This window comes from Pokkaliibacter plantistimulans, from assembly GCF_003194385.1.
In the GTDB taxonomy this organism is placed as follows: Bacteria; Pseudomonadota; Gammaproteobacteria; order Pseudomonadales; family Balneatricaceae; genus Pokkaliibacter; species Pokkaliibacter plantistimulans.
Genome location: NZ_LAPT01000015.1, coordinates 1 through 57671, shown reverse-complemented (window position 1 = coordinate 57671; position 57671 = coordinate 1). Strand labels below are relative to the sequence as shown.

48 protein-coding genes (1 of these 48 running past the window's edge) are annotated in these 57671 nt (G+C 51.7%); 11 read left to right on the top strand and 37 right to left on the bottom strand.

What is annotated here, in order from left to right:
* Nucleotides 1-610: the 5' portion of a glyceraldehyde-3-phosphate dehydrogenase gene (locus tag WH50_RS04000; protein ID WP_207780169.1), read on the bottom strand. 824 nt of this gene lie to the left of the window's left edge; only the first 610 of its 1434 coding nucleotides appear in the window; its start codon is at nucleotides 608-610; the stop codon falls past the left edge of the window.
* A 434-nt stretch (nucleotides 611-1044) separates the two neighbouring features.
* Between WH50_RS04000 and mfd the strand changes: the two genes are divergently transcribed.
* Entirely contained in the window at nucleotides 1045-4503 is a 3459-nt protein-coding gene (mfd, locus tag WH50_RS03995) for a transcription-repair coupling factor (RefSeq protein ID WP_110186144.1), read from the top strand.
* Here mfd and WH50_RS03990 read toward each other — a convergent pair.
* From WH50_RS03990 to upp, 3 genes are all read right to left on the bottom strand, one after another.
* Nucleotides 4483-6525, bottom strand: coding sequence for an EAL domain-containing response regulator (locus tag WH50_RS03990; RefSeq protein ID WP_110186143.1), 2043 nt, complete (start codon nucleotides 6523-6525; stop codon nucleotides 4483-4485). The two genes, mfd and WH50_RS03990, sit on opposite strands and share 21 nt — an antisense overlap.
* 254 nt (nucleotides 6526-6779) lie before the next feature.
* Complete coding sequence (locus WH50_RS03985) at nucleotides 6780-8678, bottom strand: propionyl-CoA synthetase (RefSeq protein ID WP_110186142.1); 1899 nt, start codon at nucleotides 8676-8678, stop codon at nucleotides 6780-6782.
* A 368-nt stretch (nucleotides 8679-9046) separates the two neighbouring features.
* Nucleotides 9047-9676, bottom strand: a complete 630-nt coding sequence (gene upp / locus WH50_RS03980) for a uracil phosphoribosyltransferase (protein WP_110186141.1) — start codon at nucleotides 9674-9676, stop codon at nucleotides 9047-9049.
* A gap of 233 nt (nucleotides 9677-9909) precedes the next feature.
* Here upp and WH50_RS03975 point away from each other — a divergent pair, with 233 nt between their 5' ends.
* Nucleotides 9910-10461, top strand: a complete 552-nt coding sequence (locus WH50_RS03975) for a hypoxanthine-guanine phosphoribosyltransferase (protein ID WP_110186140.1) — start codon at nucleotides 9910-9912, stop codon at nucleotides 10459-10461.
* A gap of 102 nt (nucleotides 10462-10563) precedes the next feature.
* Here the strand turns inward: WH50_RS03975 and WH50_RS03970 are convergent, their stop codons facing one another.
* The 3 genes from WH50_RS03970 to WH50_RS03960 form a co-directional block, all read right to left on the bottom strand.
* The gene (locus WH50_RS03970; protein WP_110186139.1) at nucleotides 10564-11151 is read right to left on the bottom strand and encodes an OmpA family protein; all 588 of its coding nucleotides are present in this window, start codon (nucleotides 11149-11151) and stop codon (nucleotides 10564-10566) included.
* Between the two features lie 278 nt (nucleotides 11152-11429).
* Nucleotides 11430-12092 (bottom strand): tRNA (guanosine(18)-2'-O)-methyltransferase TrmH, encoded by a 663-nt coding sequence (gene trmH, locus WH50_RS03965; RefSeq protein ID WP_110186138.1) that lies wholly within the window; start codon nucleotides 12090-12092, stop codon nucleotides 11430-11432.
* Nucleotides 12092-13030 carry a DMT family transporter gene (locus WH50_RS03960; RefSeq protein WP_110186137.1) on the bottom strand — a complete coding sequence of 313 codons (939 nt, stop codon included), beginning with the start codon at nucleotides 13028-13030 and terminating at the stop codon, nucleotides 12092-12094. The genes trmH and WH50_RS03960 overlap by 1 nt, the downstream gene beginning before the upstream one ends.
* Before the next feature lie 316 nt (nucleotides 13031-13346).
* Here WH50_RS03960 and WH50_RS03955 point away from each other — a divergent pair, with 316 nt between their 5' ends.
* Nucleotides 13347-14207: a prephenate dehydratase gene (locus tag WH50_RS03955; RefSeq protein WP_110186136.1), complete on the top strand. Its 861-nt coding sequence runs from the start codon at nucleotides 13347-13349 to the stop codon at nucleotides 14205-14207.
* A 33-nt stretch (nucleotides 14208-14240) separates the two neighbouring features.
* Here WH50_RS03955 and WH50_RS03950 read toward each other — a convergent pair whose 3' ends face one another.
* The 3 genes from WH50_RS03950 to nudC all read right to left on the bottom strand — a co-directional run bounded on the left by WH50_RS03950 (nucleotide 14241) and on the right by nudC (nucleotide 19276).
* On the bottom strand, nucleotides 14241-17246 hold the full coding sequence (locus WH50_RS03950; RefSeq protein ID WP_110186135.1) for a PAS domain S-box protein: 3006 nt from the start codon (nucleotides 17244-17246) through the stop codon (nucleotides 14241-14243).
* Nucleotides 17247-17327: 81 nt separating this feature from the next.
* The gene (gene sohB, locus WH50_RS03945; protein ID WP_110186134.1) at nucleotides 17328-18374 is read right to left on the bottom strand and encodes a protease SohB; all 1047 of its coding nucleotides are present in this window, start codon (nucleotides 18372-18374) and stop codon (nucleotides 17328-17330) included.
* A gap of 107 nt (nucleotides 18375-18481) precedes the next feature.
* Nucleotides 18482-19276: an NAD(+) diphosphatase gene (nudC, locus tag WH50_RS03940; RefSeq protein ID WP_110186133.1), complete on the bottom strand. Its 795-nt coding sequence runs from the start codon at nucleotides 19274-19276 to the stop codon at nucleotides 18482-18484.
* Nucleotides 19277-19537: 261 nt separating this feature from the next.
* Here nudC and nhaB point away from each other — a divergent pair, with 261 nt between their 5' ends.
* Nucleotides 19538-21046, top strand: a complete 1509-nt coding sequence (gene nhaB, locus WH50_RS03935) for a sodium/proton antiporter NhaB (RefSeq protein ID WP_110186132.1) — start codon at nucleotides 19538-19540, stop codon at nucleotides 21044-21046.
* 142 nt (nucleotides 21047-21188) lie between these two features.
* Here the strand turns inward: nhaB and WH50_RS03930 are convergent, their stop codons facing one another.
* The 4 genes from WH50_RS03930 to dapA all read right to left on the bottom strand — a co-directional run bounded on the left by WH50_RS03930 (nucleotide 21189) and on the right by dapA (nucleotide 24985).
* Nucleotides 21189-21680 (bottom strand): YcnI family copper-binding membrane protein, encoded by a 492-nt coding sequence (locus WH50_RS03930; RefSeq protein ID WP_110186131.1) that lies wholly within the window; start codon nucleotides 21678-21680, stop codon nucleotides 21189-21191.
* 189 nt (nucleotides 21681-21869) lie between these two features.
* Nucleotides 21870-22586 carry a phosphoribosylaminoimidazolesuccinocarboxamide synthase gene (purC, locus tag WH50_RS03925; RefSeq protein ID WP_104154876.1) on the bottom strand — a complete coding sequence of 239 codons (717 nt, stop codon included), beginning with the start codon at nucleotides 22584-22586 and terminating at the stop codon, nucleotides 21870-21872.
* A gap of 100 nt (nucleotides 22587-22686) precedes the next feature.
* The gene (gene bamC / locus WH50_RS03920) at nucleotides 22687-24096 is read right to left on the bottom strand and encodes an outer membrane protein assembly factor BamC (protein WP_165838296.1); all 1410 of its coding nucleotides are present in this window, start codon (nucleotides 24094-24096) and stop codon (nucleotides 22687-22689) included.
* A 10-nt stretch (nucleotides 24097-24106) separates the two neighbouring features.
* Nucleotides 24107-24985, bottom strand: coding sequence for a 4-hydroxy-tetrahydrodipicolinate synthase (gene dapA, locus WH50_RS03915; RefSeq protein WP_110186129.1), 879 nt, complete (start codon nucleotides 24983-24985; stop codon nucleotides 24107-24109).
* Nucleotides 24986-25237: 252 nt separating this feature from the next.
* Between dapA and WH50_RS03910 the strand changes: the two genes are divergently transcribed.
* Entirely contained in the window at nucleotides 25238-25711 is a 474-nt protein-coding gene (locus tag WH50_RS03910) for a peroxiredoxin (RefSeq protein ID WP_110186128.1), read from the top strand.
* 96 nt (nucleotides 25712-25807) lie between these two features.
* Here WH50_RS03910 and WH50_RS03905 read toward each other — a convergent pair whose 3' ends face one another.
* The gene (locus WH50_RS03905) at nucleotides 25808-26878 is read right to left on the bottom strand and encodes an AI-2E family transporter (RefSeq protein WP_110186127.1); all 1071 of its coding nucleotides are present in this window, start codon (nucleotides 26876-26878) and stop codon (nucleotides 25808-25810) included.
* A gap of 3 nt (nucleotides 26879-26881) precedes the next feature.
* A complete protein-coding gene (locus WH50_RS03900; RefSeq protein WP_243409986.1) occupies nucleotides 26882-27100 on the bottom strand; it encodes a sulfurtransferase TusA family protein in 219 nt (72 codons plus the stop codon).
* Nucleotides 27101-27259: 159 nt separating this feature from the next.
* Here WH50_RS03900 and WH50_RS03895 point away from each other — a divergent pair, with 159 nt between their 5' ends.
* A complete protein-coding gene (locus tag WH50_RS03895; RefSeq protein ID WP_133251233.1) occupies nucleotides 27260-28696 on the top strand; it encodes a M48 family metalloprotease in 1437 nt (478 codons plus the stop codon).
* Nucleotides 28697-28846: 150 nt separating this feature from the next.
* Here WH50_RS03895 and nadA read toward each other — a convergent pair whose 3' ends face one another.
* The 15 genes from nadA to WH50_RS03820 form a co-directional block, all read right to left on the bottom strand.
* Nucleotides 28847-29917 carry a quinolinate synthase NadA gene (gene nadA, locus WH50_RS03890; protein ID WP_110186159.1) on the bottom strand — a complete coding sequence of 357 codons (1071 nt, stop codon included), beginning with the start codon at nucleotides 29915-29917 and terminating at the stop codon, nucleotides 28847-28849.
* A 123-nt stretch (nucleotides 29918-30040) separates the two neighbouring features.
* Entirely contained in the window at nucleotides 30041-30844 is an 804-nt protein-coding gene (gene ybgF, locus WH50_RS03885; protein ID WP_110186125.1) for a tol-pal system protein YbgF, read from the bottom strand.
* 9 nt (nucleotides 30845-30853) lie between these two features.
* Nucleotides 30854-31357, bottom strand: a complete 504-nt coding sequence (pal, locus tag WH50_RS03880) for a peptidoglycan-associated lipoprotein Pal (RefSeq protein WP_110186124.1) — start codon at nucleotides 31355-31357, stop codon at nucleotides 30854-30856.
* A 79-nt stretch (nucleotides 31358-31436) separates the two neighbouring features.
* The gene (tolB, locus tag WH50_RS03875) at nucleotides 31437-32729 is read right to left on the bottom strand and encodes a Tol-Pal system beta propeller repeat protein TolB (RefSeq protein WP_104154884.1); all 1293 of its coding nucleotides are present in this window, start codon (nucleotides 32727-32729) and stop codon (nucleotides 31437-31439) included.
* 102 nt (nucleotides 32730-32831) lie between these two features.
* Nucleotides 32832-33941: a cell envelope integrity protein TolA gene (tolA, locus tag WH50_RS03870; RefSeq protein ID WP_110186123.1), complete on the bottom strand. Its 1110-nt coding sequence runs from the start codon at nucleotides 33939-33941 to the stop codon at nucleotides 32832-32834.
* Nucleotides 33942-33945: 4 nt separating this feature from the next.
* Nucleotides 33946-34359, bottom strand: coding sequence for a protein TolR (gene tolR / locus WH50_RS03865; RefSeq protein WP_104154886.1), 414 nt, complete (start codon nucleotides 34357-34359; stop codon nucleotides 33946-33948).
* Between the two features lie 5 nt (nucleotides 34360-34364).
* Nucleotides 34365-35036 carry a protein TolQ gene (gene tolQ / locus WH50_RS03860; protein ID WP_104154950.1) on the bottom strand — a complete coding sequence of 224 codons (672 nt, stop codon included), beginning with the start codon at nucleotides 35034-35036 and terminating at the stop codon, nucleotides 34365-34367.
* A 687-nt stretch (nucleotides 35037-35723) separates the two neighbouring features.
* Nucleotides 35724-36752, bottom strand: coding sequence for a Holliday junction branch migration DNA helicase RuvB (gene ruvB / locus WH50_RS03855; RefSeq protein ID WP_110186122.1), 1029 nt, complete (start codon nucleotides 36750-36752; stop codon nucleotides 35724-35726).
* A 57-nt stretch (nucleotides 36753-36809) separates the two neighbouring features.
* Complete coding sequence (gene ruvA, locus WH50_RS03850) at nucleotides 36810-37439, bottom strand: Holliday junction branch migration protein RuvA (protein WP_110186121.1); 630 nt, start codon at nucleotides 37437-37439, stop codon at nucleotides 36810-36812.
* A gap of 21 nt (nucleotides 37440-37460) precedes the next feature.
* Nucleotides 37461-38090 (bottom strand): trimeric intracellular cation channel family protein, encoded by a 630-nt coding sequence (locus tag WH50_RS03845; RefSeq protein ID WP_207780168.1) that lies wholly within the window; start codon nucleotides 38088-38090, stop codon nucleotides 37461-37463.
* On the bottom strand, nucleotides 38087-38611 hold the full coding sequence (gene ruvC / locus WH50_RS03840; RefSeq protein WP_110186120.1) for a crossover junction endodeoxyribonuclease RuvC: 525 nt from the start codon (nucleotides 38609-38611) through the stop codon (nucleotides 38087-38089). Before ruvC ends, WH50_RS03845 begins: the two co-directional genes overlap by 4 nt.
* A 154-nt stretch (nucleotides 38612-38765) precedes the next feature.
* Nucleotides 38766-39500, bottom strand: a complete 735-nt coding sequence (locus WH50_RS03835) for a YebC/PmpR family DNA-binding transcriptional regulator (RefSeq protein WP_110186119.1) — start codon at nucleotides 39498-39500, stop codon at nucleotides 38766-38768.
* 143 nt (nucleotides 39501-39643) lie between these two features.
* Complete coding sequence (gene aspS / locus WH50_RS03830; RefSeq protein ID WP_110186118.1) at nucleotides 39644-41416, bottom strand: aspartate--tRNA ligase; 1773 nt, start codon at nucleotides 41414-41416, stop codon at nucleotides 39644-39646.
* Nucleotides 41417-41510: 94 nt separating this feature from the next.
* Nucleotides 41511-41714: an FmdB family zinc ribbon protein gene (locus WH50_RS03825; protein WP_110186117.1), complete on the bottom strand. Its 204-nt coding sequence runs from the start codon at nucleotides 41712-41714 to the stop codon at nucleotides 41511-41513.
* A 118-nt stretch (nucleotides 41715-41832) separates the two neighbouring features.
* A complete protein-coding gene (locus tag WH50_RS03820) occupies nucleotides 41833-42270 on the bottom strand; it encodes an HIT domain-containing protein (protein ID WP_110186157.1) in 438 nt (145 codons plus the stop codon).
* A 222-nt stretch (nucleotides 42271-42492) separates the two neighbouring features.
* Here WH50_RS03820 and WH50_RS03815 point away from each other — a divergent pair, with 222 nt between their 5' ends.
* Nucleotides 42493-43227, top strand: a complete 735-nt coding sequence (locus WH50_RS03815; RefSeq protein WP_110186116.1) for a hypothetical protein — start codon at nucleotides 42493-42495, stop codon at nucleotides 43225-43227.
* On the opposite strand, the gene WH50_RS03810 is transcribed toward WH50_RS03815, so the two are convergent.
* The 5 genes from WH50_RS03810 to WH50_RS03790 form a co-directional block, all read right to left on the bottom strand.
* On the bottom strand, nucleotides 43178-46591 hold the full coding sequence (locus tag WH50_RS03810; RefSeq protein ID WP_110186115.1) for an SbcC/MukB-like Walker B domain-containing protein: 3414 nt from the start codon (nucleotides 46589-46591) through the stop codon (nucleotides 43178-43180). The genes WH50_RS03815 and WH50_RS03810 overlap by 50 nt on opposite strands.
* Complete coding sequence (locus WH50_RS03805; RefSeq protein ID WP_110186114.1) at nucleotides 46578-47327, bottom strand: DUF4194 domain-containing protein; 750 nt, start codon at nucleotides 47325-47327, stop codon at nucleotides 46578-46580. The genes WH50_RS03810 and WH50_RS03805 overlap by 14 nt, the downstream gene beginning before the upstream one ends.
* Complete coding sequence (locus WH50_RS03800; RefSeq protein ID WP_110186113.1) at nucleotides 47327-48721, bottom strand: Wadjet anti-phage system protein JetA family protein; 1395 nt, start codon at nucleotides 48719-48721, stop codon at nucleotides 47327-47329. Before WH50_RS03800 ends, WH50_RS03805 begins: the two co-directional genes overlap by 1 nt.
* A 230-nt stretch (nucleotides 48722-48951) precedes the next feature.
* The gene (locus WH50_RS03795; RefSeq protein ID WP_110186112.1) at nucleotides 48952-50937 is read right to left on the bottom strand and encodes a DNA topoisomerase 3; all 1986 of its coding nucleotides are present in this window, start codon (nucleotides 50935-50937) and stop codon (nucleotides 48952-48954) included.
* Between the two features lie 193 nt (nucleotides 50938-51130).
* On the bottom strand, nucleotides 51131-52882 hold the full coding sequence (locus WH50_RS03790) for a YcaO-like family protein (protein ID WP_110186111.1): 1752 nt from the start codon (nucleotides 52880-52882) through the stop codon (nucleotides 51131-51133).
* Nucleotides 52883-53265: 383 nt separating this feature from the next.
* On the opposite strand from WH50_RS03790, the gene WH50_RS03785 reads away from it, so the two are divergent.
* Both WH50_RS03785 and hpf read left to right on the top strand, forming a co-directional pair.
* Nucleotides 53266-53472 carry a hypothetical protein gene (locus WH50_RS03785; RefSeq protein WP_110186110.1) on the top strand — a complete coding sequence of 69 codons (207 nt, stop codon included), beginning with the start codon at nucleotides 53266-53268 and terminating at the stop codon, nucleotides 53470-53472.
* 369 nt (nucleotides 53473-53841) lie between these two features.
* Nucleotides 53842-54177: a ribosome hibernation-promoting factor, HPF/YfiA family gene (gene hpf, locus WH50_RS03780; RefSeq protein WP_110186109.1), complete on the top strand. Its 336-nt coding sequence runs from the start codon at nucleotides 53842-53844 to the stop codon at nucleotides 54175-54177.
* Nucleotides 54178-54294: 117 nt separating this feature from the next.
* On the opposite strand, the gene WH50_RS03775 is transcribed toward hpf, so the two are convergent.
* Nucleotides 54295-54843 carry a response regulator gene (locus tag WH50_RS03775; protein ID WP_207780167.1) on the bottom strand — a complete coding sequence of 183 codons (549 nt, stop codon included), beginning with the start codon at nucleotides 54841-54843 and terminating at the stop codon, nucleotides 54295-54297.
* Between the two features lie 213 nt (nucleotides 54844-55056).
* Here WH50_RS03775 and ahpC point away from each other — a divergent pair, with 213 nt between their 5' ends.
* Nucleotides 55057-55626 (top strand): alkyl hydroperoxide reductase subunit C, encoded by a 570-nt coding sequence (ahpC, locus tag WH50_RS03770; RefSeq protein WP_104154902.1) that lies wholly within the window; start codon nucleotides 55057-55059, stop codon nucleotides 55624-55626.
* A 175-nt stretch (nucleotides 55627-55801) separates the two neighbouring features.
* Nucleotides 55802-57376 carry an alkyl hydroperoxide reductase subunit F gene (ahpF, locus tag WH50_RS03765; RefSeq protein ID WP_110186108.1) on the top strand — a complete coding sequence of 525 codons (1575 nt, stop codon included), beginning with the start codon at nucleotides 55802-55804 and terminating at the stop codon, nucleotides 57374-57376.
* Nucleotides 57377-57671 lie beyond the last annotated feature (295 nt).

Below are 57671 nucleotides of genomic sequence, written 5' to 3'. Positions count from 1 at the left end.
CATTGCCATTGGCAGTGATGGTGTTCGCTTCTTCATCGATGGTGATAGTGCCACGGAAAGCACCGTGTACAGAGTCGCGGCGCAGCAGGCTGGCACGCTTGGCCAGATCATCCTTGCTGCCCTTACGGACGACGATGGCACGCAGACGCATGGCCTGACCACCACCGGTTTTCTCGATCAGCAGACGGGCAAGCAGACGACCGATACGACCAAAGCCGTAAAGAACGACATCAGTGGCTTTCTCTTCCTTGCCGTTACGTGGCGCTTCGTTCAGCTCTTCAGCAACGAATTCTTCCAGTGACAGACCATGAGACTTGGTATTGAACAGCTCGAACAGTTTACCGATGTCAACGTGGCTGTTGGTGACGCCCAGTTGATCGACGAGCTGCAGAATAGGGAAGGTGTTGACGACTGACAGTTCGGCGCCAGTGATCTGACGCACAAAACGGTGCGCCTTGATGATGTCGATTACTGCGCGGTTGACGATCACCTGTCCGTAAACAGAGATCTCAACATTACGTTCACGATACATGCGGCCAACCATGGGAATCATCGATTCCGCAATCGACTCGCGCTCTTTCCATTCAGTGAACACTTTTTCTTGACTCACGGGTCTATCCTTTAACGTCGTTAAAAGAGCATTACTGCCGGGACGCCAAGCCATCGGCTGCGGTTGTGAGGCTGAGAGAGCACGCGGCTCAACCAACACTCGACGCCGTCACGGATAACTTTGACTCTGAAAGCGTCCCCTGCAGACACACTCAGAAGGTAGATAGGGTTTCGGGCGGCGCCAATTATCCTTGTTTAGTCTGGAATGGGCAAATAGCAAAAAGCATAGTGGCGCCAGTTGTACCTTGATCGTTCGTGGTTTCGTCACTACATAGGGTCAGCAGCATCTTAGGTACTGAGAGATAGCAGCAGCGTGTTGCCTCGGCTACAGATGCAGTAACATAGCAACGCGTTGACTGGCACCTGCCAGGGCTTGTGTCTCTGAAGTGTCTTTGACCTGTGCGCAAATGCAAAACGTGGAATTAGGGAGCAACGGTGTCTTTACTTGTGGATTCGCTGGCCCTGCCCAGCAAGGCAGGGGAACTGCGCTTTATCGGAGAGTTGCAAGGAGCGGCCCCGGCTCTGCTCTGCGCTGATCTGGTACGTCAGCACAAGGGGCTGGTAGTGGTGCTGACCAACACCCCGGCACAGACCCAAAGCCTGGAGGAGGAACTGCGCTTCCTGCTGGCTGCTGATGAACAGCGTTATCCGGTTCTGACCTTCCCCGACTGGGAAACCTTGCCCTACGACCGCTTTTCACCTCACCAAGATATTATTTCCCACCGTCTCGAAGCTCTGTTTCGCCTGCCGTCGCTGCAACAAGGCGTGCTGATTCTACCGCTGAGCACCCTGCTGCAGCGTCTTTCACCCGTGGCATATCTGGATGGCTACAGCCTGCAGTTACGACCGGAGCAACGGTTTGATTTCCAGACTTACCGCCAGCGCCTTGAACAGGCGGGGTATCGTGCGGTAGATACCGTCTACGAGCACGGTGAATATGCCATTCGCGGCGCCATCATGGATATTTTCCCCATGGGCAGCCCCCTGCCGCTGCGTGTTGAGCTTTTCGACGATGAAATCGATACGCTGCGCAGTTTCGATCCGCAAAGTCAGCGTACCCTGACGGCACTGAAAGAAGTGCATTTGCTGCCTGCCCGTGAATGCCCTCTGGATGACAAAAGTATCAGCCGCTTTCGCCAGCGCTGGCGTGAGCGTTTCGATGTTGATCCACGCCAGTGCAGCGTCTATGAGGATGTCAGCCACGGCTTGGCGCCACCGGGTATCGAGTATTACCTGCCACTGTTTTTTGATCAGACCAGTACCCTGTTCGACTTCTTACCTGAGCAGGTGCTGTTGTGCCGCTATGCCGGGCTTCAGGATCGGTTGCAGCAGACATGGACAGATATTGAGCTACGGTATGACGAGCTGAGCCACGATATACGTCACCCCATTCTCAAGCCGACCGAAATTTATCTTCCCCCGGAGCAGCTCAACCAGTTGCTCAATCAGCACCCAGGCATTGAGCTGAGCCTTGCGTCTCTGCCGGACAAGGCGGGTCGTATCAACGCCGGTGCGGCAACACCGCCTGCACTGACCATTGATGCCCGTGCTGAACGCCCCTATGCCGCTCTGCAGCAGTTTGTTGACCAGCACAACGACTGGAAGCTGCTGATTTGTGCAGAATCGGCCGGACGGCGTGAAGCTCTGCAGGAGCATTTACACAAGGCACAGCGCAAAGCCAGTTATATCGATGGCTGGGAAGCCTTCCTCGGCGCAACCGCCGGACTTTATCTGACCGTAGCGCCGCTGCAGGACGGCCTGCTGCTGGCTTCCCGCAAAGTCGCACTGATCAGCGAAGCACAGCTGTTTGGGTTACAGGTTCGTCAGGCTCGACGCAGACAGAAAAGCCGTGATGACAATGATCAGGTCATCCTTAGCCTGACCGAGCTGAGCCTGGGTGCACCTATCGTTCATATCGATCACGGTGTGGGCCGCTACAAAGGCCTGACTACCCTGGAAATTGAAGGCCAGCAGGCCGAATTTCTGATGCTGGAGTATGCCGACGAAGCCAAACTGTATGTGCCTGTTTCGTCCCTGCATCTGATCAGCCGTTATACCGGTGCCAGCGAAGAACTGGCGCCACTGAACAAGCTGGGCAGTGATCAATGGCAGAAAATACGTCAGAAAGCGGCCGAGAAGGTTCGTGATACCGCGGCGGAACTGCTGGACGTCTATGCACGTCGCGCGGCACGCAAAGGGTTCCCGTTTACTGCATCAGAAGTGGAATATGCTCAGTTCGCCAGCAGCTTCCCCTTTGAGGAAACGCCTGATCAGCAAAGCGCCATCAGTGCGGTACTGGACGACATGAAGGCGGCCAAACCGATGGATCGACTGGTCTGCGGCGATGTCGGTTTTGGTAAGACCGAGGTGGCCATGCGTGCCGCGTTTGTAGCCACGCTGGAGGGCAAACAGGTTGCCGTGCTGGTGCCGACCACGCTGCTGGCACAACAGCATTATGAAAGTTTCCGGGATCGTTTTGCTGACTGGCCGATCCGCATCGAAGTGCTGTCGCGTTTTCGCAGCAGCAAGGAAGTGGATCAGACGCTGCAGGCCGTAGCCGAAGGCAAAGTGGACATTCTGGTAGGCACACACAAGATTCTGCAGCAGGATGTCAAATACAAGGATCTCGGCCTGGTCATCATCGATGAGGAACATCGTTTTGGTGTGCAACAAAAGGAGAAGCTGAAGGCATTGCGAGCCAACGTTGATATTTTGACGCTGACTGCTACTCCGATCCCGCGCACCCTCAACATGGCCATGTCTGGCTTGCGGGACCTTTCCATCATTGCCACGCCCCCTGCCCGGCGCCTGTCCATCAAGACCTTCGTGCGGGAAAGTGATGAGCGCATGATCAAGGAAGCCATTCTCAGGGAGCTACTGCGCGGTGGTCAGGTGTATTACCTGCACAACGAAGTGAAGACCATCGAAAAGACTGCGCAAACCATCCGTGAGCTGATTCCTGAAGCGCGGGTGGCAGTGGGTCATGGGCAAATGCGCGAACGCGAACTGGAACAGGTGATGTCCGATTTCTATCACCGCCGTTTCAATGTACTGGTGTGCACCACCATCATTGAGACCGGTATCGACGTGCCCAATGCCAACACCATCATTATTGATCGTGCTGACAAGTTTGGTCTGGCGCAGCTGCACCAGCTGCGTGGCCGTGTCGGCCGCTCACACCATCAGGCCTACGCCTATCTGCTGACTCCACCGTGGCGTACCATGACGCCAGATGCCCAGAAGCGCCTGGAAGCCATCAGCGGCGCCGAACATCTGGGAGCGGGATTTACGCTGGCTACCCACGACCTGGAAATCCGCGGTGCTGGCGAATTGCTGGGTGAAGAACAGAGCGGGCAGATTCACAGCATCGGTTTTAGCCTTTACATGGATATGCTCGACCGCGCGGTCAAAGCCATTCGCCAGGGCAAGGCCTTTGATCTGGAAAAACCACTTAACCTGGATGCCGATGTCAACCTGCGGCTGCCTGCCCTTATCCCCGATGACTATCTACCCGATGTCAACGCTCGTCTGATTCTGTACAAACGCATTGCCAACGCGACGGATGAGGATCAGCTGCGTGAACTACAAGTAGAGATGATTGACCGTTTTGGCCTGTTGCCCGAACAGGTCAAGAATCTGTTCAGGCAGACTGAGCTGAAGCTCAAGGCGACCACACTGGGGGTAGTAAAAATCGAGGCGAATCAGGAGAACGGTCAGCTGGAGTTTGCCCATGACACCAAGGTTGATCCGTTCAAACTGGTACAACTGGTGCAAAGACAATCACAGCGCTACCGCCTGCAGGGAACTCAGAAGTTGCGCTTCACTCAGCCCATGGCCAATGCCGACAAGCGTTTCAAGGCTGTGGAAGAGCTGCTAGATGCCCTCGCCCCCTGACATCCATTCCACATCCAGCACAGGCTGCTGCCTTGCCCATTCGGGCAACGCCTGAGCTGGCAACGCGATGGAAAAGCGATAGCCCTGCAGCAGATCACAACCCATGCTTTTCAGATAGAACCACTGGCTATTCCTCTCTACCCCTTCTGCCACCACTGTCAGTGACAAGGAATGGGCCATGTCGATCATCGCCTTGACCAGCACCCGCTCATGCGACTTGGACTCCAGTGAATCGATGAAAGTCTTGTCGAGCTTGACGCAACTGAACTCAAACTGACGCAGATACTGGAAAGAGGCATAGCCGGTTCCGAAATCGTCCAGCACCACCTTGATGCCTTTACGGGCAAAATCACTGATTACTGCCGCCGCCTTCTCCGGCTCCAGCATCTGGGTTTCCGTAATTTCCAGTTCCAGTACCGATGGTGGTAGCTGTCGACGCTCCAGCTCTTCCACTACCAACTGCACCAGTCCCTGATCAGACAACTGTGCAGGTGACATGTTCACGGCCACATGCAAGTCCATGTTGCCAGTTTCAACCCGCCAGCTTTGCAAAGCATCAAGGGCCTTGGCTATAACCCAGCGACCAATAGGCATGATCAGCCCACTTTCCTCTGCCAGCGTGACAAAGATGTCCGGATTGATCGCACCCAGCATCGGATGATGCCAGCGCAGCAGCGCCTCAGCCCCCTTCCAGCTGCCGTCCAGTGCAGACACCTTGGGCTGAAACAGAAGCTCGAACTCCTCTCGCTCCAGAGCACGATGCAAGTCACTCCACAAACGCAGTCGCTCACGCGCGCCGTTCATCAAGCCATTGTCATAGACAATCAGCGGCCCCAACTCGTACTGCTTGGCATACGCCAGGGCTGTCTCTGCTTCCTGCATACGCTTTTGTGCAGACCCCTGACTTGGGCCAATACTCAACCCGCCTCGCAGGGCAATAAACAGCTCACCACCACTCAGCTCATAAGGACCACGTAATACCATCAGCCAGGACTCTGCCTGCTGACGCATCGCCTCCCAGTCGTTTAGCCCCTCCATCAGCACACTGAAATGGTCACCACCAATACGCGCTACGGCCTGACTGCTTGGCACCAGACTTTGCAGGCGCTGGGATAGCATCAGAAGCAACTGATCAGCAGCACTGTGGCCGAGGCTCTGGTTGATTTGGCGAAAGTTGACGACGTCCAGCGCCAGCACACCAAAATACTGGCCAGCGTGAAGTTGTTTTTCATTGCGCTGAAGGAATGCCTGACGGTTGCACAACCCTGTCAGCAAATCAGTCTGATGAGCAGCTTCCACCTGTTGCTGCAAGGTCTGATCATTGAGCGTCAGGGTGTAATAGGCAGCCTCTCCGCCCTGATTCTCAACAACCCGCAAAACGAAGGCATAGAATCGCAACGCACCATCGGGCAAAGGCAACCAGTATCGCCCTTGCCATTCGCCTGCTTCCTGCAGGGACTTGTGTACCTGCTCCGCCGATAAACTGGGCTCCAGCTCAAACAGGTCTTTTCCCACTACATCACTGGTAGACTGATGGCGCTCATTAATATAAGTGGCATTAGCCGACGTGACCCGCCAGTAGCGATCAATGATTAACATGGCTTCATCACTATGCGAGTAGGCTTGCATCCCCAGTTTATTGAGCCGCTGCAGCTCAATATGAGCGAAAGCATCATCGAGCACCGCGAGCAGCTCTTCCCGGCGCCATGGTTTGCTGATGAACTTGAACAACACACCGGAGTTGATGGCCTGTGTCAGACCATCAAAATCTGTATAAGCAGACAGCAGAATGCAAAGCACATCGGGATAACATTGCTTAATTTTTTCGAAAAGCTCTGCACCCTGCATCTTGGGCATACGCTGATCGCTGATCACTACCCGTATACGATGCTGCTCAATCAGTGGCAGCGCTTCTTCAGGATCGGTGGTACCAAAGCAGTTGTAGTCCTGCCTGCGCAATAGCCGAACAATTGCGTTGACGTTGTTTACTTCATCATCAACTACCAATATGCGCTGCTTCATGCCCTCATCCTTACCACAGCACCACCGCCGGGATACTACTTACTGACAATATAGTCAGCAAAGACCGATTTGCAGATCAGATGCATAGTAATTCGACTGCACACCCATCCCTAGGGAATATAACGTCAAAGTACGTAGAGATGATGCCCATTTACCATACAAATGATTTCTACGCCTTTGTCCCGAAACCATAACGCAGTGAGCCTGCACTGCACAGGCTCACTTGAAGCAATACAAAGAAGTGTAGCAGTAGCTTAACGGGCCACAGTCCCGATCCGTCGTTGTTGCATCAGCATCTGAATTTCTCCCAGACAGGATGGATCATCAATGGTGGAGGGAATGCTGAATTCCTCCCCATCAGCCATTTGCCGCAGCAGCTTGCGCAGAATTTTTCCTGAGCGTGTTTTGGGTAAGCGATCCACCACCATCACCCGCTTGAAACACGCCAGCGCACCAATACGATCACGCATCAGTCCAACCAGCTCCTGCTGCAGCTCAGCTTCGGCAATGCTTACGCCATCTTTAAGCAGCACCAGCCCTACAGGCTCCTGCCCCTTAAGCGGATCCTGGATACCGATCACTGCACATTCCGCCACTGCAGGATGACTGGCTACGACTTCCTCCATCTCACCTGTAGATAATCGATGACCGGCAACATTAATGACATCATCGGTGCGTCCCATGATGAATATGTAACCGTCTTCGTCTTTGTAGCCACCGTCTCCGCTGACGTAATAACCGGGAAAAGTACGCAGATATCCTGAACGCAGGCGCTCAAAATCCCCCCAGATGGTAGGCAGACACCCTGGAGGCAAAGGCAGTTTGATGGCAATGCTGCCCTGTTGATTGACTGGCATCTCATCACCATTAGCATCCAGCACACGCACATCAAAACCCGTCATTGGCAGACCCGCAGAACCGGCTTTGGTGGGTTGGGGCTCCACCCCCATGGGATTGCCAACAATGGCCCAACCGGTTTCGGTTTGCCACCAATGATCAATGACCGGCTTATCAAGGACTTCGCTCACCCATTGATAGGTAGGCGGATCCAGACGCTCCCCCGCCATAAAGATGTAACGCAGATGACTCAGATCATATCGGGCGGGCAATCTCCCTTCAGGATCCTCTTTGCGAATGGCACGGAAAGCCGTGGGGGCCGCAAATAGCGCTTTTACGCGATATTCTTCTGCGACCCGCCAGAACGCCGCCGCATCTGGCGTTTTGACTGGCTTGCCTTCATACAGCACAGTCGAACATCCATGTATCAGTGGTCCGTACACAATATAGGAATGCCCTACGACCCATCCCACATCGGAAGCAGCCCAAAACACATCACCCGGCTTGACGTCGTACAACATCGACATGCTGTGCTTGAGGGCAACAGCATAGCTCCCCGTGTCTCGGACCACGCCTTTGGGTTTGCCAGTAGTTCCAGAGGTATAGAGGATGTAAAGCGGATCGGCACCATTCACCGGCACGCAGGGAGCCTGATCTGCCTCCTGCGCCAGAGCGCACCAGTCGTAATCTCTCCCTTCCTGAAGTTCAGCAGCACATTGGGCACGCTGATAAACAATGACATGCTCGGGCTGATGCGCTGATAGCCGAATTGCCTCATCCAGCAGGGGCTTATAGGCAATGATCTTGTTGATTTCTATACCGCAAGAGGCTGTAAGCACTACTTTCGGTTCCGCATCCTCGATACGGCTTGCCAGTTCATGCGCAGCGAAGCCACCGAACACGACAGAGTGAATCGCTCCCAATCGGACACAGGCCAGCATGGCGACAACGGCCTCGGGAATCATGGGCATGTAGATCACCACACGATCACCATACCCGACACCTTTAGCGCGTAACACACCGGCAAACCGGGCAACCTGCTCCATCAAGTCCCTATAACTAATTTGCCGTTTACTATCACTGACGGGGGAATCGTAAAAAATGGCCGCCTGATCACCCCGCCCCTGCTCAACGTGAAAATCGACCGCAAGATAGGCGAGATTTAGCTTTCCATCTGCAAACCAGCGCTGAATGCCATTTGAATCTGTCGACAATATGTGTAGTGGAGGTGTAAACCACGCCAGCTGATCAGCCTGCCTTTGCCAGAAGCGCTCAGGCTCATTGATAGATTCTGCGTAGTATTCTTGATATCCCATGGTAGCCCTGCCTTTAATTCTTATTTGAGGAGGTCAACTGACAACAGAGGATTGTTGACAGTCCTGATAAACCATAGTCACTGTAGATCAGCCTGAGATCCAACAAACTAAGACCAAAGCCTAGTTTAAGACCAAGGTATTAGTACATTTATTGAACAACCCAAGTGATTGCACGTTAGCATCAATTAAAGAAGACAACGGATAATCAAGCACAACTGTATTAGTCGAAGCGTTCCTACATCCTGTTTGAGCAGCAGATGCAAAAGAACAGCAAAACAAAAAGCCAGGTAATTTACCTGGCTATGTACAGAAGAAAGGACGCTCAAGCAGAATGAACAGATGGCAATACTTAAATGGTCAGCGGCAGCTCATTTGGTACCAAATATCTTATCGCCCGCATCCCCCAACCCCGGTAGGATATAGCCCTTCTCATTGAGCTTTTCATCAACTGCAGCAACGTAAATGTCCACCTCAGGGTGGGCTTTCTGCAACCGCGCGATACCTTCAGGACATGCTACCAGGAACAATCCCATGATATGTTTGCAGCCACCGGCCTTCAGCATATCGATCGTAGCGACCAGGGTGCCTCCTGTTGCAAGCATAGGATCCAGAATCAACGCAGTTCGCTCTTCAATGTCGGCCACAATCTTCTCAAAATAGGGCACTGGTTCAAGTGTCTCTTCATTGCGATACAACCCCACCACACTGACTTTGGCATTAGGAATTAGCTGTAACACTCCGTCCAGCATGCCTAAGCCTGCACGCAATATAGGCACAACGGTGATTTTTTTACCCTTGATGTGCTCAACTTCAAGATCGTTACCACTCCACCCCTGAATGGTGACCTTTTCTGTATCCAGCTGGCGGGTAGCTTCATACGTCAGTAATGTACCAATTTCGCTGCATAGTTCGCGAAAGTGTTTGGTGCTGATCCCATCTTTTCGCATGAGGCCAATTTTATGCTTGATCAGGGGATGTTTGATTTCGTAGACGGCCATTGGGGATCCTCATGTCTAATAGTAATGGTCGACGGCAAGTATACGGTGACAATACTCCCTACAGGAAATAATCCAGTCGGATGATCTATAACATTTTCCGTTAGAGATATACCTAGCCCAGCATAGGGTAATTAGCTAGAATTCTCCCTTTACTTCGCCAGTTGCACAGTAACTACTGCGTACTCTATGGCGATTGCAGCTTACATCTTTGTTTCAACCTAGGGGTATTCTCTATGAGCATTTCTGCGGCAGAGGCCATGTCTGTCCACGCTCAGGCAGACTGTCTGGTTTCTCCAGAGGAGATTCAAACGGCTTATGACAATATGGCAGAAGCCATCACCAATGAACTCGCGGACAAAACCCCTCTGGTTCTGTGTGTCATGCGCGGAGGACTCATTCCTGCTGGCCAATTGCTGCCCCGCCTCGACTTCCCCCTTGAGCTTGATTACATCCATGCCACCCGTTATGGCATGTCTCTGCAAGGCGGTGAGCTGGAGTGGCGAGTTCGTCCCGCAACCTCTGTCGCAGGTCGACAAGTGTTAATCATCGATGACATTTTCGATGAAGGTCATACCCTGCAGGCCATTTACAATGCCCTCATCGCTGAAGGTGCAGCACGCGTAATGACTGCCACCCTGATCAACAAGCAACATAACCGCAAGGTAACTTATCGCCCCGACGTAGTGGGTGTAGAAGTAGAAGACCGCTTCCTTTATGGCTGCGGCATGGATTATCAGGGCTTTTTCCGTAACCTGAGTGGCATTTACGCTATCAAAGGTCACTAATACCACTAGGAGATATGACTGACTGCTGCTTCTCAGCCCAGCGGCCGTATTCAAGGTAATAAAAAAGGGGCATAAGCCCCTTTTTTATATTCGGCAAGCTAATTAGTTAACTTGCTTTTTGCCATTCACGTCGATAACTACGCGACGGCTGCGCTCTTGGTCTTCTTTACCGTTGGCATCGTACACCAGATCGGTTTCACCATAAGCATTAACGGTAGCGTTGTGTACGCCCAGCTTGTTCAGCTCGCCAACAACGTTATTTGCACGACGCTGAGACAGACGCATGTTGTAGCCGTCAGAACCAGGTGAGCTGGCGTGACCAGAAACCATCACACCTTCAACATCTTTCATAGTGCTAGAGATATTGCCAGCGAACTCAGCCAGACGAGCCTGGTTAGCAGCAGAAACTTTAGCTACATCGTTGGGGAAGTACACAGTCAGAGACTGTTCCACGTTTTGATATACAGGTGCTGCAGGAGCAGGAGCTGCAACAGCAGGCTCTTCAACTTTCTCACCGGTACAGATATAGGCGTCTTCAGCCTTCCACTGAGTGGTTTTAACACAACCGTCAAAGCCGTCTTTTACCACCTTACCGTTGCTGGATACCCAGTAAGAAGTAGGCTCAGTGTTCGCGTATGCAAAACTGCTAGCAGCCAGCGCCAGAGTCAGAGCAGTCACGGTTTTTTTCATGGCTAACCTCGTTTAGTTCCTTGAATAAAAATTCTACCGCCACAGTGTAAGGATCAAGCCTCTCACAGAGCTCCAGTAGAGAGACGTAGCAAGTGTTCGAAAGTATACATGAGAATATGATAGCGTTCACAGCCTTTACGGCGACTAAACGCCGCTTTCTGCATGATTTTCACCTAAATCGAGTCTAGTTGACTACTTCCGAATTACAAATCTAATCTGACGACTGATTAGAAAAAATTCAAGTTCCTTCTCGATCATCCAGGTTCTCGCTGAAACAATTAGCCGTGCGTCCAAGGCTCAATCAAATTACCTATATCATCAAGAAGGGGGTATGCCTGCCCATTCTGGTCGCACACTTCAGCAATGCGTGGATACGCCCAGCGAAAGAAGATGCGAGAGCGCTCCAACTCTTCCAGTCTGCAATATTCATACATGCCTTTTACAGCACGCTGACGCTGAGCCTCTTGCAGAATTATACCTGCGGCAACCGAGACATTCAGTGAAGCAACCATCCCCACCATGGGAACAATGACATGGGCATCTGCCAAATCAGCACCTCGTGTACTGACCCCCATGCGCTCAGCGCCCAGCAGCAGTGCTGTTGGTTGTGTGTAGTCCCAGTCTGTGTAATTGATTGAGCGGGATGACCAGTGCGCAGCGACAACCTTAAAGCCCTGATGCTGCAAGGATATGACACCATTTTCAACACTGTCGTGCATGATCAGATCAACCCACTGCTGACTCCCTCTTGCCGTACCATTGAATGGTCGGTGAGAAACCGCAGGCGTAACCGCATGCATCTGCTGAATACCTACTGCATCGCAATTACGAATCAATGCAGCAATATTGCGTGGTTTATGAACCTGATCTGTCAGCAATGTCAGATCAGGCTGGCGACAATCAAGTACTTGGTTAAGTTTGGTATAGCGTTCCGGAGTCATTAGCTTGTTACAGTTCTTGCCAGACGAAATGGCCATTTTACCTGACTAATCAGCACCCCAACCAACACCAATGCTGAAGCGGTCAGTTCTGCCAGACTGAATCGTTCACCCAGCAGCATCCATGAGAGAATAAGCGTGAATACCGGTATCAAATTGATATAGGCCGTTGCACGTGAGGCCGGTATACGACTAACACCAAAGTTATATAACCCATATGCTCCCAAGGTAATTGCAGTTCCCAGATAGAGGATTGAAAGACTGGGTACAAGTGGCCACTCTGTGGGCAAAGGCGCAGGCCCCAGCAGGACAAAAGGCAAGAAGAATAACGTTCCAGAAAACGCCTGAAAAGCAGTCAAAAATAGTGATGAATAACGACTGCTCAAATGCTTCAATGCCAGGGTATAGAAAGTGGCACATACCATGGCGAGAAACTCATAGAAATTTCCAAGCAACGGGTTAGGTGCCTGATCCGTTGGACTGCCTGCTAAGCTGAGCCAAATTGTCCCGACTATCGCCACCGAAAAACCCAGATAGGTTTGCCGACTAACCTGCTCTGCCAAAAATAGAGCCGCCCCCACAGCCACAGTGAGTGGCAACAAGGCGGTGATCATCCCTGCCTGAGCTGCTGTGGTATGTTGCAATGCTGCGGCCTCGAACAGGAAATAGAGACACGGCTCGCCAGCAGTCATCATCAGCAAATATTTCCAGTCACCTGACTGATACCGAAAGCCGCTCCAGACTTTTCTGATCACCAGCAAAAAGCATAACAACGCCGTAAACATGCGCCCCCAGATAACAAAGTGAGGATCAAAAGAGGTGAAAGCGTACTTCAAGGCGATGAAGGAACTTGACCAGAGCACCATGGCCAACACTAATGCCCCTAGGGCAACATTGTCAGTTTGCCCGCGGGCAACGGAAATTTGAGATACATCAGACATAGCAACTCCTGCAATACCTCACAGGCCAGAAGAGTTCTGTTAACATGTGGCCAGCAAAGCGCTGCAGAGTGTGGCATAGCGCATGATAAGCGCCACTCATATTTATTACTCTCTGATCAGATTTGCTTAACTCAGCAAGGAAAAAACTACCCAGAGTATCCTGGATACTCGTAACACGACTGCTTGAGCTGCGACGAAGTATTTACAAGGCTGAGGCAAAACGCGCTGCATATTTCAAGAATACAGGAATGTTCATGCAGTAACGTTTCTGATAACAACATCCTCTCTTCCTACCACCCTGAATCAGGCAATTGTCATGTCCTCTACTACTGTTATCGCTTACCAAGGCCACGAAGGAGCTTACTCTCATCTGGCATGCAGAAAGGTGTTTCCCAATATCCCTGCATTGGCATGTGGTTCTTTTGTGGAAGCAATGGAAAAGGTAGAGAGAGGAGAAGCGGCACTAGCCATGATTCCGGTAGAAAACTCCACTGCCGGTCGGGTGGAGGAAATCTACCGACAGATGCCCAAGACCTCGCTACACATCATTGGCGAGCACTTCGAGCCTGTTAATCACTGCCTGCTCGGTGTGAAAGGCGCCTCAATCGGAGGTCTCACTACGGTCGGATCTCATCCCCAGGCTCTTGCGCAATGCGATGGTCACATCAAGCAACTGGGTTTGCGGGCCGTCGCCAAGCTGGATACTGCGGGCGCTGCGCTGGAAGTCAGTCGTTTGCAAGACCCCAGCCAGGCAGCTATTGCGTCATCTCTTGCCGCTGAACTGTATGGACTTGAGGTTCTACAGGAGAACTTTCAGGATATGACTGGCAACACTACACGCTTCATCATACTTGCCAGAGATGCCAAGGTTCCTCCGTTGGAGGAAGGCAAACACTACATTACTTCGATCATGTTCAACGTCAGCCACCTGCCGGCATCGCTGTACAAAGCGCTGGGCGGTTTTGCGACCAATGGCATAAACCTTATCAAACTGGAAAGCTATATGACCGGTGGCACCTTACAGGTAAGTCAGTTTCATATAGATATTGCCAGCCATCAGGATACCAGAGCCATGCAGCATGCCATGGAAGAGCTGACCTTCTTTGCCCGTAATATCAGAGTGTTGGGCACTTATGAAGCTCACCCTGTCAGACGCAGTTATGAGTTGATTGACTGACGAATCAATGCGCTGGCTACGAAGTCAGCGCATTCAATGCTGAACAGAGGTCTGCGCCCCTGTTTCCAGATGACGATACAACACATCACGCAATTGTTCGTACTTGACGGGCTTCGGCAGGAAATCGTCCATTCCGGCCTCGATACAGGTCTGCCTGTCCTCAACTGAGCTGTTGGCCGTCAAGGCAACAATGATCATATGCTGATCGCTCTCTTCAAGGCTACGGATACGACGTGTCGCCTCCAAACCGTCCAGAATAGGCATCCGCCAGTCCATCAGGATCAGATCATAGCGACTGTGCTGCCAGGCTCTGACCGCTTCATCACCATTGGCCACCATATCCACCTGCAACTGCATTTTTTCCAGCATTCTGGCGATAACGGCCTGATTCACGTGATTATCTTCAGCAACCAGGATGCGATAGGAAGCAGAAAACGCCATATCGTCAGTGGCACGCCCCAATTCACGCTGCCCTTCTCTTACCGGGAGCGGGATTTCAAACCAGAAACGGCTGCCTTTTCCTGGGACACTATCCACATCAATATACCCCCCCATCTGATCGACCAGACGGCGGCAGATCGCCAGACCTAGCCCCGTTCCGCCAAACCGGCGCGTACTTGAAGTATCCGCCTGCGCAAAACGAGTGAAGAGATATGGCCGGAAGCTTTCATCAACGCCGATACCGCTATCCTCCACGGTAAAGCGATACCATGCCACCTGCCCCAGCTTACGCATCTGCATGACGGACAAGGAAACGAACCCCTTGTCAGTAAACTTCACCGCGTTGCCCAGCAAGTTGACCAGAATCTGACGACAGCGTTGCAGGTCTCCCACGACCCAGTCATCTGCACAATCGACGGCCTCGAAACGACATTCCAATCCTTTTTGTCTGGCTTGGCCTTCAACGACCTGTACCGAAGCCTGCACCAGCTGACCGACATTAAATGGCTCCTGGCTTAATTTGAGCTTGCCCGCATCCAGCTTGGAGAAATCCAGTACATCGTTGACGATTGATAACAGCAGCTCACCCGACGACTTGATGATATCTACCAGCTGATGCTCGTCCTCCCCTAATCCGGGAGAGTCAGCAAGAATATCCGCCACACCGATGATGCCGTTCATTGGGGTACGAATCTCATGACTCATACTTGCCAGAAAATCTGACTTTGCCTGGTTAGCCGCCTGAGCATCACGCACGGCCTGCAACAGTTTGGCGTGGGCCTGCTTGGTCTGGCTGATATCACGCAGTACCACCAGCGCGCCAATATGACCGCCACTGTTGTTGTAAAGCGGCTTGGCATTGATGGAGATAAAGGCTGTATGACCTTGCCGCTCAAGACGGTATTCCTTGTCCCAGATAACGTGCTCCTGCAGTGCCTGCAAAATGGGCTCGCCTTCGTCATACAGCTCGCCATTCTCGACAATGAACCGGCCACTTTTCCATTGATGAATGCTTTCAGCATCCGGCGACAGCCCCAGCACCCGATAGGCGTGCAGATTGGCTTGCAGAATGTTGCCGTTGAGATCTAGAACGAGCACGCCATCATTGAGGTTATCGAGAATATTGCGCAGCAGGCGGTTCTGGTTACCGATCTCAGTTTCCTGATTGATCAGCACTGATATGTCACTAAAAACCGCAATATAGTTGATTACCTCGTCGCGCTGATTGCGAATCTCGCTGATAGACAACCATTCAGGAAACAGCTTGCCTTCCTTGTTCTTATTCCATATCTGCCCTTGCCAGCTGCCCTTCATGGTCAGGGAGTCCCACATGTCCTTATAAAAGTCCTGACCGTGAATACCTGAACTCAGCACATCGGGAAACTGCCCCTCAATCTCCTCGGCCGTATACCCTGTGATAGCAGTGAAGGCCTTATTCACCGCCAACACCCGGCTTTGCACGTCAGTGATCATGATGCCTTCCTGAGTGCTCTCGAACACCTGCGCAGTCAGACTCAGACGTTCGCGAATTTCCTGCTGCTCGCTGATATCACGACAGCAGAGAATACCTGCCTCGGTAGAGGTAGCGACATCAAAGGGGCGATAGTGACAAGCAACGCGCTTGGGCTTGCCTTTGCCGACATGAAGAATCAGCTCCTCGTAGTCAAAGGCATTGCTCTTACCCAGAGCCTCATGGATATCGCGCTGCAAGAAACCTTCGTCGAAGTACTGGCTTTCCGTATGCGAGAACCATTTGATGAGAGACTGGGAGCGGATCAGACTTTCGCTTTCAATGCCAATAAGCGCACGAGCCGCCTGATTACAGCGCTGGCAGCGCCCATCCGCATCCAGTATGAACAAGGCTTCGGTGGTGGTCTCGAAGAAGTCTTTCAACCGCTCCTGTTGGCGCTTGCACAGCTCAATCAGCGTCAACAAGCGCTCACCCGACAGCATGTAACTCTGCTGCGGCTGAATATGCTCCAGACGTTTGGTGTCCCAATCAGTGATCAGAGACAGAGTCTTTTCCTGCTCTCTGTTGGACAACTCACGCCAGATACGAATGAGCAGAGGCAGTACAATGACCGCCAGCAATGCCAGCAACAGATGAGCGATGTTGATGATGAACATTTCGCCACGGAATGGCTGAGTGGTCATCCCTAGGTTGATGGTGCCCAGCAGCACGCCCTGATGCTTTATCTCATAATGCGCCCAGATCGTGGAGCCATCGTCACTGACCTGCCCTGACATGGCATCGCGCAAAAAGACATTCTGATTGATCTCACCTAAAGCCAGAATTTCTCTGCCGAAAGGACTGACGATATTAATCGCAGTCACTCCCGAATCGTCATTCTGCAATAGCGGTTGCAACAGTTCGCGAGCCGCTTTCACATCCCCTTCGCGGAGTACAGGCGACAGCATTTCCGGCAGCAAGATGGACAGTCGCGTCAGCTCTGACTGGACGATTTGCACCTTGCTGCGCTCTACCGCAATGCGTGTAATGATGGCCTGCCCTGCCAGAACCAGCATGGAGCACAGGCCAAATATCATCAGGCAGCTCTCAAAACGGGTCAGGCGGAACCAGGACTTCAGTCGAACCATTGTAACGTTGCTCGTAGTGGGATCGTGCCCAGTCTGGTAAATAGCAATAAAACGATATGCCCGATGCTCAATGATCGCATCTCAACGATGGAAGCGCGACGACTCCAGCCACTGCCCAAGCTTGTCGAAGCCCTGCTCCCATACCGCAGCAAACATACCACCAATCTTGGCTTGCAAACCCTTGCGCACGGTATAACGCAGCCAGTAGACCTCAGAGGCCTTGCAGGCTTGCATAACCCATTGATCACTGGTCATCAGCGAATCAACCATGCCCGTTTCCACTGCTTGTTTGCCATACCAGATTTCCCCGGTAGCGGCCTTTTCCATATCCAGCTGAGGCCTGTAAGAACTGACCAGCCCTTTAAACAACTCATGAGTCTGTTCAAGATCCTGTTTGAACTTCTCCCGCGCCTTGTCGGTATTTTCTCCCAACACGGTGAGCGTGCGTTTGTATTCACCTGCAGTCAGCACATCAACATCAACATCATTTTTCTTCAACAGACGATGAATGTTGGGCACCTGTGCAACCACACCGATAGAGCCCAGAACAGCAAAGGGAGCAGCCACCAGCTCGTCGGCGATACACGCCATCATGTAACCCCCACTGGCAGCCACTTTGTCAACACAGATGGTCAGTTTTAACGAGGCAGCACGAATGCGCTCCAACTGAGACGCTGCCAGACCATAGCCATGGACTACGCCTCCGGGGCTTTCCAGACGCAACATGACCTCATCGACGCCAGGCCGTGCCAGAGTCAGCAAGGCAGTGATCTCTTCACGCAAGTGCTCCACTGCCGATGCCTTGATATCCCCATTGAAATCCAGGACATAAACGCGCCTTTCAACTTCGTCGTCTTCACTGTGTTTGGCAGCCTTCGCCTTGGCTTTGTCTTCCTTCTTACGCGCTTTAGCCTCAGCCTTCAGTTCAGCCTTACTCAGCACATGACCTTTGATGGCTTGCTGCATGTCTTCGAGCCAGTCATTGAGATGACGAACTTCCAGTCGCCCGTCTTCAGGCGCCTTATTGCCACGACCAGCAGCAAACACTGCCACAATGGCCAAAACAATCAGGACCACCAGAGTCAAACTCTTGGCAACAAATAATCCGTACTCTGCAAGTAGTTCCAAGGTCTTACTTCTCCTGCTTTCAAAACTTGCATTATCTGCAACTGTTGTCCGGCTGCATCATAACAAAACCTGCCCTGCTGTATTCAGACTTCCCTATCTCTCTGCCCTTAACGGTTATGCGCCAGCCACCGGTCGATGAGCAGTCGTGAGATGGATACCGACGGTGGCAGGTCTGGCAGTGCTTCGGGAGTCCACCACTGCGCATCTTCTATTTCACCTGGCTGAGGGGTGATGTCACCCCTGACATAGTCTGCCTCGAAGCCCAGCATCAGCGAGTGGGGGAACGGCCATGACTGACTGCTGACATAGCGCAGGTTATCAATCCGCACTCCCACCTCCTCGAACACCTCACGATGCACCGCATCTTCAACCGTCTCGCCGGCCTCGATAAAGCCCGCCAGCGTACTATACCGACCCGGTGCAAACTGCGGTGATCGTGCTAACAGTGCCTCTCTGCCCCGCCGCACCAGCACAATGATACAGGGTGAGATACGAGGATAGGCACGCAAGCCACATGCAGGGCACCCTCTTGCCATCTCGCCCTCGATTGCCATGGTCGCAGTACCACAGCGGCCGCAAAAACGATGCTGCTCCAGCCAGTGAGTCAATTGCACAGCTCTGGCCAGAACAGTGAACTCATCCGGGCTTGCCATCATCAATAAGCTACGAACCCCTGCTGTGGTCACCCCCTGCGGCAGATCATCAATGACCCCCACCCAGACAGCCACGCCGTGCCACTCCCCCAGCATGCTCAACGCACTCGGCTTCAATAGCGGGGAAATACCCGATACAGGGTGAAGGTAGCTGCCACTTGCTGACACTACGATGTCGCCTTTGTGTAACAGCACAAAAAGGTCAGACTCGGCCCTCGCCTCCCGTGGCGGGGTAATCACAAAACGCATTATGCACTCCTACCTTACGTGACAAAAAAGACCTTCATTTACCTTGCGACGCCACGCAATCATGACAGGTCGAAGTTGCTGTGACAGGATTCCTCCATGTTCACCTGAGGAAGTCAACAGACAGGGACTATAAGTCGACATAGTGCAGCCTTTGACTATGCTGCAAAATTACTTTCTTCATTTTTTGTAAGTTGCTAGGCTTGCCCCGCAGTTGATACGCGTCAGGCAGAATAGAAATCTCACTACAGGATATAGCGACCAATGGCAGGACAACTCACTCAGGCTCTTTTTCGAAATTTCCTGGGCAACTCCCCGGTTTGGTACAAGCAGGCCATCATCTGCTTTCTGGTTGCCAATCCGATCCTGCTCCATGTCGTCGGCCCGGTCACGACCGGCTGGATTCTGATCTTTGAATTCATCTTCACCCTTGCTTTAGCATTGAAATGCTACCCACTCCAGCCAGGAGGGTTGCTGGCACTGGAGGCGATTGTCATCGGCATGACGTCAGCCGAAAGCGTCTACGAAGAGGTAAGTAACAACCTCGCCGTCATTCTGCTGCTGATGTTTATGGTGGCAGGCATCTATTTCATGAAGTCGATGCTGCTGACCGCCTTCACACAGATCTTGCTAAAGGTAAAATCCAAGACCAGTCTGGCACTGCTGTTCTCCATTTCCTCCGCCTTCCTCTCTGCGTTCCTGGACGCTCTGACCGTAACAGCGGTACTGATCAGCGTATGCGTAGGCTTCTATGCCGTCTATCACCGGGTTGCCTCCGGCAAGGTGCTGCATCACCCTGATGATCACGATCATTCTGATGACGTTGGGGTAGGCTCCAGTCACTCGGCAGATCTGGAGCGTTTCCGCTCTTTCCTGCGCAGTTTGTTGATGCATGGTGCAGTAGGTACAGCGCTGGGTGGCGTTTGCACCCTGGTAGGTGAACCACAAAACCTGCTGATTGCTGAAAAAGCGGGATGGCACTTCGCCCAGTTCTTTATCAACATGGCCCCAGTCACAATGCCGGTACTGGTGCTGGGTCTCGTGACCTGTGTCTTGCTGGAGAAACTTAAACTCTTTGGTTACGGCGAGACTCTGCCTGACAACGTTCGCACTATTCTTCAGGAGTTTGCCAATATCGAAGATGCCAAGCGTACTGATCGTGATCGTCTGATTCTATGCGTTCAGGGTATTGTGGCGATCATCCTGATCCTGTCACTGGCACTGCATCTGGCAGAAGTCGGTCTGATCGGTCTTATGGTTATTATTCTGCTGACCGCTCTCAATGGCATTACTGACGAACATCAGATTGGCCGTTCATTTGAAGAAGCACTCCCTTTCACTGCGCTTCTGGTAGTGTTCTTCTCGATTGTCTCTATCATCCATGAGCAGCATCTGTTTCAGCCCATCATCCACTGGGTACTGCAGCAGGATCTGCATGCTCAGCCAGGCATCTTCTTCATTGCCAACGGCCTGTTATCCGCCATCAGCGACAATGTCTTCGTGGCGACCGTCTATATCAACGAGGTACTGGATGCGTTGCATCATGGCGATATCAGCCGTGAGCATTTCGATAAACTGGCTGTCGCCATAAACACCGGCACCAACATACCCAGTGTAGCAACCCCTAATGGACAGGCCGCGTTCTTGTTCCTGCTGACCTCCGCCGTCGCACCTCTGATCCGCCTTTCTTATGGCACCATGGTAGTGATGGCACTCCCCTACACCATTGTGATGTCTCTTACTGGTCTGCTTGCGGTCACCTTGCTGCTGTAACACCTGTTCAAGCATCGACGCCAATACCAATCGGCCTGCAATTGCAGGCCGATTTCATTTTATCGCATCAGTCACGTACCACCGCAAAGGCGGAACGTGCTTACGGTACATTCGCACACCACTGCACAACAAAGCCCCCAGTCTAGTGGTGATGCTCAGTTGGTTGCGCAGTGACATGCAATACTAGCGCGGGATACTCGGGCTCTGCTGCATGCTCGTCGGCAGGCATAGGCTGATCCCATTTCTCAACTACATCACCACATTGCTGCAGAACAGTAAAACTCAGTAGTTCAGGAGCGTCTTTGGCCAACTGCCCGCGCACAACAAACTCGTCGTACCACTCGTTGGGTAAAGAGCCCTCTTTCCAGCTTACACTTGCGGGCTCATGTATTTCTTTACGTGGCATAGTACTGAGTACCCATCCCGTTTTAGGCATGGGGTGTACTTTATGGAAGGCATCCGGGAATTCGATGGTAATCCCCGTCGTGGAGAGTCCCTCGCAACCATGAGGAACACGAAAGGTTGCCTTATAGTAGCTGCCAGCCGGCGCGCTCGGTTGCTCCAGCGTTATGTGGGCGAAGGCTGCAGAACTGACAAGAAGAGCACTAAACAGGAAAAGGGGTTTGATAGTCATAGTAAAGATCCAACGAAAGATGGATGCAGTCTACTCTCAGGTACCAAAACCACTATGCGGCATGGTGTCGCACTTACCTGCCCATGCAAGAAGCCCAGTCTGGACTCCTCTAAAATGAAAAAGCCCTGACTACACTGATAGTCAGGGCTTTGCTCATCCACCGAGGCTTATGCAGCCCCGATTGTCATATCAGTTGTCGAAATCAATACCGAGGCGCTTACCCACTTCTTCGTAGGCTTCGATAACATTACCCAGGCCCTGACGGAAGCGGTCCTTGTCCAACTTCTTACGGGTTTCGGCATCCCACAAACGGCAACCGTCCGGGCTGAACTCATCACCCAGCACCACTTCGCCCTTAAACACGCCAAACTCCAACTTGTAGTCGACCAATAAAATACCAGCATCAAGGAACAGTTTCTTGAGCACGGTATTGACCTGGAAAGTCAGCTCTTTGGCCTTGGCCAGATGCTCCGACTTAGCCCAACCAAAGGCCTCAACATAAGACTCGTTGATCATGGGATCACCCAGCGCATCGTTCTTCAGGAACAGCTCAAATGTGGGTGGATTCAGCTCTTTTCCTTCCTCAACACCCAGACGGCGAACCAATCCACCTGCGGCGATGTTACGCACAACACATTCGATTGGCATCATGTCCAGGCGCTTAACAACGCTTTCGGTATCCGACAGACGCTTAACAAAGTGACAAGGAATGCCTGCAGCAGCCAACTTTTCCATGATGAATGCGTTGAACTTGTTGTTCACCATTCCTTTGCGGTCCAGCTGATCAATCTTCTTGCCGTCAAAGGCAGAAGTGTCGTCACGGAACAGCATGATCAACAGATCATGATCGTCGGTTTCATACACGGACTTGGCTTTGCCCGCATAAAGCTGTGCACGCTTTTCCATGGTCATCTCCACTTAAACTTAAATACGTCGCTAGAGCGTTAAATAAAAAACCGCTCGCCAAAGGCAAGCGGCCTGTAGTCAAGATATAACGATCTGAAAATCAGGACCCTGAAGCACTTTTGTCAGCCACTTCAACCATCTGATTTTTCAGCTTCCACAACATTTCCTCAGCAACCTCTGGTGTCGCCAAGGTGTCCTTATCAGTGTAAACGGATACCAACACCCCCTGACGGGTACGGCTCAGGCGCAATTGATAGCGACCTGTATGCTTGTAGGTACCAGACTGTTTATCCCAGAATCCGACGTTATCCTGCCCCTTGCGGAAAACATAGATAACCCGGCCACCCAACCAGATCTTGTAACCATCCATCTGCGCCAGTGCATCATCCTTGCTGATAGCCGCATCAGGATTCTCACTAGTCTGAGAGGAGTATTTGACGACCTTTTTCTTCCCATCAGAAGATACACCCAGAATCTTGCCGATAGTGTCGGAGCTTAGCGTGATGGGTTCCTTGTCAGAATGCAGCCACTCGAAGAACCCCTTCTTGTGCTCCTGCATCTGCAGGGTCGTGGTATAAGTCAGATAGAAAATACCGGTGTCACGATCACGAGTACCGACATCAAAGTTGGCTCGATTCAACGCAGAGTTCAGCGACTCCCACGCAGAGTCCATACCAGTTTGAATCTGCAATACCGGATAGCCACGCTCGTTCTGTCCCATCAGTGCCTGATGGTCTTCCTTCTGCTTGCGCTGCTGATCCAGATAGCTGATGGCAGACTGCTCATCTTTAGCTGAGCTCAGGTAACTCAGGATTTCATACATAACCTGATTTTTGTAGCTCAGGGTACTGTCAGGCTTTGACCAGTCAGCTACAGCCTTACCTGACTCATATTCCTTGATGTTAACGGCATAGTGCTTGACGCGAATTTCGGTACGCCCACCATCGATAGGACGCAACTCGACACGCAGCTTGTCGGCATTACGCTGATCACTGGTCAGGTAAATGTAGGACAACAGGTTATCAACGAAGCCGGGAGCATTGTCATCTCTGACCAGCCACTGGGTTTCCATTACGCCATCGGCAGGATCTTTCTTATCAAGCTTGATGCCGTTGTACTCAAAGTACTGCAACATACGAGGCCATACCTGAGCTGGTGCATCGGCAACGGAGATGTACTTTTCTCCATCGGCACGATTCATATAGACCTCGTCGTTACCCACTTCTGCATAAAAGAACGCAGGGCGTGGTGCACGGCTGTATTGCTCACTTTTCGAGCCGGTTTTATCTACGTTGGTAACTGGATAAATATTTTCCAGATTGGACGTCGTTGCCTGAAGATGCTGAGGCACCTGCAATGGAGGCAGCACCTGCGATTGCTGATATTTGGTCAACTTATCCTGAAAAAAGCCTTGCTGGTTGGCTTTTTCTTTCTGCTGATTGCTCCCACAGCCAGCCAGCAAACTGCCAATAGCAGTCGCGATCAGAACCTTAGTGAAAGTAGACGACACTAGGTACTCCTTAAATAAGACCTGCATGAGCCAGCGCCTGTCGGACGAGGTCATGGTACTGGTTAGAGAGAGTAGTGAGGGGCAAACGTATACCAGTCTGAATCATGTCCAGCTCAGCCATAGCCCATTTCACTGGAATTGGATTAGACTCGACAAACAGATTTTGGTGCAGTGGCATCAACTTTTCGTTGATGATGCGGGCTTCATTCACATTGCCTTGCAGCGCATGACGACACATATCGGCCATCAACGCAGGTGCCACGTTGGCTGTCACAGAGATACTGCCCTGACCACCCAACAGAATAAAATCTAGCGCGGTGGCATCATCTCCAGAATACAGGACAAATTCCTCTGGCAGATGCCCCAACAGCCACCGTGCACGTTCCAGATTACCTGTGGCATCTTTTAGCCCAACGATATTTGGCACATCCTCAGCTAGCCGAACCACTGTCTGCGGTAGCATGTCGCACACAGTTCGCCCTGGAACATTGTAAAGATAAAGATCGATGTCCGCCGCCACAGCGATAGCGGAAAAATGCTGATAAAGACCTTCCTGAGTAGGCTTGTTGTAGTAAGGAACAACAGACAAACAGCTATCAGCACCAGCATGCGCAGCCGCTCGTGTCAGCGCCACTGCTTCAGAGGTGGCATTGGCACCCGTACCCGCCATTACGTGAATACGACCACCAGCACGCCGGACTACCCTACTGATCACAGCCAGATGCTCGTCATTGTCTAATGTAGCAGACTCACCCGTCGTCCCGACGGCAACAATAGCACTAGTACCGGCCTCAATATGGAGTTCGACTAGCCGGTCAAGCATTGCCCAGTCAACATCCCCCATAGAGGTCATGGGAGTGACCAGTGCAACCAGGCTACCTTTAATCATGATGACTCCATTACTGAGCGGATTTTCTGCAAGCAGAGATCTACTCCCTGAAACTCAGCGTACACTGTTCTGTCGTGTAGCTGCATAGGCTGAGTGAGATGCTCAGAACCAACAATGGCAACCCACATCAAATCGCCGCCTCATTCTAAAGCACGAACAAGCAAAGGCAAGCCAATTAGCAGGTTGCAATTGCCCAAGGCGCCCCCAGTATAAACCGTCTTTTGTAAGGTATTTTTAGGGAGAACAGGAAAGATGAGTAAAGTCGTCATTGACCAGCCAGTGCCTGCATTTACAGCCATCAGCACTCAGGGAACCGTATCGCTGGAGGAACTGAAAGGGAAGCAAGTGGTTATCTATTTTTACCCCAAGGACAACACCCCAGGTTGCACCACTGAAGGTCAGGATTTCCGCGATTACCATCAGCAGTTTATTGCGGCAAATACTGTAGTTTTTGGTGTTTCTCGCGATAGTTTGAAGAGCCACGAAAATTTTTGTCAAAAACAGAACTTCCCCTTTGCGCTGATCAGCGACCATGACGAAAGTCTTTGCCAGCTATTCGATGTTATCAAACTGAAAAAAATGTATGGGCGTGAAAGCCTCGGTGTAGAGCGCAGCACCTTCCTTATTGATGCAGAAGGCACATTGCAGAAAGAATGGCGCAAGGTCAAAGTCAAAGACCATGTCAAAGAAGTGCTGGAGCAAGCTCAGGCGCTCAACGCAGGCTGAACCTCCGGAAAGTCGCATGAAGAGCATTGATGGCACGTTGACTGATCTTACAGAGCTATTGTCGCCATCGATGCACTTCATACTAGCACTCTATGTCTACTGCGATGTCACCACCTCAGAGGAACGAGGCCAGGCATGTAATACTGCTTTGCACAGCGTAGCCAGAGGAATTGCGAAGAAGACCCCCCAGAGCCCCCAAACTCCGCCAAAAACCAACACAGCAAGAATGATAGCGACGGGGTGCAGATTGACAGCTTCCGAAAACAGCAGCGGTACCAGCACATTTCCATCCAGTGCCTGAATGATGCCGTACGCCACCATTAGCCAGACAAAGTCATTGGACCAACCCCACTGGAAATAGGCTATCAATGCTACAGGGATGGTCACGACAGCTGCGCCGATATAGGGAATGACCACCGACAACCCGACAAGAAGCGCAAGCAGCGCGGCATAGTTCAACCCCAAAAGAGCGAATGCTACGTAAGTAGCAATACCCACGATGACAATCTCAATGACTTTCCCCCTGACGTAATTTGATATCTGGGCATCCATTTCTACCCACACCTGATTCAGGAGCTTACGCTTCTTGGGGAGAAAGTTACCTGCCCACCAACGGGTGATAAGCGTGCCATCCTTCATGAAAAAGAACATGAGTATGGGCACCAACACGCTGTAAACCAACATCGTCATTAAATTCGCAATCGATGAAAGTGAAAAACTCACAACCAGCTGACCGAGCTTTCCTACTTCCCCAGTCGCTTGTGATATCCAATTCTTGACCTGCCCCGAAGAAATCAGATCCGGGTACTTTTCAGGTAATAACATTAATGAGGCCTGCCCTTCATTGAGCATGCGCGGCAGTTCCTTCAGTAAATTATTGAACTGCCCCCAGATAATCGGCAGCAAAAACACCACGAAGCCAAAAAACAGACCGACTGCGACCAGAAACACCAGGGAGACAGCAAATGTATGCCTGACACCTCGTCGCTCAATCCAACTCACCACACCCTGTAATAAGAAAGCGAGGATAATACTGGCAAACACAGGAGCTAGAATTCCTCCCATGAATACAATAATCAGAAACGCCATCAACAATTGAAAGAACAGCACCAGCGCCTCTTCGTTAGAGAAGTGACGCTCGATCCACCGACCCAGAACCTCAAACATTAGTTACTCCAGCCCTTTGGCTATCCAGAAGTGGAAAATACCGCCGATTTCTTCACTACGCTTTAACGTATGCCCACTTCGATGCACGAACACGGGAATATCCCGCGATGAGCCAGCATCTGATGCCATTACATGTAATATTTGCCCAGCCTGCAGCTGACGCAAGGCCTGCTTCGCTTTCAGCAGGGGCATAGGACACATCAACCCGGTCGCATCCAACATTTGCTCTTTGCTTGTCACCATTGCCCCGCCACTCACCTTACTTATTCCATGCATGATGCTGCATGGCGCCTGTATAGCAAAAATTTGACACCCGCGCACCATTGAGCCGGTCTCACTCACTCGTTAGACTGCCTCACGACCTGTAAACGGAGAAACAGTGTGCGCCATTTATTGCTGGCTCTTGCTACTACCTGCTGTTTGCCAACAGCAGCGCATGCACTCGATCTGAACCTACCGGTATTGGGCGATTATTCCTCTGCCAGTGTATCGATTACCGAGGAAAATCGCATAGGCGACTACATGTTAAGGCGGTTGCTGGGAAGTGGAAGCACGCTGGATGACCCGGCACTCGAATCCTACGTGACCGACATCCTCTATCAACTGGCTCCTTACAGCAATCTCCCCAACACAAATCTGAATGTTGTTGTGCTGGATACAACAGAATTGAATGCCTTTGCCGTACCCGGCGCACTTATTGGCATCAACGCGGGGATGTTGATGTACACCGACAATCAGGACCAGCTTGCCTCCGTGCTTGCGCATGAACTTAGTCACCTAAGTCAACGTCATTACGCTCTGCAACGCGCGCAGCAGGAACGTGAGCGCCCATACTGGATAGCTGCCACCATCGCTGGCATTCTGGCGGGGGTCGCAAGCGGCAACGCGGATGTGGGCGGAGCAGCGGTCACCTCGTCGCTAGCAGCGAATCAGGGCCGCTCACTGGCATTCAGCCGACTGCATGAAGCAGAAGCGGACCGGATTGGCATTGCCGTTTTAGCAAACGCTGGATTTGACCCTCAGGCCATGCCAGACATGCTGAGCAAACTGCAGCGAGACTACGGCAATAGCACCAAGGTACCTGAGATGCTATTGAGTCACCCACTGACAGAAAAGCGTATTGCCGATTCTCAGGCACGTGCAGCAACCTACCCTCGTCGCCCCCATACGGCTGATAACCGCTTTCTGATGATGCAAGCGCGAGCTCGAGTCCTGCTGAACAAAGCTGACCAGGCCACTCTCAGCTACTACCAGTCGCGGGTCAAAGAGCTTCCGAGTGATCCTGGTGGCCACTACGGATTAGCACTGACTTACATTGAGCGCAAACAACCAGCCGCCGCACTCAGTGAGCTACAATGGCTTGAACAAAATCAACACGACAGCCTGCTGATTCAGGCCTTGCGCGCTCGCTACCTTGCAGAAAGTGGACAGGGCGCGAGCGCCATCAGTTATCTAAAACAGCATCTGGCTCTGTTTCCGGATAATCTTATGCTGGGCCGTCTATTAGCCCAGATTTATGAGGATCAAAACCAGCTCCAGAGTGCCCGGGCACTTTTAGAAGATCTGATCACAACCCACCCCGAGCAAGCAGGTCTGTGGTATGACCTGTCAGAAGTTCGCGGCAAACTAAAGGACACCTTCGGTATTCATGACGCACGCATTGAGTATTTCCTGCGCACGGCATCATGGGAAGACGCTGAACGTCAGATCCGTTATGCCAGGAGTACTCGCGGCATCACCGTGGTACAAAACGATCTACTGGATGCCAAGGAGAATGAGGTTAAGGAGTGGAAGCAATGGGAAAAAGACATGCGCTAAGCACTCCCCAGACGGCGTCGAGCAATCGCAGGCTAATAAGGGATTCAGCCACCTGCTTAGTTAGTCACCGGCAGAGCCAGAATGAACAAATAAAAACGCCGGATAGCTTCTCATCCGGCGTCTTGGTTTAAGTAGCACAGAGGTAATTACTCAAGCGTTTCCTGCAAGTGCCAGCCGCTGGGAGCTAGTGAAGTCAAGCATGCGACGCAGCGGGACAAGTGCTTTATCTCGCAAACCATCATCCACAAATATCTCTTGATCTTCCGTTTCCAGCACAGCGAGCAACGACTGCAAACCATTCATCGCCATCCATGGGCAAAGTGCACAGCTGCGACAGGTTGCGCCGTTACCACCAGTCGGCGCCTCAATAAAACGCTTGGTTGGGGCTAACTGCTGCATTTTATAGAAAATGCCCTTGTCAGTAGCCACAATAAAGGTCTCATTAGGCATATCACAGGCGGCTTTTATGAGCTGACTGGTCGACCCGACCACATCTGCCAGCTCTACCATGGCCTCAGGTGACTCAGGATGTACAAGAATGGCCGCATCGGGATAAACGGCTTTAAGCTCAGAAATTCCCTTTGCCTTGAACTCTTCATGGACAATGCAGGAGCCATTCCACATGAGCATATCCGCACCAGTTTCACGCTCGATATAACGACCTAAGTGGCGGTCTGGCCCCCAGATCAGAGACTCGCCCTGATCCATCAGATGTTCAACGATATCCAAAGCACAACTTGAGGTAACAACCCAATCCGCTCGCGCCTTCACGGCAGCGGAGGTATTGGCATAAACCACAACCTTCCGCTCGGGATACTGATCACAGAACTGAGAGAACTCTTGCTCAGGACAACCTATATCAAGCGAGCAGGTTGCCTCGAGGGTTGGCATCAGCACTCGCTTCTCAGGATTCAGAATCTTCGCAGTTTCGCCCATGAAGCGAACACCCGCAACGACGAGCATAGAAGCAGGATGGTTACTACCGAAACGCGCCATCTCAAGAGAGTCAGCCACGCAACCACCTGTTTCCTCAGCCAGCGACTGCAGTACAGGGTCAGTATAGTAATGCGCAACCAGACAAGCATTCTTCTCTTTTAGCAGAGCCGTAATCTTTGTCTTGTAGGCTTCGATTTCTTCAACTGAAAGTACAGGGGTTACATTGAGATGAGCCAAGTGCTCTCTAACAAGCACCTTGTCGGCGATGTCTTTGTCGCTAAGCATGTTGCACATTACCCGACCAAGCTAACCAGTAGTGTATTAATTATTGGGTGGCACAGTATACCACGCATCAATAAAGGTACATCCCGCTGATTCAGGGATGAAACACCCAATAGACCCTACTGACTACTTAATACCTTTCAGATAATCACCCGCCAGCTTAGCGGCAGACGAGTCGGCATAGCCACTGATCACTTGCTGCAGGTATTTCTTCGCCGACGCCTTGTCACCTTGCTTATCACTTAACATGCCAAGCTTATACAACGCATCAGGTACTTTTCGGTTATCTGAATACTTATCGACGACCGTCTTGAATGCAGCCATCGATTTGGCCACATCAGGAGGAGATTTGACGAGATAGATTTCGCCTAACCAGTAATACGAGTTACCAGCCAGAGAACTGGAAGGATATTTTGTAACGAACTTCTGGTACGCCACTGCGGCCTGATCAAACGAACGCGCACGCACCAGCTCGAAAGCAGCCCGATAATCGTCCTGCTCTGACCCAGAAGCTGCTGGTGCCTCTGCAGCAGCGGAAGCAGCGGAAGCAGTGGATGCCGAGCTGGCTGCCTGACCAGCCCCGGCATCCGCCGTCTCACTGCTAGACTGTGACGAAGAGCTTAGCTCAGAAAGCCGCCGATCAAGATCCGAGTATCGATCTCGCTGATCATCCTGAAGCTGCTGAACCTTATAGGACAACTGCTCAATTAATCCGCGTAGCGACTGGACCTCACGCTGTAATGCCTGAACCTGTTCATATTGGCCGTTGGAAGACGAACCAACACTACCTGGAGAAGCCATATAACTCCCCCCTGCAGAATTACCGTCAACCGGCTGCACCTCGATAACGGGGACAGAGTCGGCGAATACGCTACTGGAGCCGATTACAGCTCCAATCATTAAACAGGAAATCAGCGGCTTTATTTGCATTTACTCAGATCACTGGTATTTCAGTTCTACGCGACGGTTTTCTGCCCAAGCATCTTTGTTGCTTGCTGGGTTGGCAGGCTTCTCTTCGCCGTAGCTGATGGTTTCAATGTTGCTGGCGCTCACGCCCTGATCCATCAGGAATGCAGCAACGGCTTTGGCACGACGCTCGCCCAGAGCCATGTTGTACTCACGAGTACCCCATTCGTCGGTGTTACCTTCCAGACGAACGTGTACAGATGGGTTTGAACGGATGTATTGAGCGTGGGTAGACAGCGCATCACGGTATTCAGGTTTGATCTCTGAACTATCGAAGTCAAAGTAAAACACTGAAGGAATGTTCGCAATAGCAGATGCGTCTACACCGCCGTTGGCGTTAGAAGCGCCAGCGCCATAGGTAGTATTATCGTTCTGGCCCATACCTGCATCGGTAGTTTTGCCAGATGAGCTACAACCGGCCAACCAAGCCAAAGACAGGCCCAGAGCTACGGCTTTGCTAACAGCAGACAGTTTCATTTGGATCTCTCCAGTATCACCAAAAGTTAATGGCAGTTTACTTACGAATTGTCAGCTCCAACTCAGAACACCCAACTGATTAGTTCAGGAATGGTGACCAAGCAGGCTCACGTACATCGCCCGTGGCATCGGGCAAGCGATATTTGAAACGCCCATCCATGGAAACCACTGACAGCACACCCCGTCCCCCCTCCTTAGTGGCATAGATCACCATCGTACCGTTAGGAGCAATACTTGGAGACTCATCCAGTGTTGTATCTGTCAATGAGAAAACTCTTCCGTTCTGCAGATCAGTCACTGCAACGTGGAAGTTGGCTCCGCGCGACTCTCTGTGCACGGTTACCAGGAAACGACCGTCAGCACTCAACTTTCCTTTGGCATTGTAGTTACCAACAAAAGTCAGCCTTTGTACGTCCTTAGTAAACACATTCATCTTATAAATCTGTGGCTGGCCACCGCGATCAGAAGTAAAGATCATACTCTGGCCATCAGGCATCCAGCTCGGCTCAGTATCGATAGCAAAATGGTTGGTCATTCGCTCCAACTGCAGCGTTTGCAAGTCAAACGTATAGATCTCGGGGTTACCGTCTTTAGACAACACAAGTGCCAGCTTACGGCCATCAGGTGACCAGCTCGGTGCACCATTCAACCCCGGGAAAGATTTGAGACGCTGACGCTGCCCGGTAGACAGGTCCTGGATATAGATTGCAGGGCGGCTTGTCTCAAAAGAAACATAGGCGAGACGTTTACCATCGCGTGACCACGCAGGAGACAGAATAGGCTCTCCAGATTCCAGAATTGTCCGCGGACGTGCTCCGTCTGCATCCGCAACGATCATACGGTAACTACCTTTGCCACCACCAAATTGCTGGGCGGAAACATAGGCAATACGTGTAGAGAAGGCACCACGAATACCTGTCAATTTTTCATAAATCTGATCACTGATGTAGTGAGCAATATCACGCAGATTGTTCATACCGCCATTTACCTGACCGGACAGTACTCTCTGCTCACGCAAAACGTCATACAACTCAAATTCAGCATGATATTGGCCGCCCGCCTGGGACAAACGACCAATCACCAGATAGTCCTGTTTCAGAATGGACCAGTCACGGTAGAAAATCTGACTCTGGTCATGTGGCCAGTTCAGCATCTTGCCTCTGTCCAGAGGATTGAACTGACCACTACGCTGCAGGTCAGCTCCGACTATCTGGGCAATATCATCGTTCAATGGCTGTCCTTGCCACTGAAAAGGAACAACCGCGATAGGTGTCGGGTTGTCCATACCCTTGGTAATTTCAATTGTCAGCTCAGCACGAGCCATACTGGCAAAGCAAAGAGCAACAAGCCCCAGCCACAACTTCTTCCACATAGCTACACCTACTTTCGCAAAGTCAGTTCCAGCCACCACCGCAATCCATACTTATCGAGCAGGTTTGACAGGTTGAGCCCCGATCAGTACCAGTACACATTGCTACAATCTTAGATCACTAGGATTGAAGCGCAGGTTAAAGCTACGGAAATTAGACTCAAATGCACTTCTGTCTAGCTTCTGCAACTCATCAAACTCGACCACCTTCCAGACCGCATTAACAGCACTCTGGTCAAAAGCCGTGTTGCCACTGGAGTTAATCACCTTCACATCCACAACCTTGCCACTATCAATAAGGTTGATGCGCAACACTACAACCATGTCATTACGAGCCGATGGTGGACGTGTCCACGCACGACTCACCATTTCGTTGATGTAAGCCATCGCATCAGTCACGGACGCATCATCGCTGGACTCAGCGGCATTCAGCTCATCTTCGAGCGCTTTATCCAACTCCTGCTGACGCTTGGCTTGATCTGCTTTGCGTTTGGCGTCATCGGCTTTCTTTTTATCTTCCGCAGCCTTTTTCTTTGCTGCTTCATCTGCTTTCTTCTTGGCATCAGCCTGCTTTTTAGCTTCGGCGTCTGCCTTGGCTTTTGCATCAGCAGCAGCTTTAGCCTTGGCGTCTGCTTCAGCTTTTGCTTTCGCCTCCGCATCAGCTTTCGCTTTGGCAGCCTGATCAGCCTTCAACTTAGCATCAGCTTCAGCTTTCTTACGCGCATCTGCTTCAGCCTGCTTTTTAGCTGCTTCATCTGCTTTACGCTGAGCATCTTCCGCAGCCTGCTTCTTAGCCTGATCTGCTGCTGCCTGGGCCTTCTTCTTCTCTTCAGCCACTTTTTCAGCTTCAGCCTCAGCTTTTTCCTGAGCTTGCTGCTGAGCCTTCTGCTGATCTTCTAACTCTCGTTTGGCCTGCTCTTCAGCCGCACGCTTTTCATCTTCAATACGCTGAGTTTCTTCAGCTTTGCGCTTTTCCTGCTCAACATCCTTGGCTTTATCTGCCAGGCGCTGCTTGTCTGGTTGCTTTTTCGACTTACCCTGGCTTAAAGCCTTGAGATCAATCACCTCTGCCTTGACATATCGAGGCGTCATTTGTTGTGGACGAGACTCATAAGTAAAAGCCCAGTTCACTACAAAGGCACCGATAATCAAGACATGCAGAAGAATTGCCAGGACAGTAGGCGTGAAATACGAACGGCTAGAAAATATCCTCACGGTATCAGGGCTCTGTCACCAGACCTACGGTTCCTGCTCCAGCCTCCTGCAAAGCCACCATCAGCTCCACTACCTGGCTATAAGCGACCTTTTTATCCCCTCTCACCAACACCTTGGTCTTTGGTTGCTGAGCAAGGATTTTACCTACCTGTTCCTGAATAAGAGGCAAGCCAACGGGATCGGTGTCCTTACCTCCATGACTGAGAAAATAGAGGCCATCAGCATTCACAGTAACGACTATCGGCTCCTGATTTTGCTCAGTTTCCACAGGATCTGCCGGCGCCTTGGGAAGCTCAACAGAGATACCCTGAGTCAGCATGGGTGCAGTGACCATAAAGATAACCAACAGCACCATCATTACGTCGATGTAGGGTACTACGTTCATCTCCGCGTTAAGGCGGCGTTCACGACGTGCCATAACGCTTAACCATCCATTGTGTGAAGTTTGCGATAAAGAATCGCACTGAACTCATCAGCGAACGTTTCGTAATGATTGAGCAAACGATCAACCTGGGCACTATAACGGTTATAGGCGACTACCGCTGGGATAGCTGCAAACAAGCCAATCGCGGTTGCGATCAGTGCTTCAGCAATGCCGGGCGCAACCGTTGCCAGAGTTGCCTGCTGCACATTGGAGAGACCAATAAACGCATTCATGATCCCCCACACTGTACCGAACAGACCAATGTAGGGACTTACAGAACCCACAGTAGCCAGGAAGGGCAAATGAATTTCCAGCTTGTCCTGCTCTTTGGATACAGCGACTTTCAACGCACGCTGCACACCCTGCATGACAATTTCAGGGTCGACGCCAGGCTGCTGGCGCATGCGAGAGAATTCTTTAATACCTGATGAGAAAATATTTTCAACACCATTATCAGGATCCTGATTAGCTGCCACTTCGCGGTATAGACGACTCAAATCCATCCCAGACCAGAAGCGGTCTTCAAACTCAACCAGAGCCTTGCGTGAACTGCCAAGAACAGCACGCCTTTGGAATATAACTATCCAGGAAAGGCAAGATGCCAGAAGCAAGGCCAACATCACGATCTGAACCAGTACGCTCGCATTAGATACGAGACCCCATACCGACATATGCTGTTCGGCCACTCAATGATCTCCTGGGATTAAAAAGGAAATGTAAGACTAAAGGATTTACCCGATGATGAATACAGGCTGTCATTTTGCAGCCGCAATAATTTTTTTCAAATTATTACGTCATGGCACCTTGATACCAGAGCGCGCAAAGCATAGAGAGTGATACAACAAAAGAAAAGAGGGAGGATAGCCAATATTTTTTGCCTGTGATGATCACTTTTTTTTGTCAGAACAAGCACACTGATTGCAATGTTTTGTCAAAGGTTGACTAAGCAGCCTTTCAGGTTCGATGTCCGCACTGCAGCACTGACATACACCGTATTCCCCTTCCTCAATCAGCTCGAGCGCCTCCTGCACCTGCCTTAACTCCGACATACAATCTTTAACAGAGGCTAATTGAAAGCCAGCTTTACTACTTACATGGCCATCGAGGTCAGACTCCAGACCTGTAAGCTGTCTTATCAGTAGTCGATACCTGTTCAGCAATGAGCGCTGTAGATCCAGGATATGGGAGGTTGTCAGTCCAGCCATCTTCGTCTTCCCCAACGAAATAGTGACATCCTAGTCTACTGAACACCTCTGTCCTGACGTTGACTTAGATCAGTCATCCCTTAGCGACCATGACCATACCTGATAGCAACGAACGCACAGCAACATCAAAACTTTTACTTGATACCAACCTATTCAACCAGCTGCCGGTTTCTCCAGACCGAAATGCTGATAGGCACGATCAGTAGCCATTCGCCCACGTGCAGTCCGAATAATAAATCCCTGCTGAATCAGGTAGGGCTCAAGAACATCTTCGATAGTGTCGCGTTCTTCACTGATCGCAGCAGCCATACTATCAACACCCACCGGCCCACCAGAGAAGTGCTCGATCATGGTCAGCAATAGCCTTCTATCCATATGATCAAACCCTTCCCTGTCCACATTCAGCATATCCAACGCCTGTTCTGCAACTACGCCGGATATCTGACCATCGTGCCGGACCTCAGCAAAATCCCGCACTCGTCGTAGCAGCCGGTTGGCGATACGCGGCGTACCACGGGAACGGCGTGCTATCTCAAACGCTCCCTGCTCCTCGATTTGCACTCCCAAAAGCGTCGCAGAACGAGTAACGATATGAGTCAGATCCTTTACGTTATAAAACTCGAGACGTTGAACTATCCCAAAGCGATCACGCAAAGGAGAGGTCAGCAACCCTGCCCGAGTGGTAGCACCAATCAAGGTAAAGGGCGGGAGATCCAGTTTAATGGAGCGCGCTGCAGGCCCCTCACCGATCATAATATCCAGCTGATAGTCCTCCATGGCGGGATAGAGCACTTCTTCTACTGCCGGACTCAAGCGATGAATCTCATCGATAAATAACACATCCATCGGCTCAAGATTGGTCAGTAGCGCAGCAAGGTCACCTGCTCGCTCCAACACAGGCCCAGAAGTGGTGCGTATGTTTACGCCCATTTCATTGGCAATAATATTGGCCAGTGTTGTTTTACCCAGACCTGGCGGACCAAACACTAACGTATGATCCAATGCCTCTGGCTGATTAGTAGTAGCCTGACGTTTCTTCGCTGCCTGGATAAAAATTTCCATCTGTTCGCGAACCGGCTGCTGCCCAACGTAATCAGCCAGCGTTTTTGGACGAATCGCCCTATCCTGCCAGTCTTCTCCCTGCTTCGGAGCAGGACTTATAAAGCGATCAACTTCTATCATGCAATTCTCGCCTAACTCGCCAACGGCATATCAATCCAAACTCACGCAACATCCGACTCAGCGACCCACCATGGACTTCAATGCCAGCTTAAGCAGACTTTCAACACTGACGCCCTGCCCACTCAGCTCTTTATCTGCCTGCATGACTGCCTTACTCGCTTCGGCAGGCTTATAACCCAATGCCAGTAGAGCTTGCTCTGCCTCAAGGCGAACGTCTGCAACTGCAGGAGCGCCAGGAAGCGCTCCACCCGTCAATGTAAAGTCCGCAATGTCACTCCCCTGCCAGGAGCCCAACCGGTCACGTAACTCAACCAGCAGTCTTTCAGCTGTCTTTTTACCAACACCGGGTACCTTGATTAGGCGTGCAATATCACCCTCAGCAACACTGCGCACCAGCTCTTTCACTTCAAGAGATGAGAGAATGGCTAATGCCAGTTTCGGGCCAACACCATTTGCTTTGATTAGGATACGAAAAACATCACGCTCACCGCGATCAATAAACCCAAACAGGTGATGCGCATCCTCACGAATAACCTGGTGAGTAAACAGAACTACCTTTTTTCCTCGTTCAGGCAAGCGAAAGTGAGTTTGCATACTGGCTTCAACTTCATAGCCTACACCACCCACATCCAACAGCAGTGCCGGTGGAGCTTTCTCCAGCAGTACACCTTCAAGGCGCCCGATCATTTTACTTCTCCATATGTTGACTCAGGCCCGGGGCAGGGTCCGCATAAAACGGGGCAAACGCAAATCCCAGCGCAATGCTGCCAGACGCAACATCAACACAACCAGCATCGCCAACCATGGGAACACGCGTTCATCCAATCCCCAAGCCTGTAAAACGAGATATACAACAGCACCTACAATGGCAGCCGTAGCATAAATTTCTCTATGAAAAATCAAGGGAATTTCGTTTGCCAGTAAGTCACGAATCACACCACCAACACAACCTGTCATGACAGCGGTCACTATGACGATAAGCGGAGAAAACCCCATGTGCGCCGCCTGATCTGCACCCAGCACAGTAAAAACCGCCAGTCCGATGGCATCTGCCACTGCCAGCGCCCCGACGGGGAAACGCCAAAAACGAGTAAACATAAAGGTAAAGGTACCGCCCGCCAAGGCCAGCCAGATGTAGGCATTATCCTTTACCCAGTTTACCGGCAGGTTTCCCATCAGCAGATCTCGCAATGTTCCCCCACCCGTCGCTGTTACTATCGAAAATACCAGCACACCGAAAAGGTCGAGGCTCTTTTCTTCACCACGCAGAGCACCAGCCATGGCAAACACGACTATGCCGAAATAGTCCAGAGACTGCAGAATAACCTCCGCACTCACCCACGTACCCTCCCTGTAAATGAACGAAGCTGCTGCTCCTGAATACGAGTCGCTGAGGCAGAACGATGGGCATGACAAATGGCAATACCCAAAGCATCCGCAGCATCCGCCTGAGGCAGGCCTGGCAATTTCAGCAAGGCCATCACCATATGCTGGACCTGCACCTTATCAGCGGAGCCTTTGCCGACCACAGCCTGCTTGACTTCCTTAGCTGCATATTCCGCCACATCCAGACCATGACTAGCCAACGTGACAATAGCCACACCTCGCGCCTGCCCCAACTTAAGAGCGGAATCGGCATTGCGTGCCATAAATACTCGCTCTATCGCCGCCTCATCAGGTTTATGCCAGGCAACGAGCTCATGCAATGCATCCTGAATCTGTTTGAGGCGAAGAGGTAAGCCTTCAGCGGTGATTCGTACACATCCGCTGGCAACATAACTTAGTCGCCCCGCCTCGAAGCGAATAACACCATATCCAGTAATGCGGGAGCCGGGATCAATCCCGATAATAACGGACATATCTAACTCAACTGATCAACTGCGGCCATCATAGGCATTTCGCAAAATACTGTATATACATACAAATAAAATTGACAGCACAAAAACCAGAACAGCGGCATGTGCCGCTGCTCTGGTAATCAAGTATCGATGTAGAGAAGACCTGACATTCAGGCTACTGCATAGCCTCTTCTGGAATCTCAGCATTATGGAAGACGTTCTGCACATCATCCAGATCCTCCAGAATATCGATCAGTTTGACAATCTTGATACCTGTATCGACATCCAGCTCAGCACTGGTACTGGGAATCATGGCTACCTCTGCCATCTCAGCCTCATAACCAGCAGCCTGCAGAGCATCTCTGACATTGAGATATTCATTGGCATCAGTAAAGACATCAATTGAGCCGTCTTCATTGGCTACCACATCGTCAGCACCCGCCTCTAACGCAGCCTCGATCAAGGCATCTTCATCAATATCAACAAAAGTCAGCTGCCCCTTTTTGTCGAACAGGTAGGACACTGAGCCATTGGTACCCAGATTCCCGCCCATCTTAGTGAACGCGGCACGCACATTCGCTACGGTACGATTGATGTTATCTGTCATACACTCAACCAGCACTGCGACACCGCCAGGGCCGTAACCCTCATAAGTCAGCTCATCGTAGTTTTCTTCATTGCCAGCACCCGCTCCCCGGGAGATGGCTTTGTCGATGGTGTCGCGCTTCATGTTGGCAACCAGTGCCTTGTCCATCGCCGCCCGCAATCGCGGGTTGTCAGCAGGATCAGCACTGCCTTGCTTGGCAGCAACAGTTAACTCACGAATAATTTTGGTAAAGACTTTGCCTTTCTTGGCATCTTGACGGGCCTTGCGGTGCTTGATGTTGGCCCACTTACTATGACCTGCCATAACACTACCCCCTTTTCTAATCTGGACATCCACACAGTCATCCAGACGTATAAATGCAGAGAGGGCTTACGCCCTCTCCTTGAAACTACCCAGTCATACAGCCACGGCCCGGCTTGCATCAAACCAGACCGGTGGCCTGAGACCTAGGCCTCAGTACCCTTGGTACGCAAGCGAATATTCAGCTCACGCAATTGTTTGGCACTGACTTCACCTGGGGCCTCAGTCATCGGACAAGCCGCGCTCTGAGTTTTCGGGAAGGCAATCACTTCACGGATAGACTTGGCACCGGTCATCAGCATAACCAAACGATCCAAACCAAATGCCAGACCACCATGGGGTGGTGCACCCAATTTCAGCGCATCCAGCAAGAAGCCAAATTTCTCGCGCTGCTCTTCTTCACTAATGTTCAACAGATCAAAGATAGCAGCCTGCATTTCCTGACTGTGAATACGGATAGAACCGCCACCCAGCTCAACACCGTTCAACACCATGTCATAAGCGCGTGACAATGCATTAGCGGGATCAGCCTTCAACTCGTCAACACTGCCCTGAGGTGAGGTGAAGGGATGGTGAACTGCTGACAGAGCACCTTCGTCGTCTTCTTCGAACATCGGGAAGTCAACAACCCACATGGGAGCCCACTCAGCGGTGTATAGATTCAGGTCTTCACCCAGCTTCAAACGTAGCGCCCCCAGAGATTCACTGACGATGCGAGCCTTGTCAGCACCGAAGAACACCAGATCACCATTCTGTGCACCTACTCGCTCCAGCACAGACATTGCCACATCAGTACCAAGGAATTTAACGATAGGTGATTGCAGGCCACTCTCGGCATCGTTGATGTCATTAACCTTGATGTATGCCAGACCTTTAGCGCCGTAAACGCTGACAAACTTGGTGTAATCATCAATTTGCTTGCGGCTCAGTTCACTACCACCAGGAACACGCAGTGCGGCTACGCGCCCTTTGGGATCAGTGGCCGGGCCGGAGAACACTTTAAAGTCAACGCCAGCCACCAAATCGGCAACGTCTACCAGCTCCAATGGAATACGCAGGTCGGGCTTATCAGAACCGAAGCGACGCATCGCTTCGCTATAAGGCATCTGCGGGAACTCACCGAACTCGATATTCAGCAACTCGCTGAACAGTTTGCGCACCATGCCCTCTGTAATACCCATAATATCTTCTTCATTAAGGAACGAAGTTTCGATATCAATCTGAGTAAACTCGGGCTGGCGATCAGCACGCAGATCTTCATCACGGAAGCACTTGGCAATCTGATAATAACGATCAAAGCCAGCGACCATCAGCAATTGCTTGAACAGCTGAGGCGACTGAGGCAAGGCAAAGAAACAACCCTCATGAGTACGACTTGGCACCAGATAATCACGTGCGCCTTCCGGCGTTGCTCGGGTCAGGATGGGCGTTTCAATATCGAGAAAGCCATGCTCTTCCAGATAGTTCCGGATGGTATGTGACACCTTGGAACGAAAACGAAGCTTGGCTGCCATTTCCGGACGACGCAAATCAACAAAGCGGTATTTCAGACGAACGTCTTCACCAATATGCTGATAGTCATCCAGCTGGAAAGGAGGGGTTTCGGACTGGTTGAGAATGTCCAGCTCCAGACCGAGCACTTCTACCTTGCCGGTTTTCATCTCACCATTTTCGGTACCAGCAGGGCGATTGCGCACTCGACCTTTAATTTTGACCACATATTCACTACGCACACGATCAGCACGCTGGAAGCTTTCGGCACGATCCGGATCAAACACGACCTGAGCAATACCTTCGCGGTCACGTACGTCCAGGAAGATCACACCACCGTGATCACGGCGACGGTGCACCCATCCGCACAGGGTAATTTCTTCACCAATGTGAGTTTCTCGAAGATCGCCGCAATAATGGCTGCGCATAGTTATTTCCTATTCATTCCTCTTTGGCCAGCCTGATCAGGTATCAGCACCGCCACCCGTTGTACCGGTAACAGTACTTCCTGACCCGCCTTTCTCAGCCAGATTTTTTTTTCTGCCCAGTTTTGAAGTCAGTTTCATACCAACCACCACCTGCCAGTCTGAAACCGGGTGCCGACATCTGCTTGTTGAGCGTCGGCGCCTTGCAGGCGGGGCAGTCTTTCAATGGATCATCACTGAGCTTCTGTATGACCTCAATATCATGGCCACAGGTGCCACAACGATACTCATATATGGGCATGGATCAGAACTCGCATCTATCAGGCGATAGCACACACCTTCAACTTGTGTGTAAGACCCTCAGGTCAAGGCGCAGCATTATACCCCATTTCAAAGCCTTGCCTACTCACCCAACGGCCTCATGAGGCATCGACAAACACCAGACCACCACGATGCAACGCTGCTCTTAGCCTTGTTAGCAATGCAGCCAGCTCTTCCTCAAGATAGGCCACTGCAGGTGCTTTCCCCCAGACCGGAGTAGGCCATGCCAGATCGCTTTGGAAGCGAGCCAAACAGTGGATGTGTAGTTGCGGGACCATATTCCCCAGCGCGGCGATATTCAATTTTTCCGCTGCCAGCTCGGCTACCAGCACACGGCTAATCAGGTTGCACTCCGCCAACCATTGCAGCTGATCGGCATCACTCAGTTCAAACAATTCACGCAGACCGACCCGTTTAGGCACCAGTACCAGCCACGGGAAGTTGCTGTTATTCATTAACAGCACACGACAGAGCGGCAAATCCCCTATCCAGTGCGTGTCTGCACGCAATTGCGGATGCAGTTCAAACTCAGCCATTCCACCTTCTCCCCACAACAGCAGAGCCTGACGAAACATTTTCACCGTCAAGTTACAGAGCTAAACGTCGATAACTTTTGCTTAGTACAGACCTGCAACTTCAATAGGTTATCGCCATTCGCTTAACGCTGGCGCAAACAGATAAACCTGTTATGCTTCGTCGAGGCACCCTAGCAGAACTCCATGAACAGGAAAATAGTGAAGATCGAGGAATCCCCACGGATGATGATCAGAATCCTGCCCAAACTGGAGAATGCCGAGCAATGGCATGATTTCATCCAGAGAGAGCAGCGTTACTGCTTCGTCAACGAGCCGGAAACACTGGTTGACCTGCAGAGCAATCATCTGATGATTACCTTGCTCAACAAAGGGGTGCGCAACGGGCGGCAAGCCATCAAGTACAGTATTGGCGCCAAGACCAGTTCCGATCCCATCAAGTATTTCATTGCCCACTGCCGCTTCAGCCTGAGCTTTATGCTCTACCTGCTGGAGCAACTGGATTTCAGCAAAACCGTCCTGGATTACGACGGACTGGGTAATGGCCATGCCCTGAGCATCCGCCGCTTTTTCGCGCGTGAGAGAGAAATCCTTTCGCCAAGCCTGCTCTCCAATTTGGCCCCACTCAGTGAGTGGCCTGCCCGCTGGAGCCTGGGCGCACTGCTGTCACTACTGGCAAACCATCAATATCACTATCTTTATGGTAGTAAAACCGCTAACCAGAACATGGCTCCGCGGCTTGATGGTCTCGCATTACTGCTCAACATCCTCGACAAGCCAAGTCGCTACAAGGTCCGCACACACGAAGAAGAACTCCTGATCAACCGTGATGGTCAACCCTTCGCAGTGCTGATGCCAAAACTACCGGGCGCGTTGCCACGCCCGGTACTACAAGCACCAGAAGTCCGGCTTACTCTTCCGCCAGCGCCTGTTCTAGACGGTAGGGACTATCTGAATTAAGTAGTGCCTTACCTTCCGGAGTAGGAAACTCCACGTCCAGATCCACCACATTGCCATCCCTGCAAACGTTAATGATGGTATCCATGGTGGACGACATCAGCGAGTACTTGTCATCTGGCGCAGCAATCATGGTCTGCAGCCCCAGATCGGTCATAAAGCCGAGCGATGTCTGGGTGTTACCCGAATCCAGCTTATTGAAGGCCTCATCGAACAGACTCAGACTGAAGCCTCCCACCACTTCACCCTCCTGCCCTTCTCGCAGACGGTAAGTCGCCGCCAGTGCTGCAGCAATGGCCACATAAAATGGCACCTGATGCTCACCACCCGATCCCGTCTTGATACGCTGACTGAGGGTTGTCTTCTGATTTCCCTCCAAATCCATCACGATCAGTTCGAAGTTGTAGAAGTTCCGGTAATCCTGGAGCAGATGCGCTTCACCCTCATCCTTTAGCACCTGATGAATTTTTTCCAGTGCCAGCCGGTGAGGTGAGTCGGCCTGAATGCTGGTATCAAACAGTGACCCCACATTAGCCTGATCATGGCGCGAGAAGCTTTCCACCAGCTCCAGCACATCTTTCAATTCAGGATTAGGCGTCATCGTGAAGGCATACATTTCGCGATGGAACGGGCGCTGCTTCAGGTGCTGGTTAATTTCTTTGATCAGCCCCTTAATCTTGTCGATCTGATCATTCAGATGCGCCACAAAGTCAGAACGGAATGACGTCTCTGCCTCCATCCGCGCACGCTCAGCCTGACGCTGATAATTAGCCAGCTCAGAGTCACGCAACAAACGCAACTGTTCGGCAACGAAGCCCATCAACTGCTCGTGACTAGCATCCCCTCCCAGATGCGCCACCTGTTCAGCGGTAATCGTATTGGCGTGGTAACGCGCCTTGTACTCCGCCACCAGATCACGCACACCGTTACGTTTACGCTCTGCCAGCTGCAATTCAGCTTGCGCCTTGCGAGCCGCCTCAAAGATGATGCGCTCCAGCTCGCCCTGACAGCTGGACTCCAGATAGTCACGACGTTCCTGAGCCGACTGCGCATCAAATCCTTCACGCTCGGCACATTTCTGACGCGCCTGACCGTGCTCCTGCATTTCACGCTCCAGCACCTCAAGCCCGGCTTCGAGCTTGATGACCTCAGTCTTCAGCGCTTGCAGTTTATCCATCAGCTTGCGCTGATCCTGCTGCTTGGCCTGCTGCAGTTTGACCGCCTCTTCCAGACGACTGCGCGCAGGGCCATCCTCCATGTTGCGTAGCTCTTCGATACTGTTACGCAAGGCCTGCATTTCAGCATCCAGCTGCATCCGCTCATTACACAGAGCAAAAGCCGTCTCACCTTCACCTACCAGGCGAGTCGCCAACTTGATGATAGATTCGCGCAAACCTTCCAGCTGTTGATGAGCCAGATCCAGAGCCTGATAGTCCTTGACCATGACATCGAATGCCCTGTCCTGATCAGCCAGACGATTCTGGCGCTGGCCACCGCCAAGCATGGGACTTTCCTCACGAATCGAGGTGGTGCTACCTTCAGCCTGCAGCATGCAATCCGGGGTGATCGCACGTTCCTGTTTCAACAGCTCGGCTTCGGTCTCGACCGCAATTACCCCGCCCAGCGCACGATTAATATAGGCCTGAGCATGCTCACTTCGACACTGAACAAACTGCACTAACGAGCGCTTGTCGCTACGATCAAGCCACTTATCTGTTTGTCGTGTATTGATAATCCGACAGTTTTTCAGATGACGTCCTTTGCGCCGGTAAAGAGTAACCGCATCCTGTACTTTCTCTGGATCAACCAGTAATGCTTCACGCCTGCCACCGAGGAAGCTTTCGATTGCCAGGCGCCACTTTTCGTCGATCACGTCCACCAGCTCACACAGAGGCGTGGATTCTATACCGTACTCCGTCAGCAGCGACATCAACTCCTGAGTATTGCGCTTCAGCGGCGCTTTACCCTGTTTCATCTGATCGATGGCTTCGCGATGCTCCTGAATTTCATTTTTCAACGTATTCAGACGGATCACGGTATCCTGAGCTTTGGCTGCCACTTCCAGACGCACGGCATCAACCTGTTTGCGCAGCGCTCCGACCACGCGATCCACTTCCACCGGATTGGCTGGCCAGTCACTGGCTGCCAGACCTTCCCCTTCACGCCACAGCGCTACCGACTCTTTTACGGTACTCAGGAAGTCCTTTGGCAAATACTGTTCATATTTTGCGAAGGCCACCGTCGCTCGCAGTAGGTCGTACTGGCTGGATAGCTTTGCCTTGACACTGTTTAAAGCGTGCTGACGTGACTCCAGATTCGATTCCAACGCCTTGAGCTTGTGAACACTGTCTGAGTTATTCAGGCTGGCACGCGCCTCAGCAACCTGTTCCATTACCTGCGACAGCGCATCAGACATCGCTTCCAGCTGCTGATTCAGCTGCTCTTCCTGCTCATGCAAGGCATCGAGACGCTCAGCGGTCTCCTCCTTTTTCAGGTCAGCCTGCTCAAAGCGGGTTTCGTGAACGACCCATTCGTACTCGCTGCCGTTTTTATGGTGACGCTCACAGGCTTTGTCCTGCTCCTCGATCTTCTCCAGCTCAGTAAGGCGCTTCGCCACTTCGCGGGTTTTTTCTTCCATCGCCCGATATTCTTCCAGTGACTTACGGAAGGCACCGACATGAACAATATTCTGGTCAAGCACATACTCGCGAATGAACTTGGTCGGGCTGTCGATAGGCGAAAATTTGATGGCATTCTTGAAGTTTTTAACAAACTTCTCTTCATCATTAGGGAAGTTAGGATCGTGACTCAAGTGCACCATTACTTCCTTGAGGAAGCGTTTAGCGCGTTTTTCCAGAACCATTTCCGGGCAGCGGCTGCGGAACGACTCACGCACCTCTTCCCAGCTGCGGGGGATTCGGCCATCACCCTGGCGAATGGAAAAATCATCCAGACACACAGCAAAATCCGGCAGGATGAAGCGCCCCAGAATATCTTCATCCGGATTACTCAAGGAGGTGGCAATCGCCATCCCCATAACAGTTTCCTTGCCGGTTTTGTCATCCTTGAAACTGAGCGCGAGATAGCTGATCGCATCTTCACGGTGATGTTTACGCCCGGAAGCCCCGGTGTCATCCAGATAGCCCAGACAATAGGTGCGCAAGCTGCGCTCACTGCGCTCACCGGCACTGGCGTTGAAGCTCAGCCACTGCTTGTTACCGCCCATCAGCACCGTCTGCACTGCATCCAGAATAGACGATTTACCAGAGCCGTTAGGGCCGACGATAGCAACATTACCGCGAATAGGAATGTCCACGGCTCCCAGCATGTACCAGTTGACCAGAACGATGCGGTTAAGCGTTTTCATCTTTATCCTCGGTGGCAACCTGTTCGTCTTGCAGCACTACGTGTTCTTCCGCTTCAGTCTTGTCTTCCACTTTTTCTGGCAGTAGCTCAGCATCAGATTCACCAGTTTCTTCAGTCACCGCAGCCACCCTGGCCTTTACGCTCTGACCTTCTTCATCGGTGGCAATCAGCTGATCCAGCTGGCCCAGATAATCCTCGACCACAACCTGACGTATGACCGGCTGAATAACCAGCGTCATATTCTTCGGATCTGTCTCATGCGGTTTGCCACGTTCAACCACTCCGTGTCGGGCAAACAAAGCCAGGATATCCTTCATCCGCGTTTCATTGGGCAGCTCTTTGTTGGTCAAGTGCTCGTACGTCTGCAGCACCTTGTCCAGATCGATATAGGCACGGCCTGACTCCACCTCGAAGTTCTCCAGCTTCTCTTCGTAGAGCTGGCGCAGTACCAACAGAAAAAGCGACTCATCCAGCTTCAGGCGCTGAGTACGTTCTTCTTCACCGGGCAAAATTCCAACAAAGGCTTCATCAGCCTGATAAACCAGCGTCCAGCCAATGGCTTCAAACAGATTGCGGAAATAATCCAGATGCTCAGTGACAAGAAAATAATAGGGCCGCTGACTGGTCTTCTCGGCATAGAGGAACTGATTGGCAATCAGTAATTTTGCCGCCTGAACAAAGTCTTCGGCTTCATGGTGCTCGGCCTTTTTGGCCGCTTTGGCGAGATCACCCAGCATCAATCGATCCTTTCAATAACAAAATCGCGACACTCAACCATCCCGCCGACGCAGGTGTAGGTGTCCTCAAAACGAATCCGGTAGCTTTTACTCAGCGACTTACCCTGCTTGCCCAGTGATCCCAGGTGGCGGACGTAGCTGAAGCACACATAGTCTTCGATGCTGTCAATGCTGAAATCACTGGCACGCATCTGTTTACGCCCAGCGAACTGCATCTGCATGTAGGTACCGACCTTGTCGACACTGACTTCCCGCCGGGCCTTGAACTGCTTGAAGCGCTCCCGTAACTCCAGCACTGCCGGGTCAATCTGAATCTGACGAATAACTCTGGGCGGTGGTGTTGGCCGACGCTTCGGCGGCACACGGATAGAGCGTGGCGAGAGGAACGCAGGCTGATAAAGACTGGCAACCAGCGGAATCTGCTCGTCGCTATGCTCTGCGACAGCTCTGATCATACGCTGCAGATACGCAGACATGCCGGGCGTAGTCTTGTCCATATAACGGACAGTATCAGCTACACGCTTTTCCAGACGGAAACGGAAATCATCGATCAGGGATAAGCGCTGATCCACCGATTCAAAGATACGGATAACGCGACTGATATGCTGGTGGACCAGATTCTGCCCCTCAACATAGGTAACATCCATCTGCTCCTGATAGTGCCGCGACAGTGCTGCCAGTTTGGGAGGATCAAACTGCAGCTCCTTGAGGTGAGAAAGTATCTGCCGGCGAAAACGGAACGGGTTGTTTTGCGTCTTAAGCGTCTTGTAGTCAGCAACAAGAATGCGCTCAACAAACTCCTCAAAGAAGCCCTTGAGGATTCGCTGTGGATCATTCGTCGCTGCAATATTCTTCCGCAGCTCTCGCAATCCCAACAAAATATCAGTCAGATGCGCACTGAACTGCGCTGCTGTACTGGCAGCTTCCTGCAACGCCAGACCACGCCCTTCAGGATCATTGATGGCCGACTCCACCGAACTGAGCACATTGAGAATGGTGCCGCCATAACTGCGCTTACCCTGCCGCGCCACACTCACCAACGAGCGCAGTACATAACTGATGGCAGGCGACATCAGTACGAAAGTACGATAAAGACGAGTTTCTTCTTCCAGCCAGCCAGTCAGCAACAGACGGCGGTAAATTCTTGCTGCGGTCTCAGCTACCGAGCGAGGTGGCTCATGATCATGATCCCCCTCCGGAGCAAGATGCCTCACTCCATATTTGACGACGGCATCTTCAATGCTCGAGCGCACCAGATCACGGGGAATAAAGGGATCCACAGCGTCTTCGTCAAAGAAGAGATCTGCCAGCTCCAGTAAGACCGCCTGATAGACAGCCTTGTTTGTCCCCGCCAGGGGTCCAAACAGCTCATCCGGCAGGTGATTAAACAGCATTGCAGCGTTCTCTGTTCATAAGGCGTTCTATCTATCAGGGCAGGACAAGCAGCAGCCACCCACCCTGGGGAAATAAACGGCTAAAGATAACGGATTAGCCGGACCATGGCTACGCTCTGACAGGAAAGCAACCATGAAAATCCTGCACGAACAGAGTATTGGCCATCTATTCTCATGGATACTGAGAGATGTTCAAAAAAGGATTACAAATCCTCGACTTATCTGAGCACTCAAGCTTCGGCAGAAGTGGGTTTGCGACGACGAGAGCGGGCCGTGGGCACACCACCTTCGCCCCGAGCCCCACGAGACACCCTCTTCTCGCTGTCAGTCTTTACCACAGCACGTTTGCCTGCCGCTCTTCGTCTTATGCTCTTTTTCGGCGACACCTGAGCTGTCACTACAATCTGTGGTGCTGGTTGGGACCGTACTGCATCAATCAATTTGCTGATCCATCGTGCCTGATGGGACAGGAAGGTGGGCAGATCCATCTCCCCCTTCTCCACCAGCTCCAATCCACGTTCCCAGCGCGCCGTCAGTACCGGACTTGTCAGCTGCGGCAAAAGCCAGTCAATAACCTGTCGCCCCAGCTCTGTGCTTCGTAATTGTTTACCCTGACGCTGCAGATAAGTACGCTCCAGCAAAAGCTCGATAATAGCTGCCCGTGAACTCTCCTCTCCAATCCCCTTAGCCTCCTTCAGCCGCTCGCGCAGATCCGGATCGTCGACGGTCTTGGCAATCTGTGCCATGGCAGCAATCAGCGTGCCATCAGTGTAGTAATCAGGAGGTTCGGTTTGATGCTCGGTAACCTCAGCCTGCAAGCACAGGCCATGATCCCCTTTACTTAACTCTGCCCACTGAGGACACCAGTCACTCTGTAGCTCACTCCCTTCCAACGCGCGCCAGCCTTGCTCCAGCACATCCTTACCCTTGCTCTGAAAGCGCAGCTGATTAACCTGAGTGATGACTTGCCACCGCTTAACCAACAACGGCGGATAAAACTGCATCAGCCAGCGAGTAGCGCAGGCAAGATAAAGATTGCGCTCCATGGCGGATAATCGTGAAAGCTCTGGACGGGTTCCGGTCGGCACTATCGCCGTGTGCTCACCGATCTTGCCATCGTCGTAGCAACGCGGGCGCTTTGCGGTCGACGCAGCAGCAACCACCGAACTTAACTCAGAAGTGCTGGATAACGCCTGCATCTGTCGACTGACATCAGCCCATTGCGCTGAGCTCAAATATTCACAGTCGGTACGGGGGTAGGTCAGCAACTTGTGCTTTTCATAGAGTGACTGCAGTGCATCCAATGTTGCCTTGGCAGGATAACCATACCGTCTGGAAGCCCAGGCCTGCAGTTTGGATAGAGAAAATGGCAAGGGCGGCAGCGTTCGCTGCTGACTGGCTTCGCAACTTTCGATATGTGCAGGCTGATTTATCACACGCGCCAATTGCTCCTGCGCCAGCTGTGGATTGAGCAGATGCCCTTGCTCATCCAGCCACTCTTCGGGCGCCAACCACTCCCCCCAGTAGCGTGCGGCTTTGATCTGAAACTCCGCTTTAACGCCGTAGTGGCACACACTGGCAAAATTCTCTATCAACCGGTCACGAGCCACTACTAGCGCCAGTGTAGGCGACTGAACCCGACCAACACTGATCAGCACACCCTTACCTTGCTCACCACCACGGGCGCGCACGGTATAAGCGCGGGAGAAATTCATACCGACCAACCAGTCAGAATACTGGCGAGCCTTTGCGGCAGACAGCAGGCCATCAAATTCAGACCCGCCACGTAAGTTGGCCAGCGCCTTTTGCAGCACAGGCAACTCCAGAGAATGGTGCCAAAGACGGAACAAGGGTCCACGCCAGTTCATTTCCTCCAGCAACTCGCGAATCAACAGCTCACCTTCGCGGCCCGTATCACCAGCGTTGACCACCTCTCGTGCCTGCTTCAGGCAACCACGAATAACAGACAGCTGTTTACTGACGCCTTTGCGAGGCAACCGCTGCCAGCTATCAGGAATCATCGGCAATGTATCAAGACGCCACGCTTTCCATGAAGGGGAATAGCTATCAGGTGGTGCCAGTTCATACATATGCCCAAACAGCCAGGTGACCTGCCAGCCTTGACCGGCAATCAATCCATCCTGATTTTGCCCACCACCGAGCGCCCTGGCCACCTCTCTGGCCAACGAAGGCTTTTCACACAAATAGAGTCGCATAGCCGCCCCTAAAACTGGATGGCCATACAGTATTTATCTCAAAGAAGGAAAACAAGAGCACAGGTAGGTAATTTAACCAGGCAGCCCCCGTAACGGGTGGCATTTATCAGCCCGACAGACAAGACCGGTAGCTCACCCAATACAGAGCATATTGAGCTAAGCCGTCGAATACTTAACCTATCCGCGAACAGGTTTAACGTAACGCAAAATAGTGCGCGGCTTTGGCCTTTTGTACCTTTTCACGCGCTTCCAGCAGCGTCCGGTGTGAAGCAAATCCATCAAGATCATCGCCTGCAACAACGAATCCCGGGAAGCCCGCTCGTCCTTCCAGCATGGCAATACATTGCTCGACCAGCACTTCACCATACATGCGCTGCAGCACTCGCAAGTAGTCTTGCAGATCACGATGCAGATCCAGATCAAGTTGCAACAGAACCAACAGACAGCGGTATCTGGGCCGCCGCGACTGCGGCAGCGCAGTGCACGCTACCACATCTTTCAGATCACCGAGCACCTGCTCTCGCTCACCCAGCGCCAGATTGATCAGTAGACGTATCTCACAGACCGTGAGGCCTTTCCAAACGGAATCATCATCAGTCAACAACCCCAGCAAGCCGCCAAGATCCTGATGGGGAGGCAGATCCATATCTTCCAACTCATCCAGCAACTCACGCAACGCAGGCACATCGAGCACTGGCAAGGCTAATAAACGCTGGCGCAGGTGGCGTGCACGATTGTCATTGGCGGTGCCAAGTCGAGATACCGGATGAACTTCCGACATGCCGGGCACGATAATGCGGCACGCTGCCATACCCATGAATGCGTAGTCAGCAATATAGATATCCATGTCGACAATGTGGATCAGATGACACAGATGTTTAAACTGCTCTTCCGGCGTACCTGTCACATCCCAGTCGACAAAGTGGTAATCATTGCTTTCACTGAAAAGATCCCAGCACACTCTGCCGGTGAATTTACTGAAGTGCGCATCAAGATTGGCCTGCTCCGCCACCTTGGTCAGATCAAACGTAGGCTCGGGCAAATCGATAAGCTGCTGCAGCTCGCGCCCTTGCAGCATTTCAGTAAACGCTCTCTCCATCGCCATACCAAAGCGCGGATGGGAGCCAAAACAGGCGAAACATCCACCACTGACGGGGTTCATCACCGTGACATTGATCAGCGGGAACTTGCCATTGAGTGATGCATCACGCACTTCCACGATCAGGCCGTTACTTTCCAGTGTAGTGACCATTTCTTGAACATGGGGGTAACGCGCCAGCACCTCATCAGGGACTAGTGGCAGGCTGATACCATCCGTAATGATAGTGGTCTTGATGTGTCTCTCGAATATTTCAGACAGTGCCTGCACCCGGGCCTCATACTTCCCTACCCCAACGGCCATGCCATTGCCGACATAAAGGTTGCTGATGATATTCACCGGAAACCAGACCGTCTGATGATTGCGCTGTCGAATGAACGGTAGAGCACAAATACCTCTGCTCCTATCCCCGCTACCGGCATCAATCAATTGCTCTGGCACCAGGTCCTGACTCAGGTTGTAGTGCGCCAACGTGGGTCCATCCAACAAACCTCTTGGCCACTCATCGCCCTCGAATGGAAACCACTTTTCTTGAGGATAGTAAACAAAAGGCTCCGCGCAGGCATGGGCCGAAAGATACAGGCCGTTGAAAAAATAATTGCAGCTAAGACGCTCAAGCATTTCGCCGTAGGCAGAGACCAATGCAGCCTCTTTACTCACTCCCTTACCGTTGCTGACGAGTCGTGAACACAACTTGTCTTGCAGTCTCACTGACCAGACATGGGGGATCGGGTTGACCCACTCGCCTTCCTCCATCAAAAAACCACGCTTCCGCAACAACTCTCGCATGTGTTCGAGCGTTTCAAGCAAGGTGAAAGAAGAGGGTCGATAGTCAAGTGGAGCCATGAAGTACCGCCAACATCAGAAAAAAAGATTTGGTGCCAAGTGCAATCCATCTTAACGCAAGCCAGGGGGCGGCTGAACCGCCCAATGCGCGCCATACAACCTTAACCCAGCTGTAACAGCCAAACTTTAGTCTAATCACAACAGCAAACAGCCACAGCACTCCTCCACATTTGTGTAATTGAAGAAGCAGACCAGACGACCGGGCAACACTTTGAATAAATCAAAGGATAGAAATTGCTGTACCTCAACCACATAAAACAAAGGTTTTACGTGGTCGGAAGTGCGTTGTAGGTTACGGAGCTCTTGAGAAATGCCCTTTCGCGATAGCGAGAGAAATAACAATAACGATCCAACACAACTATAACTACTACGAGGAACGACAGATGAAAAATAACAACGAAAGCGTACGCAAGATCGCCATACTGGCTGTAGGAAAAGATCACTTTGAAGTAGATGGCTGCTATCTGGGTGATGAACGCAAACCCCGCTGGTACACCATCAGCCATGTTGGCAGCAACAGCGCATCATCGATGCGCGTCGACAACTTTCCCACCCACGACACGCTCAAGCGGCTATTTCCTACCAACTAACACCGGTTTAAATTATCACCATGCGCTCAATATTTGAAACACCCCATAATACCGTGTTATTATGGCGCCTTACTTGCTGCCAGTAGGCATACACCGGTAGCGAGTGTCTTCACAGGTTTGGGGGTAGGCGTTTGCCTACCCTTTTTTTATTGCTGCCCATCAACATCTGCATCATTTCCTTTCAGCCCTATTGCATCCTTTCAAGGGCTGTGTTTTTCTAAAGTCACAGGCACAAAACGGAAGGAGCAAAAAGCACTAACTATCTGATTTTTATCTTCTTTTTCTACTATTTGTTTGTAGTGCAAGGGTGAGTACTTGTTCTTCAACAGCTCTCTTGCACAGCAGTTTGATGCGCACAGGAGGCAAACCATGCAAATCCGCATTAGCAACCTTGACGATGCCAAACTCTCTCCCGCCGTTCGCGAGCGTCTTATTCAAAAGCTGGTTCAGCATTCAGGTCTGGACCAACAGGTGCATGACCTTCATATAGTGATGAACAAAAGCGGCCGTAAAGAATGCATCGAAGCGCACATTCATTTGAGTGATCAGGGTGACTTCTTCGCCAAAGCAGAGGGAGACAACCTCTATGTGGCGATTGATGAACTGGGTGACAAAGTAAGAAAACAGGTAGAAAGATATCGGGCACGTTTTCAGCCCCGACGCGGAGCAGGTATGAAGCGCGCAGCAGAAGCTACAGTGTCATAACGGCAACACAGCAGCAAACCAGATATTCAGAGGTTAATGATTCAATTTTTGGCAGGTAATGAGATATAAGGTGCCAATCCCTGCCTGACTCAAACATCTAAATAGTTTCAGGAGACATCACACCCCGGTATTTGCCGGGGTGTTTGTTTCTATAAGGTCCACATTGCCTCCAGCATCACGCTCTTCAGCGTCTGGCCCATCGACGGGCTCTTCAAGATCATCCCAATCCATACCACAATACGCCTGATGCGTATTCACTTCCAAAGCAGCCATGGTATGCACTGCATGACTATCCTGTTCCAGCAAATGGGCAGGAACCGCTACCAATGAGTCACTGAACCCCACCAGCGCAATATTATGCCGACGACAATGCTGCAATACTTTTTCTAACGCAGACACCACCGCCATCTGCTGACGAGTCAACTGATCAGAGAGCTTGGGTTTGGCTGGTGCCCCCTTGCGACGACTGGACGCCTGACGAATAGCGTATCCGTCATAATCGATAAGCTGCAACGTGACATCAGCTTTGGCACTTTGCTGCAGTGCACGCTTAGCTTCGTGAAACACAGCCTCTGCGTGACAGCAAATGACATCCTCTGCACCACAGCGGCGAATAGCGTCGCGGATATCCTCCAGACTGGCCAGAGGGGAAAGATTAATATCCATAGGCTCCCTTCATATCCGAAATCCAACGTTTTCAGGAGTATAGCCGAATCTAATCGGCCATCATTGGAAAAACCTAAGGCGATTGCCAAACCATTAGTTTTGCCTATCGCTTTCATACAATTATTAAAATGTACCCTTACGCGACTGCACAGTACTATGATTTTGTTTTCAAGCCATTCCCAAAAACGTACGATACTTAAAGGGGTTTAATAAATGACTCAGTCTCTGATCAACACCGTTATCAAGCCTTTCAACGCCACTGCTTTCCACAATGGCGAATTCGTTCCTGTTTCTGACGCTGACCTGAAAGGCAAATGGTCTGTTGTCATGTTCTACCCTGCTGACTTCACCTTCGTCTGCCCTACCGAACTGGGCGACATGGCTGATCATTACGCGCAGCTCACTGAGATGGGTGTTGAAGTGTACTCAGTATCTACTGACACTCACTTCACTCACAAAGCCTGGCATGACGCTTCTGACACCATTCGCAAGATTGAATTCCCAATGATTGGCGACCCAACTGGTGTCATCTCTCGCAACTTCGGCGTAATGATTGAAGAAGAAGGTCTGGCACTGCGTGGCACTTTCGTTATCAACCCAGAAGGTCAGATCAAGGTTGCTGAAATCCATGACCTGGGTATCGGCCGCTCAGCCAAAGAACTGGTACGTAAAGTTCAGGCCGCTCAGTATGTTGCCAGCCACGACGGCGAAGTATGCCCTGCTGCCTGGCAGCCTGGTGCAGAAACTCTGGCTCCTTCTTTGGACCTGGTTGGCAAGATCTAATCGCAGAACACCTGGGCTAACTCTTACGTTAGCCAACACCTGACCCAAGGCCGCACAAGAATACTCAGGTATTGCTGTCTGTGCGATCGGGCGCCGCCCTTCTTTCTTCCGTGTTGAGGGGGGCGGCTTTTTTTTGCCTGAAATTTGACTGTACTTGCGAATATTGGGAGCAACCATGTTAGACGCTAACTTGAAGCAGCAACTGCGCACTTACTTACAGAATCTGAAAAGCCCTGTTGAACTGGTTGTGTCTCTCGACGATAGCAGCAAGTCACAGGAAATGAATGCGTTAGCTCAGGACATTGCCTCCCTGAGCAGTTTGATCAGCGTTTCCAGCAGCGATGACATGAACGAGCGTAAGCCGTCCATGCAGGTAAAATCCGCTGCTAATGGTACGATCATTCGCTTTGCAGGCCTTCCCATGGGCCATGAATTCACCTCACTGGTATTGGCGCTCCTGCACAGTGGCGGGCACCCGATGAAACTCAACCCCGAGATCATCGAACAGGTGCGTAATCTCGAAGGCGAATACCAGTTTGAGACTTATGTCTCTCTCACCTGCCAGAACTGCCCTGAAGTTATTCAGGCACTGAACATGATGGCAGCCATCAACCCTCAGATCACCAACGTCATGATTGATGGCTCACTGTTTCAGGATGAAGTGAGCAAGCGCAATGTAATGGCAGTGCCCAGTGTCTACCTGAATGGCCAGTCTTTTGCTCAGGGCCGCATGACGCTGGTAGAAATACTCAACAAAATCGACACCGGTGCCAGCAAGCGACAGGCCGAAGCGCTGAACAAAAAGGACATCTTTGACTTCCTGGTGGTAGGTGCTGGCCCTGCAGGTGCTGCAGCAGCAATCTACGGTGCCCGCAAAGGTATTCGCACTGGTATCGTTGCGGATCGCTTCGGCGGCCAGGTGCTGGATACCGTCGGCATTGAAAACTTCATTTCGGTAAAAGCAACCGAAGGCCCGAAGCTGGCTGCCAGCTTGGAAGAACACGTACGTGATTACGAAGTCGACATCATGAACGACCAGCGGGCAGCCAAACTGACTGCGGGTGAGCTGATCGAAATTGAACTGGAAAACGGCGCCAAGCTGACCTCTCGCGCCGTAATGCTGGCCACCGGTGCCCGTTGGCGTGAAATGAACGTGCCGGGTGAAAAAGAATACCGTGGCCGCGGCGTGGCTTATTGCCCACATTGTGATGGCCCGCTGTTCAAGGGTAAGCGCGTTGCAGTGATTGGCGGTGGTAACTCTGGTATCGAGGCAGCCATCGATCTGGCTGGCATCGTGGAGCATGTCACCGTATTGGAGTTCGGCAATAGCCTGCGTGCAGATGACGTGCTGCAACGCAAAGCCCGCTCAATGAAAAATGTGACCATCATTACCGAAGCACAGACGACTGAAGTCACTGGTGATGGCGCACGTGTTACTGGCCTGAACTACACTCATCGCGGTACAGGCGAACAACACCATGTGGCACTGTCCGGCATCTTTGTGCAGATCGGTCTGGTGCCCAACACCGAGTGGCTCAAAGGCAGCGGTGTGGAGCTGAGTCGCTTCGGCGAAATCATGGTTGGCACCCGAGGAGAAACGTCTCTGCCCGGAGTATTTGCCGCGGGCGATGTCACCAACGTGCCCTACAAGCAAATCATCATTGCCATGGGCAGTGGTGCCAATGCCGCATTGGGCGCATTCGACCACCTGATTCGCTCCTCTGCCCCCGCAGAAGAGAAAGCGGCCTAACAGGCTGTTGAAAACGTTATCGAGGCCGTCGAGACAAGGAAATACCCCTAGGGCACAAGAAACAGGCGAAAAAGCGGAGTTTAGTGAGCTAAATGAGCATTTGACTCGCTCCGCTCGCCCCTTCGGGGCCGTGCTAAAGCACGTTCAGCCTTTGGCTGTGAGCCTGTTTTTGACGCGGTATTCGGCAACACAGATAGATTTTCAACGACCTGTTAAGCCGACACGCAGGCGTTACACACGTCCCTCTCTCCCTGAGAGAGGGCAGCCACACGCTGCACATCTGTATCAGGTAAAA

Excerpts from the sequence above, each read along its gene's own strand:
- WH50_RS03990 (WP_110186143.1), bottom strand. The coding sequence starts at position 6,525 with ATGAAGCAGCGCATATTGGTAGTTGATGATGAAGTAAACAACGTCAAC.
- WH50_RS03985 (WP_110186142.1), bottom strand. The coding sequence starts at position 8,678 with ATGGGATATCAAGAATACTACGCAGAATCTATCAATGAGCCTGAGCGC.
- upp (WP_110186141.1), bottom strand. The coding sequence starts at position 9,676 with ATGGCCGTCTACGAAATCAAACATCCCCTGATCAAGCATAAAATTGGC.
- WH50_RS03975 (WP_110186140.1), top strand. The coding sequence starts at position 9,910 with ATGAGCATTTCTGCGGCAGAGGCCATGTCTGTCCACGCTCAGGCAGAC.
- WH50_RS03970 (WP_110186139.1), bottom strand. The coding sequence starts at position 11,151 with ATGAAAAAAACCGTGACTGCTCTGACTCTGGCGCTGGCTGCTAGCAGT.
- trmH (WP_110186138.1), bottom strand. The coding sequence starts at position 12,092 with ATGACTCCGGAACGCTATACCAAACTTAACCAAGTACTTGATTGTCGC.
- WH50_RS03960 (WP_110186137.1), bottom strand. The coding sequence starts at position 13,030 with ATGTCTGATGTATCTCAAATTTCCGTTGCCCGCGGGCAAACTGACAAT.
- WH50_RS03955 (WP_110186136.1), top strand. The coding sequence starts at position 13,347 with ATGTCCTCTACTACTGTTATCGCTTACCAAGGCCACGAAGGAGCTTAC.
- WH50_RS03950 (WP_110186135.1), bottom strand. The coding sequence starts at position 17,246 with ATGGTTCGACTGAAGTCCTGGTTCCGCCTGACCCGTTTTGAGAGCTGC.
- nudC (WP_110186133.1), bottom strand. The coding sequence starts at position 19,276 with ATGCGTTTTGTGATTACCCCGCCACGGGAGGCGAGGGCCGAGTCTGAC.
- nhaB (WP_110186132.1), top strand. The coding sequence starts at position 19,538 with ATGGCAGGACAACTCACTCAGGCTCTTTTTCGAAATTTCCTGGGCAAC.
- WH50_RS03930 (WP_110186131.1), bottom strand. The coding sequence starts at position 21,680 with ATGACTATCAAACCCCTTTTCCTGTTTAGTGCTCTTCTTGTCAGTTCT.
- purC (WP_104154876.1), bottom strand. The coding sequence starts at position 22,586 with ATGGAAAAGCGTGCACAGCTTTATGCGGGCAAAGCCAAGTCCGTGTAT.
- dapA (WP_110186129.1), bottom strand. The coding sequence starts at position 24,985 with ATGATTAAAGGTAGCCTGGTTGCACTGGTCACTCCCATGACCTCTATG.
- WH50_RS03910 (WP_110186128.1), top strand. The coding sequence starts at position 25,238 with ATGAGTAAAGTCGTCATTGACCAGCCAGTGCCTGCATTTACAGCCATC.
- WH50_RS03905 (WP_110186127.1), bottom strand. The coding sequence starts at position 26,878 with ATGTTTGAGGTTCTGGGTCGGTGGATCGAGCGTCACTTCTCTAACGAA.
- WH50_RS03900 (WP_243409986.1), bottom strand. The coding sequence starts at position 27,100 with ATGTTGGATGCGACCGGGTTGATGTGTCCTATGCCCCTGCTGAAAGCG.
- nadA (WP_110186159.1), bottom strand. The coding sequence starts at position 29,917 with ATGCTTAGCGACAAAGACATCGCCGACAAGGTGCTTGTTAGAGAGCAC.
- ybgF (WP_110186125.1), bottom strand. The coding sequence starts at position 30,844 with ATGCAAATAAAGCCGCTGATTTCCTGTTTAATGATTGGAGCTGTAATC.
- pal (WP_110186124.1), bottom strand. The coding sequence starts at position 31,357 with ATGAAACTGTCTGCTGTTAGCAAAGCCGTAGCTCTGGGCCTGTCTTTG.
- tolB (WP_104154884.1), bottom strand. The coding sequence starts at position 32,729 with ATGTGGAAGAAGTTGTGGCTGGGGCTTGTTGCTCTTTGCTTTGCCAGT.
- tolR (WP_104154886.1), bottom strand. The coding sequence starts at position 34,359 with ATGGCACGTCGTGAACGCCGCCTTAACGCGGAGATGAACGTAGTACCC.
- tolQ (WP_104154950.1), bottom strand. The coding sequence starts at position 35,036 with ATGTCGGTATGGGGTCTCGTATCTAATGCGAGCGTACTGGTTCAGATC.
- ruvB (WP_110186122.1), bottom strand. The coding sequence starts at position 36,752 with ATGATAGAAGTTGATCGCTTTATAAGTCCTGCTCCGAAGCAGGGAGAA.
- ruvA (WP_110186121.1), bottom strand. The coding sequence starts at position 37,439 with ATGATCGGGCGCCTTGAAGGTGTACTGCTGGAGAAAGCTCCACCGGCA.
- ruvC (WP_110186120.1), bottom strand. The coding sequence starts at position 38,611 with ATGTCCGTTATTATCGGGATTGATCCCGGCTCCCGCATTACTGGATAT.
- WH50_RS03835 (WP_110186119.1), bottom strand. The coding sequence starts at position 39,500 with ATGGCAGGTCATAGTAAGTGGGCCAACATCAAGCACCGCAAGGCCCGT.
- aspS (WP_110186118.1), bottom strand. The coding sequence starts at position 41,416 with ATGCGCAGCCATTATTGCGGCGATCTTCGAGAAACTCACATTGGTGAA.
- WH50_RS03825 (WP_110186117.1), bottom strand. The coding sequence starts at position 41,714 with ATGCCCATATATGAGTATCGTTGTGGCACCTGTGGCCATGATATTGAG.
- WH50_RS03820 (WP_110186157.1), bottom strand. The coding sequence starts at position 42,270 with ATGGCTGAGTTTGAACTGCATCCGCAATTGCGTGCAGACACGCACTGG.
- WH50_RS03815 (WP_110186116.1), top strand. The coding sequence starts at position 42,493 with ATGATGATCAGAATCCTGCCCAAACTGGAGAATGCCGAGCAATGGCAT.
- WH50_RS03810 (WP_110186115.1), bottom strand. The coding sequence starts at position 46,591 with ATGAAAACGCTTAACCGCATCGTTCTGGTCAACTGGTACATGCTGGGA.
- WH50_RS03805 (WP_110186114.1), bottom strand. The coding sequence starts at position 47,327 with ATGCTGGGTGATCTCGCCAAAGCGGCCAAAAAGGCCGAGCACCATGAA.
- WH50_RS03800 (WP_110186113.1), bottom strand. The coding sequence starts at position 48,721 with ATGCTGTTTAATCACCTGCCGGATGAGCTGTTTGGACCCCTGGCGGGG.
- WH50_RS03795 (WP_110186112.1), bottom strand. The coding sequence starts at position 50,937 with ATGCGACTCTATTTGTGTGAAAAGCCTTCGTTGGCCAGAGAGGTGGCC.
- WH50_RS03790 (WP_110186111.1), bottom strand. The coding sequence starts at position 52,882 with ATGGCTCCACTTGACTATCGACCCTCTTCTTTCACCTTGCTTGAAACG.
- WH50_RS03785 (WP_110186110.1), top strand. The coding sequence starts at position 53,266 with ATGAAAAATAACAACGAAAGCGTACGCAAGATCGCCATACTGGCTGTA.
- hpf (WP_110186109.1), top strand. The coding sequence starts at position 53,842 with ATGCAAATCCGCATTAGCAACCTTGACGATGCCAAACTCTCTCCCGCC.
- WH50_RS03775 (WP_207780167.1), bottom strand. The coding sequence starts at position 54,843 with ATGGATATTAATCTTTCCCCTCTGGCCAGTCTGGAGGATATCCGCGAC.
- ahpC (WP_104154902.1), top strand. The coding sequence starts at position 55,057 with ATGACTCAGTCTCTGATCAACACCGTTATCAAGCCTTTCAACGCCACT.
- ahpF (WP_110186108.1), top strand. The coding sequence starts at position 55,802 with ATGTTAGACGCTAACTTGAAGCAGCAACTGCGCACTTACTTACAGAAT.